The sequence below is a fragment of the Polynucleobacter kasalickyi genome, from assembly GCF_900176405.1.
Lineage (GTDB): Bacteria > Pseudomonadota > Gammaproteobacteria > Burkholderiales > Burkholderiaceae > Polynucleobacter > Polynucleobacter kasalickyi.
In genome coordinates this window covers 346,028-403,698 of the sequence record NZ_FWXJ01000001.1, presented here as the reverse complement: position 1 = coordinate 403,698, position 57,671 = coordinate 346,028, and the positions used below count along the sequence as shown (strand labels likewise).

At 41.8% G+C, this 57,671-nt stretch carries 49 protein-coding genes and 1 tRNA gene (2 of these 50 running past the window's edge); 20 read left to right on the top strand and 30 right to left on the bottom strand.

What is annotated here, in order from left to right; all coding sequences use genetic code 11:
• Positions 1 to 505, bottom strand: partial view of an FKBP-type peptidyl-prolyl cis-trans isomerase gene (locus B8983_RS01915; protein ID WP_084282202.1) — the 5' portion only. Its footprint begins 101 nt before the window's first position; the window shows 505 of its 606 coding nt (coding positions 1-505); it begins with the start codon at positions 503 to 505; the stop codon falls past the left edge of the window.
• A gap of 17 nt (positions 506 to 522) precedes the next feature.
• Between B8983_RS01915 and B8983_RS01910 the strand changes: the two genes are divergently transcribed.
• Together B8983_RS01910 and B8983_RS01905 are read left to right on the top strand one after the other, a co-directional pair.
• Entirely contained in the window at positions 523 to 1,770 is a 1,248-nt protein-coding gene (locus tag B8983_RS01910) for a cupin domain-containing protein (RefSeq protein WP_234986847.1), read from the top strand.
• 150 nt (positions 1,771 to 1,920) lie between these two features.
• The gene (locus tag B8983_RS01905; protein WP_084282159.1) at positions 1,921 to 2,112 is read left to right on the top strand and encodes a hypothetical protein; all 192 of its coding nucleotides are present in this window, start codon (positions 1,921 to 1,923) and stop codon (positions 2,110 to 2,112) included.
• A 132-nt stretch (positions 2,113 to 2,244) separates the two neighbouring features.
• Here B8983_RS01905 and B8983_RS01900 read toward each other — a convergent pair whose 3' ends face one another.
• From B8983_RS01900 to B8983_RS01830, 15 genes are all read right to left on the bottom strand, one after another.
• A complete protein-coding gene (locus B8983_RS01900; RefSeq protein WP_084282158.1) occupies positions 2,245 to 4,206 on the bottom strand; it encodes a TolC family outer membrane protein in 1,962 nt (653 codons plus the stop codon).
• A 2-nt stretch (positions 4,207 to 4,208) separates the two neighbouring features.
• Positions 4,209 to 5,318: a beta-barrel domain-containing protein gene (locus B8983_RS01895; RefSeq protein WP_084282157.1), complete on the bottom strand. Its 1,110-nt coding sequence runs from the start codon at positions 5,316 to 5,318 to the stop codon at positions 4,209 to 4,211.
• Positions 5,315 to 7,069 (bottom strand): type I secretion system permease/ATPase, encoded by a 1,755-nt coding sequence (locus B8983_RS01890; RefSeq protein ID WP_084282156.1) that lies wholly within the window; start codon positions 7,067 to 7,069, stop codon positions 5,315 to 5,317. The genes B8983_RS01895 and B8983_RS01890 overlap by 4 nt, the downstream gene beginning before the upstream one ends.
• Before the next feature lie 154 nt (positions 7,070 to 7,223).
• Positions 7,224 to 8,462, bottom strand: a complete 1,239-nt coding sequence (locus B8983_RS01885) for a glycosyltransferase (RefSeq protein WP_084282155.1) — start codon at positions 8,460 to 8,462, stop codon at positions 7,224 to 7,226.
• 134 nt (positions 8,463 to 8,596) lie between these two features.
• Positions 8,597 to 15,925 carry a peroxidase family protein gene (locus B8983_RS01880; RefSeq protein WP_084282154.1) on the bottom strand — a complete coding sequence of 2,443 codons (7,329 nt, stop codon included), beginning with the start codon at positions 15,923 to 15,925 and terminating at the stop codon, positions 8,597 to 8,599.
• Positions 15,926 to 16,608: 683 nt separating this feature from the next.
• On the bottom strand, positions 16,609 to 17,268 hold the full coding sequence (locus B8983_RS01875) for a LuxR C-terminal-related transcriptional regulator (protein ID WP_084282153.1): 660 nt from the start codon (positions 17,266 to 17,268) through the stop codon (positions 16,609 to 16,611).
• Positions 17,269 to 17,380: 112 nt separating this feature from the next.
• Positions 17,381 to 18,514, bottom strand: coding sequence for an NlpB/DapX family lipoprotein (bamC, locus tag B8983_RS01870; protein WP_084282152.1), 1,134 nt, complete (start codon positions 18,512 to 18,514; stop codon positions 17,381 to 17,383).
• 92 nt (positions 18,515 to 18,606) lie between these two features.
• Positions 18,607 to 19,530 carry a 4-hydroxy-tetrahydrodipicolinate synthase gene (gene dapA / locus B8983_RS01865; protein ID WP_084282151.1) on the bottom strand — a complete coding sequence of 308 codons (924 nt, stop codon included), beginning with the start codon at positions 19,528 to 19,530 and terminating at the stop codon, positions 18,607 to 18,609.
• Positions 19,520 to 20,095, bottom strand: a complete 576-nt coding sequence (locus B8983_RS01860) for a class I SAM-dependent methyltransferase (protein ID WP_234986846.1) — start codon at positions 20,093 to 20,095, stop codon at positions 19,520 to 19,522. Before B8983_RS01860 ends, dapA begins: the two co-directional genes overlap by 11 nt.
• A 4-nt stretch (positions 20,096 to 20,099) precedes the next feature.
• On the bottom strand, positions 20,100 to 21,302 hold the full coding sequence (locus tag B8983_RS01855) for a tryptophan--tRNA ligase (RefSeq protein WP_084282149.1): 1,203 nt from the start codon (positions 21,300 to 21,302) through the stop codon (positions 20,100 to 20,102).
• Between the two features lie 2 nt (positions 21,303 to 21,304).
• Entirely contained in the window at positions 21,305 to 22,150 is an 846-nt protein-coding gene (locus B8983_RS01850) for a 3',5'-nucleoside bisphosphate phosphatase (protein ID WP_084282148.1), read from the bottom strand.
• A gap of 97 nt (positions 22,151 to 22,247) precedes the next feature.
• Positions 22,248 to 23,351: a cell division protein ZapE gene (gene zapE / locus B8983_RS01845; protein ID WP_084282147.1), complete on the bottom strand. Its 1,104-nt coding sequence runs from the start codon at positions 23,349 to 23,351 to the stop codon at positions 22,248 to 22,250.
• An 11-nt stretch (positions 23,352 to 23,362) separates the two neighbouring features.
• Positions 23,363 to 24,802, bottom strand: coding sequence for a dihydrolipoyl dehydrogenase (gene lpdA / locus B8983_RS01840; protein ID WP_084282146.1), 1,440 nt, complete (start codon positions 24,800 to 24,802; stop codon positions 23,363 to 23,365).
• Positions 24,803 to 24,824: 22 nt separating this feature from the next.
• Entirely contained in the window at positions 24,825 to 26,039 is a 1,215-nt protein-coding gene (gene odhB / locus B8983_RS01835; RefSeq protein ID WP_084282145.1) for a 2-oxoglutarate dehydrogenase complex dihydrolipoyllysine-residue succinyltransferase, read from the bottom strand.
• A 30-nt stretch (positions 26,040 to 26,069) separates the two neighbouring features.
• The gene (locus B8983_RS01830; protein WP_200806852.1) at positions 26,070 to 28,925 is read right to left on the bottom strand and encodes a 2-oxoglutarate dehydrogenase E1 component; all 2,856 of its coding nucleotides are present in this window, start codon (positions 28,923 to 28,925) and stop codon (positions 26,070 to 26,072) included.
• A 362-nt stretch (positions 28,926 to 29,287) separates the two neighbouring features.
• Between B8983_RS01830 and B8983_RS01825 the strand changes: the two genes are divergently transcribed.
• Positions 29,288 to 29,974 carry an excisionase family DNA-binding protein gene (locus B8983_RS01825; RefSeq protein ID WP_084282144.1) on the top strand — a complete coding sequence of 229 codons (687 nt, stop codon included), beginning with the start codon at positions 29,288 to 29,290 and terminating at the stop codon, positions 29,972 to 29,974.
• Positions 29,975 to 30,062: 88 nt separating this feature from the next.
• Here B8983_RS01825 and B8983_RS01820 read toward each other — a convergent pair whose 3' ends face one another.
• The gene (locus B8983_RS01820) at positions 30,063 to 30,362 is read right to left on the bottom strand and encodes an H-NS histone family protein (protein ID WP_084282143.1); all 300 of its coding nucleotides are present in this window, start codon (positions 30,360 to 30,362) and stop codon (positions 30,063 to 30,065) included.
• 217 nt (positions 30,363 to 30,579) lie between these two features.
• Here B8983_RS01820 and B8983_RS01815 point away from each other — a divergent pair, with 217 nt between their 5' ends.
• Complete coding sequence (locus B8983_RS01815) at positions 30,580 to 30,843, top strand: SemiSWEET transporter (RefSeq protein WP_084282142.1); 264 nt, start codon at positions 30,580 to 30,582, stop codon at positions 30,841 to 30,843.
• Here B8983_RS01815 and B8983_RS01810 read toward each other — a convergent pair.
• Entirely contained in the window at positions 30,840 to 31,400 is a 561-nt protein-coding gene (locus B8983_RS01810; protein WP_084282141.1) for a YaeQ family protein, read from the bottom strand. The two genes, B8983_RS01815 and B8983_RS01810, sit on opposite strands and share 4 nt — an antisense overlap.
• Positions 31,401 to 31,536: 136 nt before the next feature.
• Here B8983_RS01810 and B8983_RS01805 point away from each other — a divergent pair, with 136 nt between their 5' ends.
• From B8983_RS01805 to B8983_RS01755, 11 genes are all read left to right on the top strand, one after another.
• On the top strand, positions 31,537 to 31,677 hold the full coding sequence (locus B8983_RS01805; protein WP_084282140.1) for a DUF2256 domain-containing protein: 141 nt from the start codon (positions 31,537 to 31,539) through the stop codon (positions 31,675 to 31,677).
• Entirely contained in the window at positions 31,677 to 33,206 is a 1,530-nt protein-coding gene (locus B8983_RS01800) for a cryptochrome/photolyase family protein (protein ID WP_084282139.1), read from the top strand. The genes B8983_RS01805 and B8983_RS01800 overlap by 1 nt, the downstream gene beginning before the upstream one ends.
• 4 nt (positions 33,207 to 33,210) lie before the next feature.
• Complete coding sequence (locus B8983_RS01795) at positions 33,211 to 33,525, top strand: non-heme iron oxygenase ferredoxin subunit (RefSeq protein WP_084282138.1); 315 nt, start codon at positions 33,211 to 33,213, stop codon at positions 33,523 to 33,525.
• 73 nt (positions 33,526 to 33,598) lie between these two features.
• Entirely contained in the window at positions 33,599 to 34,897 is a 1,299-nt protein-coding gene (locus B8983_RS01790; protein WP_084282137.1) for a peptidase U32 family protein, read from the top strand.
• A gap of 10 nt (positions 34,898 to 34,907) precedes the next feature.
• Positions 34,908 to 35,612 (top strand): SDR family NAD(P)-dependent oxidoreductase, encoded by a 705-nt coding sequence (locus B8983_RS01785; RefSeq protein ID WP_084282136.1) that lies wholly within the window; start codon positions 34,908 to 34,910, stop codon positions 35,610 to 35,612.
• A 28-nt stretch (positions 35,613 to 35,640) separates the two neighbouring features.
• The gene (locus B8983_RS01780; protein ID WP_084282135.1) at positions 35,641 to 36,864 is read left to right on the top strand and encodes an FAD-binding domain-containing protein; all 1,224 of its coding nucleotides are present in this window, start codon (positions 35,641 to 35,643) and stop codon (positions 36,862 to 36,864) included.
• 59 nt (positions 36,865 to 36,923) lie between these two features.
• On the top strand, positions 36,924 to 37,484 hold the full coding sequence (locus B8983_RS01775; RefSeq protein WP_084282134.1) for a DUF3833 domain-containing protein: 561 nt from the start codon (positions 36,924 to 36,926) through the stop codon (positions 37,482 to 37,484).
• Between the two features lie 8 nt (positions 37,485 to 37,492).
• Positions 37,493 to 38,020, top strand: a complete 528-nt coding sequence (locus tag B8983_RS01770; protein ID WP_159460787.1) for a DUF2878 domain-containing protein — start codon at positions 37,493 to 37,495, stop codon at positions 38,018 to 38,020.
• A gap of 71 nt (positions 38,021 to 38,091) precedes the next feature.
• Positions 38,092 to 39,063, top strand: a complete 972-nt coding sequence (locus tag B8983_RS01765) for a tripartite tricarboxylate transporter substrate binding protein (RefSeq protein WP_084282132.1) — start codon at positions 38,092 to 38,094, stop codon at positions 39,061 to 39,063.
• A 731-nt stretch (positions 39,064 to 39,794) separates the two neighbouring features.
• Positions 39,795 to 40,121, top strand: coding sequence for a hypothetical protein (locus B8983_RS01760; RefSeq protein WP_143736060.1), 327 nt, complete (start codon positions 39,795 to 39,797; stop codon positions 40,119 to 40,121).
• Between the two features lie 40 nt (positions 40,122 to 40,161).
• Positions 40,162 to 42,213: a hypothetical protein gene (locus B8983_RS01755; RefSeq protein WP_084282130.1), complete on the top strand. Its 2,052-nt coding sequence runs from the start codon at positions 40,162 to 40,164 to the stop codon at positions 42,211 to 42,213.
• A 68-nt stretch (positions 42,214 to 42,281) separates the two neighbouring features.
• Here B8983_RS01755 and B8983_RS01750 read toward each other — a convergent pair whose 3' ends face one another.
• Both B8983_RS01750 and B8983_RS01740 read right to left on the bottom strand, forming a co-directional pair.
• A complete protein-coding gene (locus B8983_RS01750; RefSeq protein WP_084282129.1) occupies positions 42,282 to 42,581 on the bottom strand; it encodes a hypothetical protein in 300 nt (99 codons plus the stop codon).
• Positions 42,582 to 43,584: 1,003 nt separating this feature from the next.
• Positions 43,585 to 43,661, bottom strand: a tRNA-Arg gene (locus tag B8983_RS01740).
• 22 nt (positions 43,662 to 43,683) lie between these two features.
• On the opposite strand from B8983_RS01740, the gene greB reads away from it, so the two are divergent.
• Positions 43,684 to 44,175 carry a transcription elongation factor GreB gene (gene greB / locus B8983_RS01735; RefSeq protein WP_084282127.1) on the top strand — a complete coding sequence of 164 codons (492 nt, stop codon included), beginning with the start codon at positions 43,684 to 43,686 and terminating at the stop codon, positions 44,173 to 44,175.
• Here the strand turns inward: greB and B8983_RS01730 are convergent.
• From B8983_RS01730 to B8983_RS01715, 4 genes are all read right to left on the bottom strand, one after another.
• Positions 44,172 to 46,412 carry a RelA/SpoT family protein gene (locus tag B8983_RS01730; protein WP_084282200.1) on the bottom strand — a complete coding sequence of 747 codons (2,241 nt, stop codon included), beginning with the start codon at positions 46,410 to 46,412 and terminating at the stop codon, positions 44,172 to 44,174. The genes greB and B8983_RS01730 overlap by 4 nt on opposite strands.
• 89 nt (positions 46,413 to 46,501) lie before the next feature.
• Positions 46,502 to 46,705 (bottom strand): DNA-directed RNA polymerase subunit omega, encoded by a 204-nt coding sequence (gene rpoZ / locus B8983_RS01725; RefSeq protein ID WP_084282126.1) that lies wholly within the window; start codon positions 46,703 to 46,705, stop codon positions 46,502 to 46,504.
• Between the two features lie 103 nt (positions 46,706 to 46,808).
• Positions 46,809 to 47,426: a guanylate kinase gene (gmk, locus tag B8983_RS01720; protein ID WP_084282125.1), complete on the bottom strand. Its 618-nt coding sequence runs from the start codon at positions 47,424 to 47,426 to the stop codon at positions 46,809 to 46,811.
• A gap of 20 nt (positions 47,427 to 47,446) precedes the next feature.
• A complete protein-coding gene (locus B8983_RS01715; RefSeq protein WP_159460786.1) occupies positions 47,447 to 48,373 on the bottom strand; it encodes a YicC/YloC family endoribonuclease in 927 nt (308 codons plus the stop codon).
• A 106-nt stretch (positions 48,374 to 48,479) separates the two neighbouring features.
• On the opposite strand from B8983_RS01715, the gene rph reads away from it, so the two are divergent.
• The 4 genes from rph to B8983_RS01695 are packed head-to-tail and all read left to right on the top strand — an operon-like array spanning position 48,480 to position 52,024.
• Positions 48,480 to 49,211, top strand: coding sequence for a ribonuclease PH (gene rph / locus B8983_RS01710; RefSeq protein ID WP_084282123.1), 732 nt, complete (start codon positions 48,480 to 48,482; stop codon positions 49,209 to 49,211).
• Positions 49,212 to 49,856, top strand: coding sequence for an RdgB/HAM1 family non-canonical purine NTP pyrophosphatase (rdgB, locus tag B8983_RS01705; protein ID WP_234986844.1), 645 nt, complete (start codon positions 49,212 to 49,214; stop codon positions 49,854 to 49,856). It begins immediately after the preceding gene.
• Positions 49,853 to 51,094 carry a radical SAM family heme chaperone HemW gene (gene hemW / locus B8983_RS01700; protein WP_084282122.1) on the top strand — a complete coding sequence of 414 codons (1,242 nt, stop codon included), beginning with the start codon at positions 49,853 to 49,855 and terminating at the stop codon, positions 51,092 to 51,094. The genes rdgB and hemW overlap by 4 nt, the downstream gene beginning before the upstream one ends.
• Before the next feature lie 18 nt (positions 51,095 to 51,112).
• A complete protein-coding gene (locus B8983_RS01695) occupies positions 51,113 to 52,024 on the top strand; it encodes a ketopantoate reductase family protein (RefSeq protein ID WP_084282121.1) in 912 nt (303 codons plus the stop codon).
• Here B8983_RS01695 and B8983_RS01690 read toward each other — a convergent pair.
• The 6 genes from B8983_RS01690 to B8983_RS01665 form a co-directional block, all read right to left on the bottom strand.
• Positions 52,018 to 52,914: an alpha/beta hydrolase gene (locus B8983_RS01690; RefSeq protein ID WP_084282120.1), complete on the bottom strand. Its 897-nt coding sequence runs from the start codon at positions 52,912 to 52,914 to the stop codon at positions 52,018 to 52,020. The two genes, B8983_RS01695 and B8983_RS01690, sit on opposite strands and share 7 nt — an antisense overlap.
• A 21-nt stretch (positions 52,915 to 52,935) precedes the next feature.
• On the bottom strand, positions 52,936 to 54,087 hold the full coding sequence (locus B8983_RS01685; RefSeq protein WP_084282119.1) for a MalY/PatB family protein: 1,152 nt from the start codon (positions 54,085 to 54,087) through the stop codon (positions 52,936 to 52,938).
• A gap of 75 nt (positions 54,088 to 54,162) precedes the next feature.
• Positions 54,163 to 54,897, bottom strand: coding sequence for a glutathione binding-like protein (locus tag B8983_RS01680; RefSeq protein ID WP_084282118.1), 735 nt, complete (start codon positions 54,895 to 54,897; stop codon positions 54,163 to 54,165).
• A gap of 54 nt (positions 54,898 to 54,951) precedes the next feature.
• Complete coding sequence (locus B8983_RS01675) at positions 54,952 to 55,818, bottom strand: fumarylacetoacetate hydrolase family protein (protein WP_084282117.1); 867 nt, start codon at positions 55,816 to 55,818, stop codon at positions 54,952 to 54,954.
• 65 nt (positions 55,819 to 55,883) lie between these two features.
• Entirely contained in the window at positions 55,884 to 56,741 is an 858-nt protein-coding gene (locus tag B8983_RS01670; protein ID WP_084282116.1) for a fumarylacetoacetate hydrolase family protein, read from the bottom strand.
• A 66-nt stretch (positions 56,742 to 56,807) separates the two neighbouring features.
• Positions 56,808 to 57,671: the 3' portion of an amidohydrolase family protein gene (locus B8983_RS01665; RefSeq protein ID WP_143736059.1), read on the bottom strand. 261 nt of this gene lie beyond the right edge of the window; only the last 864 of its 1,125 coding nucleotides appear in the window; the start codon falls outside the window, past its right edge; its stop codon occupies positions 56,808 to 56,810.

Here is a 57,671-nt window from a genome sequence, read left to right as displayed (position 1 = left end):
CATCCGCACGACCATTTTCAATTTCTTCTGGCGATGCAGGACGCGTATCAGTGACTTGTAGCCAAAACCGAATAGCCATTCCCGCTAGCGGATGATTGGCATCTAAAACGACCCGATCTTCCGCTAAATCGGTAATCGTATAGATTAAAGAATCGAGATCTTCTTCCTCTTCAAGATCGGCAAATTCAGCGTTTTCTTCCTCTTCCTCAGTATTCGGAATTCCTTCAAACTGCATGCCTACTTCTAGAGGCTCTGGGAAACGATCACGATTCTCAATTCTTAAGAGTTCCGCATCATATTCGCCAAAAGCGTCATGCGGTTCAAGCTGAACTCTGGTTTCAAAACCAATTTCCTGACCTTCTAACAACTCTTCAATTTTCGGAAAAGTGCCAGCGTATCCACCATGGAGATAGACCATTGGATCAGAAGATTCTTCAATAAGATTGTCTTGCGCATCAGTTAGACGGTATATTAACGATACGACAGTATTTTTTTCAATTTTCATCATTAAAGATATTTTACTTGAAACTACCCTACACTCCCCCAACTCCTCCATTTCCCCTGCCACTGCGTGATCCCTGGGCCTTACTAGGTAACCTTACGCCAAGTGAATTCATGCGTGATTACTGGCAAAAAAAGCCCCTACTAGTTAGGGGTGCTATTCCCGCCTTTGGCCTCACGCCAGATTTGCAAAGTCCCATTAGTCCAGCTGAACTCAATGATCTCGCCACGCATGACTTAGTAGAGTCAAGACTGATCCAAAGTAAGCCTTGGCGCCTTAAACACGGGCCACAAAAAACTCGTGGCATTCCTAAAATTACTGAAAAAAATTGGACGATGTTGATCCAAGGAATGGAAGGCTGGCATCCAGCCGCGGCCAAAGTGTTGTCTTGGTTCCGTTTCATTCCAGACTACCGTCTCGATGATTTAATGGTCAGTATTGCCGGTCCTGGGGGTGGCGTTGGTCCACATCTTGACTCTTATGATGTATTTTTAATTCAGATGTCTGGCCGTCGTAAATGGGAAATCCAAAGCAATCCTGATAAAGGCTTCATTGAGGATTTACCATTAAAAATCCTTGAAAACTTTAATCCCACGGATGAATGGGTGCTGGAACCTGGCGATATGTTGTATTTACCACCACAAATAGCCCACAATGGTGTAGCCCTAGATCCAGGCACGCAAACCTGGTCAGTGGGCTTTAGAGCGCCAAGTTACCGTGAACTGATTCAAGAGACGCTCTGGCGTTTAGCGGATCAATTAGAAGATGATTTAAGCCTTTCAGATCTGTTAACCGATGCGGGTCAGATTGCGACCGATCGTCCGGCGAAGATTCCTTCACCCGTGATTCAATCCGTCAAACATCGCTTCCATGAACTGCCGTGGCATGGGCAAGAGTTAGAAGAATTGCTTGAATTCACCTTAGGCGAAATCCTGAGTGAACCCAAACCTACCGTTGTGTTCTCACCACCCTTTGAACCCTTGAGTGAAGCACAGTTTAGAAAAGTGATTGTGCAAGAAGGACTGGTAGTGCATCCACAAACTCGCCTGAACATCAGCGGGGATTACTTATTTTGTAACGGTGCCTTACTCACTTATTTAGATAAAAAATCGGATGCCTTTGAATCTTGGCTACTATTTGCCCATCAACGGGGCTTTTCGCCGAAGCAATGTAGAAGATTTTTATCCTACGCCTCAATGTTCGAACCGGTGTATGAAGGTTACTTAGATGGTTGGTTTGAATTAGGAGCTTATGCGGCGAGTGAGTAAATTTTCGCATCATAAAATTTAATTCACCAAAATCACACCTATTTACAGTAATGAAATATCTTTTCGCTATAATTCTATTTGGGTTATTTTTTATCCAACAATAATTACCGGTAATTACTGTATTTTTAATATTAATAAAGGATTATTCAAATGAACAAGTCACTATTACTTGCAGCACTATTCGCATTAACTATCGCTGCTTGCAGCAAAACAGAAAAGCCTGCTGAAGCTCCTGCTGCAGCTCCTGCTGCTGAAGCTCCTGCTGCTCCTGCTGCTGAAGCAACTAAAGATGCTGCTGAAGCTGTTAAAGATGCTGCTGCTCCAGCACCTGCTGCTAAGTAATTCATTACTTTGTCTGCTGAAAAAGCCGCTTACGCGGCTTTTTTTTCGTCGATGTTTTTAGTAACTACCATCCCCTTCAATCAGACGGGGTAACACCCACCGTCACGTCATGGCAATCGATCCAAGTTCACCTTAAGGAATTTGATCAATTGGGATAATATCAATGGTCTTTTTAAAAGCTGGCTTGATGGGTTTGACCTCTTCGAAGCTTGGCGTCACTTTGTCTACGATGCTCGTCTCCTGCAAAGATTTCACTGAGGAGTATTTCGAACTTTTCGGTGAAATCGGCAAAGCTGGGGGGATGATAGGAGTGGGTGCAGGATCAGAGGCCAACATTCGATACTTCACTGGTTCAGGTACATATACCAAATTCGCAATCTCAGGATCTGGTGCCGGTGGTTTTAAAAGTGTAGTTTTGGCAGTACTTGCTTTACTAACGGCCGGTTTGGCACTTGGCGCTATAGTTGTTACAACCGGCGCAGAGGGTGCTAATTCTGGCTTTGCTAGCGAAGTTTTACTGCTTGGCGCTGGCGTAACTGGCGACTCTTTTGAGCTATCTTTTAGACTCTCAATCGTCACTAGACTCTTATAAGCACTGGCAGGCTTTTGGCTAGGGGGCATATCAATCGTCGACGCAACCGCCGGTGCAACCCCGTACTGAGCTACTTTTCCAGCTTGATCAAAGTTTTCTACAATATTAAATTTATTATCAGAGGGCTCTTCTTTCTTAAACATGGCAATACGAACCGGCGGTCTCGTCGGGTCTTCAAAGTATTTGGTGATTTGTTGAAAACGATCTAGATCAAGCGTCCCACTTAATTGACCTAATTTCAGAAAAGCGATTAAATAATTATATTTTGCCTGGGCTAAATCCCGGTTGTTGTTCGATAAGGATTTTTGCGCGTTCAGTAAATCAACGTTTGCTCTTTCGCCGAATTGCACACTTTTTTGCATGGCTTTGACTAAGGCTACCGTGGAATCTACCGCTAAGCTAACTGCATTAATTTTCTCAAGGCTAGACTGGACAATATCGTACTGCTTTTTTAATTCAGTAATGGTTTGATCACGATTCGCATCAAAATCTGCTTTCGCCTTTTCATAGGAGGCATAGGTTTGGGCTATCCTCGCATCACTCTCACCCCCAGTGTAAATCGGCACACTGACTTGTACCCCAATATAGTTTTGGTTGTAACCAATACCAATGGACGTTAAGGTAGAAGAGGTTTGACTAGATAGCGTACCAACGAGATTGACGACCGGGTATCTACCAGCAACCGCTTTTTCATACTCTCGCAGCGCTACTTCTGTCTGAAATGCTTGTGCTTTAATCTGCGGACTATTAAGCATCGTCACGTCACGCCACTCTGTAAAACTTCTAAACTTAATGGGCAATGCCTGAAATTGACGGTCGAGTGGGGTAATTTCCTTACTATCTGCTGGATACCCGATGATGTCGACTAGCTTTCGACGATTGTTTTCCAAGGTATATTCAATATCGATGATTTTTGACATCGACACACGATACGCCGCTAAAGCTTCTAATACATCCGTTTTAGAACTTTCGCCATTCACAAAAAACTTTTCCATGAGTTTTGACTGCTCTAAGAGTGCATCGCGCTCCGTCATCTGAAACTTTAATGAATCCTGTGCGAACAAGGTATCTAAGTAAGCTTGCGTGACTCGAATGAGTAAATCTTGTGCGTTATATTTGAACTTTTCTTCACTAAAATTTGCCTGTGACTGCCCTTGCCGATAACGCGCAATCGCATCCATACTAAAGAGAGGCATGGTCAGTTGTAATGAACCATTTTCACTGGGGTACTTTGACTGAGTAGCACTCGCACTAGCCCCTTTCGTCCACTGCATCGTATCATTTTGATAGTAGTAATAGTTTGCAGACAACTTCGGCATCAAAGCAGACAAACCGATGTTCTTATTCGCCGCACCTGATTCAAAATCTTTGAGTGCGGAACGATAAGTCGGATCATTCATTAATGCTAAATCATAGGCTTCCGTCAGGGTCAAGGCGTGGCACGTTACACTAGCCAATGCCACACAAGAAATTACTAAAGCCTTCATACGCCAATGCTGCATGGTTAGTCTTCCCGCAAAGCTGAGTGGAATCGATCTGTGACGGGCTTGAGTATATATGTCATGGGTGATTGTTCACCCGTTTTAACAAATAAATCGACGGGCATACCAGGGCGTACTTTATAGCTACCCAATAATTTTTTACCTTGTTCTGTCGCTTTTGCTTGAATTTTGTAATAGGGTTGACCAGTTTTTTCGTCGACTATCCGGTCTGCTGCAATCGATAACAAAATACCCGGAATATGCGGAGTCCGATTGGTGTTAAACGCCGTAAACATCATTTCAACCTCTAAACCTTCGTGCACCTTATCCACTAAATGAACGGGTAACTGCGCGTCAATAATTAAGTCATCATTGGTTGGAATCACTTCCATCAAACGCACGCCAGGGGACACAACGCCACCTTTCGTAAAGACTTGTAAGTTCACCACGCGACCGTCAACCGGGGATTTCACATCGGTATTCGCTAAATCTAATTCCATTGGATTTAAGCGTTCTTTTGCTTCACTAATTTGCTGCCTCGTCCGAATCAGGTTACCTTCATCATCCGAGATACTGGTTTTGAGTTGCAATTCTTGACGTTCAAACTCAAGGACTCTGTTCGTCGCCATATAACCATCTTTACTCAACTCTTGCATATTCTTTAATTGCTGAGAGAGTAAAGCATATTGTCTTTTCTTTTGCTGAATGGAGATTTCCAAAGCTCTTGCTGTGGCCTCAAAGCCCTGAATCGATTCTTTTGTACCCTGAGCTTGCGATGCGGCAGCAATGGGGTTAATCTTCAGCAATACTTGCCCCGCTGTAACCGTCTCACCCTCTTTGACTTTAATGTCATCAATAAAGCCTGACAGTGGAGCTTGAATCGTTTTACGATTCGAGTCCGTCATCACATAACCAGAGGTGGAAACACCCTTATCGATAGTGGCAAAAGTCATCCAAAGGAAAGTACCGCCCACCCCAACCAGTAAAAAAAGCCAACCTAAACGCGCGTAATACTTTTCGTCTTTCGAATCATCTACGGCTGCCTCTTGTTGTCTTTGCTGCAGAATGGCAATATTCTGTTCAGCTTTTTCTTCAACAGTAATTTCTCGGGACTTTTTGCTTAAAAAACTCATGCTACTTGTCCTCCACCGTTTTCAATCGCCATCGGGTCTTGGGTTGCCAATTGTTTTTTATGTGCATCCTGTATGTCTTGCATAATCTTTTGCGTAGGCCCAAAAGCCTTCATCATTCCATCATCTAATAGTAATAGTTTACTGGTTACTGCCAGAATACTAACGCGGTGGGTAACAAGCACCACAGTAGCATTGCGTTCTTTGAGTTTTTTAATCGCCACAATCAAACTGTCTTCACCAATGTCATCTAAATTCGAATTTGGCTCATCTAATACGATTAAGTTTGGCTTACCATACAATGCTCTGGCTAAAGCAATCCGTTGCTTTTGACCACCTGACAAACCGAATGTCGCATCGCCGAGTTTCGTATCGTATCCTTGAGGAAACCGTAAAATCATCTCGTGCACACCCGCAGTTTGAGCGGCCTCAATCACATCCTCAGGCGTGAAGTCGTTAAAACGAGCAATATTTTCACTGACTGTACCAGGGAACATATCAATATCTTGAGGCACATAGCCAATGCTAGAACCTAATTCATCTTTGTTCCATCGGTAAATATCTGCACCATCTAACCTGGCACAATTTGGTGCCCCAGGCCATAACCCCACCATCACTTTAGCCAAGGTAGATTTGCCAGAAGCACTTGCGCCAATCACACCAAGTACATCCCCAGGTTCTAATTTAAAAGCAACATTTTTGATCACTGGCTTGGATACTCCAGGAGGTGCCGCGTACACACCTTCCAATTCCACATATCCTTTTGGTTTGGGTAAGCTCATACCAACCACTCTTGGGGGGTTATCCGCCAATAATTTATCTAAGCGGTTATAAGCACTTTTCACGCCACTCCATTGACGCCAGACGCCAATCACGGCTTCTACCGGACCTAAGGCTTTGCCTAATAGAATACTAGCGGCAATCATCATACCTGGTGACAATAGATTCTCAAGAACCAGGTAAGCCGCAAAGCCTAAAGCTAAAGACTGGAAGCTCGTTCTAAAAAACTTCGTTAGAGAAGTCATGTTAGAAGATCTTTGACTAGCGACTTCTTGTAGCGTCAAAAATTTACTGTGCAAGTCATACCAACGTTTCCGAATACCTGGCAACATACCCATGGTTTCTAAAACGTCTGAACTTCGCAGGTTGTTGGTAGCTAAATTACTGGAGGCGACCGCTAAATTGTTTGCTTTACCCAAAGGTTCATTGGTAATAGATTCATTAATCACTGCAACAGTTAACACGATCAATACGCAAACCGTTGAAAAAACACCTAACCAAAAGTTAAAGATAAAAATTACGATCAAATAGATTGGAAACCAAGGTACATCAAAAAATGCATACAAGGCTGGTCCTGTGACAAATTGGCGCAGCGTCGTCAGATCGTTTAAGGCCTGGCCAGCATTCCCACCTTTTTGTTTTAAGTTTTGCTCAAAAGCAGCCGTATAGGTTCTTTGGTTGAGTTCACTATCAATCTTTTTACCAATCGCAATGACGGTATGACTACGAATCGACTCTAAGCCTGCATAGAGCAAATTAAGAAACAATAAAAATGCGGTTAACATCAATAAAGTGTATTCATTTCTGGAAGTCAATACCCTGTCATACACTTCCAACATATAAAAAGAAGGTACCAATAACAGCATATTCATTACTGCTGTAAAGGCAGCCACAGACCAAAAAGTACTTTTAAATTTATAAAGGGAAACTAAGATTTCGTTTTTAGCTTCTGGAGCCTTTAGAAAATTGAACATTTTTATATGATTTTATGTAAGTTTTGAGATTGCTTTGGTTAGGTATTACTGTAATTCACCCTCTATGATACCGAATTTTTATGTTGAATTCAGAATTTAAAACATTCATATAGTTTTTGCTAAGTTTTTATTTCAATTAGCATTTTTTTATTTTTTACTGTTTTGACAAGTGCTCAATCCATTGCAACTGTCTTGGCAAACAGACACGCTGTAAATCATAATGATCAATGACAAAATTCCTGGCATTTTGCCCAATGATTTTGGCATGTTCAGGATACTGTAAGAGTTGGATGACGCTATTTGCTAGCGCTTGCGAATCGAAAAAATTCACCAACCGCCCCGTCATATTATCGATAATGACCTCATGTAATGGCGCAGTATCTGAAGCAACCACACAGGCCCCCATACTCATCGCTTCCATTAAGCTCCAACTGAGAACAAATGGGTAGGTTAAATACACATGTACTTTGGAGAGTTGCATCACCGTGATATAAGCAGCGTACTCTAAACTGCCGAAGAAATGGACTCTTTGCACATCGAGTTGATCCTTGACTTCATCAAAGAACTTCTCTTTCCAAGTGCCTGATGCTGGTTTACCACCATAACTGACGCCATCGCCACCGACAATAAATACATGCGCTTTCGGTCTTGCTGCAAGAATCGCTGGCAAGGATCGCATAAAAATATGGTAACCGCGATATGGCTCCAAGTTGCGATTCACAAAAGTGATAATTTCATCATCTCTTGTAAACCTCAGGACCTGTCCCCCCACTTTCAATGAAATAAAAGCATCTGGATTCGGCTTTAACAAATCAGTGTCAATCCCATCATGAATCACGCTCATCTTATTACGAATGGTTTCTGGATAAGTGCTCGCTTGCCATTGTGTTGGGGAAATGGAGGCCTCTGCCTCATGAAAATGTAAATGGTTAATCGTGTTTTTAAGAGCAATGCGACAAGAAAGTGATGGGTCACTATCGATAAACTCAGGATCGAAATTAACGTCGCCCCCTTCTGCATGATAGAAAAACTCACCGTACAAGCCAAGTTTAGCGGTAGGCCAAACTTGTTTGATAAATAGACTTTCGCCCCAACCCGGATGTGCCACGATGATATCCGGCATCAATCCTTGTGCTTTTAATTCCTGTGCCTTTATAAATGCACCCTGTGCACGAATTAATTTTGTTTCAAAGTCGGCTGCCCACGGATGGACCCCGGTAGTCGATCCTTGTGATGGGTGATAGTAATGTACTGGAATATCCAACCATTCTTGTTGCACAACTTTCCGGTCCGTGCTGCAAGCTATTGCCACTACCTGATGATTTGCTTTGAGTGCTTGCGCTATATGTTTAAATTGGCCTGGAAAGTTTTGATGGATAAAGAGGATTTGCATAAGCGACCAAAGTATTAATATTTAAAGACTATTTTTTATTTTACCAATAAAAAAGTCCCTGAATTGCTTCAGGGACTTCTTATGACTTCTACAACTTTTCAGTACTACACGTATTTCTTCTTCGTTCTACTTGATTAAGCAACGTGTACATCAGTGCCAGCTGTAAACTGACCAACACCAACTAAACTTGCTACTTGATCTACGTGCATTGCTCCACCACTATAGCTTACGTAGTACATCTTGTCAGTACCTGTATTGTTACCAGTAGTACCTTCAATCAATACCGCTTTTTGCGTATCATTTGTGAAAGCACCTAAATGACCAGCACCGTTACCGAAAATACCACTCCAGTTTGCAGAGTTTGACAAATCAACTGTTGAATTAATCAATACAACGTGTTGGTCATATGCAGAAGCAGCTACGTTTGCGGTAGATGATCCATTACTGAAAACATTCGTCGCATTTAAATTCGTCAAGAATGATGAAACTTGCAACGTATCGAAAGCTGCACCTGTTTTAGTAAAGCCGGTAATAGTATCTAAACCGTTACCTGCTGCAGTTGTCTCGAATGCAAAAGTATCATGTCCAGTTCCACCTGCTAGGGAGTCATTACCTGCACCACCGACCAAAGTATCACCAGTATTCGTTGTAGCAGTATTATGAGCAGCCAAAGTATCAGCAAATCCAGAACCTACATACTTGAGGGTAGTTGAGTTAGCCATGTTAGCCATACGAACTGTTACACCAGCATTAACGCTTGAGAAATCTAATACTTCGATATTCAATAGTCTTGCCGCTGTCGCATTAGATACGTTAGAAGCATCAGTCGTTGTGAATACTTTAATCGTATCGGTACCAGCTCCACCATCTACTGTTGCTGCGTTTGAGTAACCATTAATCGTATCGTTACCAGCTCCAGCATAGATTTTGTTAGTAGTAGAAGTAGCGCCAGTAATCATGTCAGCAAAAGCGCTACCATTAATTGAAGTAAACGATTCAGTCTGATTCGTCAAATCAATAGTTACACCAGCAGCAGCATTTGCAGCGGAGATGACTTCAACGTTCACTACAGCCGCATTAACAGCTGCTGAGATTGCTAAAGCATCTCTTGCAGAGTTGATTTCGATTGTATCTGTCTGTGTACCACCATCCACCGTATCACCAGCTGCAAAACCTACGATCGTATCGTTTGCACGACCAGTCGAGATGGTTTCTACACCAGTACCAACGGTAATCTTATCGACACCGCCAATCTGAACAATAAATGTTCCACCATTACCTGTAGTATCAATTAATAGGTTCTCAGATTGCTTACTGAGGTCCAAATTAAATTGCGCTACACCAGCAATACCAGTGCTAGAGTAGATTTGCTCAATACCAGTCAATTGTGCATCAGTGGCATTACTTAAATCGGTTGTATAAGCACCGTTTAATAGTCCAAGATTCAAGCGGTCTGTACCAACACCACCATCGACTGTATCAGCACCTTGGAAGCCGTTAATTACGTCGTTACCAGCAAATCCTAGGATGATATCTGCATTCGCTGAACCAGTAATGTTATCTATAACAGCATTGTTGGTACCGAGGATAGTTACACCAGAAACAGTCTTCGTATCATTGGTTGAATTGTGAGTTCCAAACACATCTGTATAGCTTGTAGTCGTACGGTACTGGGTAACCGCATTACCAGAATTTACAGATAACGCAGGGTTCGTTTGAAGATTAACGTTTGTCCAAGTTGTACCGTTGGTAGAAGACTGCCACTGATACGGATTAGACGTGTTGACTGGTTGTGGATTTGCTCTGCTGAGAGGCTGGTCAACTACTAAACCAGTCGTTGCACCTGCTCTGACTAGATCAGGGTCGAGTAAGGCATTGAGCGCATTTACAGTCACAGCAACAGAAGAACCAACTGCTGCAGTAGAAGCTGTATACGCACCTGTCAACGCAATACTACCAGTTGCAGCTTCGTTCACGTTAATTGCTGATACGGCGATATTCGTCACGTTATAGGCACCTGAAACCGTATCAGTAGCAATAATATCTACGTTATAAGGAGTTGTACCAAAGTGCGTTAGATTCTCATAGTTCAGACCAGTACCGTTCGCCTTCAATGAATAAGTACCGTTACCATTATTCACTAATGTGAAGTTTGCATCATCAGCGGAATTACCGAGTCTTACGCTTAGTGGGTTACCTGAAGCTAATGAAACTCCAAAAGTCTCAATGGTTGCAGTTGAGTTTTCGTTAATGGACGTTGAAGCTACTACGTTAGTAAATCTTGGACCTAATAATTCAGAAACCAATACTCTTTGATCAGAGAACTGAATATACGTCATACCAACTAACAAGTCAGAACCACCAGCAGTACCGCCGTTTTCGACCACAACGTCAACTTGCTGACCACCAACGCTCGCAATCTTGTCACTAATTAAAATACCAAGCAATGAACCTTCATGTGAAGTATTAACTAGTACACCTTTGAAATTATAGTCTTGGAATCTACCAGTATAGACAGCAGTATCTGCACCGAGACCCGTTCCATTTGAATTCACCATATCATTGCCGAGCACTGTATCTTTAAACATTGCTGACTTCAACATGTCAGTGAAATGCTTATCAAACAAATGTGATCCAGCTACTGCATTTGCTTGATCAATCAAGTCGCCAGTTGTTGCTAAAGTTGCAGCTACGCCACCCTGACCGTAAACTCCAGTACCAGCTCTATGAGTGGCCGTATCGAAGGCTGTGTAATCATAAGTCGCTTGAACACCACCAACTTGATAGTTACCAATTAATGAATCTAAGCGAACATGATTACCAACGATGATGTCGTTACCACCACCACCACTAATTGTGTCATTACCAGATCCACCGATTAACCAGTTACCAACATCATCACCAATGATTGTGTCATTGTTAGCTGTTGCCACAATACCTTGAATCTGGAACCATGCTGGGAAGTCTGTTGCAGTTCCTTTGATGGATACAGCAGGAGCAGCTTGTGTAGAGAAGTCAGCCACGACACCAGGAGCACCAGCACCCCAATCTGACAAGTCCATAATATTGAAGCCAATGTCAGCCGCAGTTTCAGTAGTAATTCCTAAACCACCAACAACTTCATCCACACCAGCACCAACTAAAGCTTGTGAAGGAGCACCTGGACGAAGAATGTCATCACCAGAACCACCAGAGAGTACGTCTTGGTCAGCACCACCAACAATTACGTCATCTCCAGCATCACCCCAGAGTAAGTCACCACTTGTACCACCATCAATGTAGTCGTTACCATCACCAGCATGGGTGAATGGGTCTGTATCAGCACCACCATAAATCACATCATCGCCAGCTTCGCCAGAAATTTTATCAATACCAATACCACCGTAGATGGTATCGTTACCAAAACCACCAATTAACTGGTCAGTTCCGTTCATCGCTGTACCAGATGCGTCACCGAAAATGACATCATCACCAGCACCGCCATCAATCACGTCAGGGCCTTCGCCACCGTACATCGTATCGTTACCGGCACCACCATACAGTTTGTCCATACCGCCACCACCGTAGATGATGTCATTGCCACCATCACCATAAGCAGTATCATCACCCTCACCCATGAAGACAACATCGTCATAGTTAGTACCTACTAATACCTCATTGGAACCATCACCTGACACTGGCATGCCATCAAGAGCAGCTTGACCGTGCATCACATCAGGACGCACGTCATAAACATACTTCTCAGAAATCGTTGATAAGACAGCACCTGCTAACTGATTATTAACGTCAGAAACTGTTAAGTTTTGGGCACCATCGTTATGAATTACTGTTGTGATCGACTTAATAACGCCATTACCTAATTCAGCATTCACACCACCAGTAGAGCTTGAACCAACACTATAAATACCTACATGTTGTTGAGGAGCAGTAGTATTGGCTGCTTCGTAAGTCGCCATGACATCAGCATACTTGTGTTCACGACCTTGAACAACAATATTGGAGGAAGAAGCTTGTTGACCCATATCATAGTAGGCATCTGCATAGGCGAATACGTTACCATTCAAATGGGTTAAACCAGTATTACGTTCAACGATATCTTTGAACTGCTCGTTGACCATCTGTTCGTTAATCTGTAAACCAGATAATCGATACAAGTAATAGAAGCGATCACCGTCCATCAATCTTTCGATTTGATCAAGGAAGATGTAGTTGAAAGTTTCACCTAAAAGACCACCAAGCACGTGTTGTTCGGCTAAGCCACCTAACCAAGCATCCACTTGATTGACGTCATGATTATTCGTCATGAAATCGTTAGCACTTTGATATGTGTAACCATATACGCTGTCAACACCGCCGTTATAAACGTCGATTAACGCATTAGCACGATCAATGTCACCATCCATTGAGTAAGCGGCAATAAAGCCAGCTAAATTGGACGAGTGCAACATGTGGCTACCGAAATCTGACCAGTTCTGATAGGCAGCTTTACCGATTGCAACTCTCATATCATTCAAGGTTGGTAAACCCATATCACGGCCACGAGCAATATTAATTGCAGCGAGGTCGAGTGGTTGACCGAGTAAACCTTGGTTCATCGCTGGAGTTAAGAACTCATCGACTTCATTCATTTGTTGATGGGTCATACCGAGGGTAATCGCACCAGCACCAACTTCAGAATAAAGAGCAGGATTTAAGAATGCATCTTTGAGGGCATAGCTCATGATCTTGCCAGACAAACCACCTGTAGGATCCATTGTGTCAATGGTTTCACGTAGTGTTGAGTGACCGAAACGGAAGGCTACTTGACCATACTCGTTGGTAACGTTGGCATTTAAGCTAGAGTTGTAACCAACAAACTCAGGAATATCTGGAGTAACGGATCTTGAATATTGGTCCACTGCAACGTGCTGGTATTCCATTTCAACAGTAATTTTTGCAGCGTTGAAAATCTTCTCAGAATCCCAGTTGATTGCACCATTAGCGCTTTCCAAATAATTACCATTTGCATCTTTAAATGCAGTAGCGATTTGCCATTTGTGTAATGTATCGTGACTTGTATCACCATTGATTACAGCTTGTGTATCTTGATCTTGAATCGACTGCTCAATCACCGCTACTTGATAGTTATGCTCTTCGTGCCATACATGGTGAATGGAAGTTAAACCAACGTTTTCGTTCGCACGACCGTCACCAGCAACGTAGTGATCACCAATCGACTCAATTAACAACTCTTTAACCAAAGCAGTCATTGCAGAGGATAAACCTGCTTTCGGTTGGAATGTTGCAAAGTCAATGATGTCTGAAAGGCTGGCCATTCCTGGACCTGCACCAATCATGATGTTACCCATAGAAATAGTGCCGACAGGATTGCTTGCACTGTAAACACCACCACCAGCTGCGAACGCAAGTTTATCAGCAATCGCTTGTGCGTTAATCGCCTGAATAATGTTTGTTGCAGTAGCCACTCCAGCAGCTGCACCAGTTAATGTAGCGAGTACTGGAGGCTTCGTTGTCCAAGTTGCAAAATGTGTCGCATCAAAGTGCGGGTTCATATCTAAAATAATGGCGTCGCCGGTACCTGCGCCAGCGCCCGTAATTACATGACCACTTGCATCACGGTTTCTGAGGCCAGAGATATCATCCCAGTTCAAATCATCACGACCAGTTGCAACTAAATGGGCACGGAGCTCATTTAAGGTTGGCAAGGTTGAGTCAGTTACTTGACCTAATCCATCTGTCCAAGTTTGCGCAGTATGACCATCCAATAAACTAGCACCTGCGTGGAATGTTTTGCCACCATCTGAACTTACCCATTCACGGAGAATAGAGATTTTTGAATTGTCTGAACCATAAGTCTGTGACTGATCAATATAAGGTGAAGAATGGTTGACATAATTTGGATCACCAGCAGTTGGGCCTGTTGTATCAAAGCCAGCAACGTTTGCACGGTTAATCGTCATGGAAGTGTTACCTTGACCACCAAAACCATCCAATGGATTACCTGGGGCAATATAAAGCGGATCTGAAGTTGCTAATGCAATCTTCACAGTAGTTTGTTGAGCACCCTTACCAATAAAATCAAGGCCATGGTCAAAGAATTGACCAAATAATGCAAAGTAACCGTTGTTTGGAGCAACACCTGGGTTAATACCACCGATGAACTGTTCTTGATGAGCAGCAATTGCACTTAAAGTAATAGGAGCATTGGTTGGCTGGAATGTTTGTGGATTTAATGCAGTTGGATCAGTGATAGCAACACCATTTGAATAGTGAGCTGCGGCACCATTTGTAAATGCAGTTGGGGTAACTGCACCAGTAACAGGATCAACCATTAATAAGTTGGAACCATCAATTACGATTGGATTGTGTGTAACAGGATCGATAACTACGGAGCCATCAGCAAAATGTAATGCAGCTTGAGTATTGGTAATTGTAAATGGCGTCTTTGTGGCTACCCATGTACCACCTTGTAACACATGCTTGAACACAGTTAAGTTGTGATTAGTCACCACTGTATTACCTGACAAGTTTTGATAATCAACTTGACCTAAACCAGTCGTTGCATCTAATTGCCCCCAGTCAGTGACCTGTGCTACCCCTTCATTAAATACAATCTTACCGTTGGCATCTTTTGCGAAAGTCACACCAGCAGTTGTTGTATCAAGACTGATCATACGCGGCGTATAGTCCACTACACTTGCTTGGGTAACAGATAATGGAGTTGTTGTTGCTTGACCTTGTGAACCATTGCTTGAGTATCCGCCAGAACCAGTGGTTAAATAGTCAGTAGCGAAAGTAACCTTGGTGTAGTCGAATTGTTTTGCGAAGAAAGCACCTGAATCAATGTAAGTAGCACTGTTTGCTTGAGCCGCTGCGGCTACATCAAAAGCAGATCCAGAGTTTGCTGTGGCAATTGGCGTTAAGTTTTGATTCAGGCCACCAGTTAGAGTAAATGCACCAGTACCAGCAGTTAAGATCGGGTTTCCAAGCGCATCTGTCATTGCATAGCCATACGAGTCAACTGCTTGCACTTGAGCTCCACCAACATCAGTTAACGTAGGGCCACCAACTCCTGTAGTTGGATCTGCTGGTTTTAAATAGTTACCAAAGTCAGCTGCCACAATTCTTGGGAAAGGTAAATTCACTTGACCCCAATGTGTTTGACCAGCTGTTAAATTATTGTTTTGACCAGTTAAATTTCTAAGTCCAGAAATATCAGTTACTGAGACGTATGAAACACCGTACTGGTTCACGTTGAGGTTGTTGCCTGCTGCGTCAACTCTAGTAGTTCCAGGAATGAGTGTACCGTTGGAGAGGTATGCACTCGTCGTACCATCCCAATTGATAATGGGATTACCGAGGGAATCAAACAACGGAATAAAAGTTGCTTGACTGTATAAAAATGACATATCGCCAGTGTTAAAAGACCAAGGGCGTAGTGCGTAGGTAGTAGATCCAGCCATGATTAATCCTTAATTTAAAAGTTTTATAAAGAATGCTTTCAATCCAAACAAATTAAATCAATCAAAGATCGATTTAATCTTTAAATCTTGTTGTTCTAACCTTGAGATTTTTCACAGAGCGAACCATATAGAAATGGTTTGTGAAATTATTGAAATTTAATTGAAAAAATACCTGCTTTTGTACAACCTTGCTAACAGATTTTCTTTGATTAAATTTTTTATAATGTCAAAGTTAAAAAAACGTTACTGCAAAATGCAGGGCAAAAAGTAAGCCCAAAAGTACAACAATTTCTAATATCTGAAGTTCAATACAAAAGAAAAACGCATGTAGGACTTCTATGATTTTGATAATACGGAGGGATGAGTGCCATGAATATGGGCTTGTACTACTTATTTTTCTGCTTTAAATAACTACTATTTTTAGTAGATTTAATTACTTAAATTATTTAATTCAAGCAATTACACTTCAATATTTCCCTTATCGCCAATAAAATAAAGGAAATAACCAGCAACTAAAATATAGTACTTTTGTACTATAAAATTTAAATCCAATAAAACTTATTTATTACTGTAATAAATAATTAATATAAATTTTTAAATTAATTTGGAATTTGTTGCTTTTTTTTAACTTTTTACGCAGTACCTACTTGATTGAATACTAAGGAATAAATTAGAAAATCTTCTTAGGTATTCTTTAAATGATCTAAACAAAACACATAAAGTTCCATACGACTCTTGACACCAACTTTGCCATAAATGGCAGCAAGGTGATTTCTCAAGGTATGTTCGGAAATATTCAGTTCACTGGCAATCACTTTATAACTCTTATCAGAACTCACAACAATGGATTGAATAATTTTGTGCTCTTTTTTTGTTAAAGACTCTAGTTTTACCTGTTCTTCCGTTTTTGGTTTAGGCGTACTGGCCTTAGCAATTTCTAAAAGGATTCTTGAGGTTGCATTTCGGTTCACCCAAATTTCACCCGCATGAATCCGATCAATTGCCTTAAGTAAGGTTTGAGCGGTATCGTTTTTATTCAAAATACCTCTAGCACCTTTAATCACCACCAGATCATGCAATTCATCTTCTAGAGTACCCGAAATAACCAAGATATTGGTTGGAGCATACTTTAGGATTTCAGGAATCAATTCAATCGATTCATTCTCTAACATGGCTGCATTAATCAGAACAAGGTCTGGTTTTTGAGAGGCTACTGCTAAAAGAGCCTGCTCATGGGTGTTAGCTACGCCAACTAATTCGATGTTCTGATCACTTTCAATCAGTTTTTGGATACCCCAAATAAGTATTTGAAAGTCATCAACCAACAATACCCGAATCGTCATAATATTTTTTTACTTTTCCAAAAGAAAATAACTAATGAAGTCTTTAAAGCCATCAACAAGGAATAGCCCAGTTCATGAACTGGGCTATCAATGAATCACTAAGTGAATACTCTCAATATACCACTTGTTGATCAAGGATTGTTAAGATTGGCTTTGCAACCTCGGTAGTTGTTTTATTACCAAGTTCATCCAACACAGTCACCTTAGTAGAGTTGTTATCGACACTCTTCACGATTACCTGATATTTTTTAGCCTTCTTTAAGTCTTCTTCTTTTGAAGAACTAAATAGACTTGAGAACCAGCCCTGTTTAGCAGCAGGCTCTAAATTGGAACTGACATAACGAACATAAAATACCCCTTTAGAACGATCTCGATCTTCAACTGAGAAGTTTGACCGATCTAAACCCAATCCAACTTCACGCCAAGCGCGATCAAAGCCTTGGGCAATCAGTAGCGCATCAACTTGATCAATCACTTGCAATCTAGAAACACGAGCTTTACCAGTATCAACAGCAGTCTTTACGGCAACTTTAGCCGACTCATTACTACTTCCTAGATAAACCAACATTCTTGCCAACAAATCTGCTTCTAACTCAGGATCTGATGGCCTAGAAGTCCACTTAGTCATATTTTTATCGGCACCAGTGATTTCTTCTCTGGCTCCCTTATGAGAAATATAAATTTCTGTCTCGCCCTTTGGAGATTTTTCTAAACGAGTTCTAAATTTATCTCTTTCGCCGGTTGAGTACAGCGTCTCCAGGGTCTTACCAAGAAATCGACGAACCATATCATCAGGAATATTTGCCCTATTTTCAGCCCAATCCGTTTCCATAATGCCAGTATTGGGTGAGTCTGTCGCTAATAAAAAGCCAGTATCTTCCCAGAAGTTTTTAATTTTAGGGTAGAGTTCGGTGGTAGATTTTTGAGTAACAATCCAACGACGATTACCCTCTCGCTCGATCCTAAAACCGGCTTGCTCAGGGGTTACTGTGTTTTTATTGACAAGGTCCTTAACCCTCACGGAAGATGCGTTGTACTGAGATAAGGTGGCTGAACCATCTGCCACACCATATCTTTTATCTACCGTTGGGATTGATAAATCAGGGGGAATACTTAAGTTAGGTGTTTTCTTTTCGCCCTGGGACTTATAGTCAATCGATTCATTCGTCAATGAAGTCGTGCAAGCACTAATAGATAGTAGTACTAACAACATCAAGCCATATTGGGTGGACTTTGTAATACGCATTAAAATTCTCTTTCCATAGTTTGCATGTAGTTATTACACGACGGTTTATTCATAATGCAGGTTCAGCTCAGTTGAAGTTCAAGCTACTGAATTTATTCTTTTAGTAACCCTAATTGAGTTAACTCATTTTTCAAGTTTTCTCTTAAGGACACCGACATGGGCAATAAGGGCAGGCGAATTCCAGAATCCACTTTACCCATTTCATGTAAAGCCCATTTCACGGGAATCGGATTGGGCTCAACGAACATCAATTGATGTAATTTTAATAATTTCAAATGAATTTCTCTAGCAGTCAGCAACTCGCCGCTAATGGCCGCTTCGCATAGCATTGACATTTCTTTAGGAGCAATGTTGGCTGTTACAGAAATATTGCCATGACCACCCATCAACATCAAGAAAATTGCAGTTAAATCATCGCCTGAGAAAACCGCAAAATGGTCGCTACCCTGTCGCTTCAAGCCATTAATCAGATCACAAACTCTTTCTAGATTGCCAGTCGCATCTTTCAAGCCATTAATACCAGGTACTTGAGCTAGTCTGAGAATCGTGGCGTTACTCATGTCAGCCACTGTCCTACCAGGAACGTTATACAAAATGACTGGTAAATCAACTTTTTCAGCAATCGTTTTAAAGTGTTGATAAATTCCCTCTTGGGTAGGCTTATTGTAATAAGGCACCACCTGCAAAGAGGCATCGGCACCAACACTTTTTGCATAAGAAGTGAGTTCAATCGCTTCTAAAGTGGAATTTCCGCCAGTACCAGCAATCACGGGGATTCTGCCAGCAATATGTTCTACCGCTACCTTAATTAGTTCACAGTGTTCTTCGACATTGACTGTCGGTGACTCGCCAGAGGTACCAACAATCACAATACCATGGGTACCTTGTTCAACGTGCCAATCTAGCAAAGATTTAAGGCTTGGTAAATCTAATTTACCATCAGCAAACATAGGTGTAGCAATCGCAACGATGCTACCTAAAATAGGGAGTTTTGGATAAAGTGCTTTAATATTCATGTTGTAATTGTAGCCCAATGATGTTTTGCTTTACAGCACAAATCCTTTGAATCATGGCAGGTTTTGGCACTTCTAAATAGCCTTGCTCAAAAGATACGACGGAAAAATCATTTCGTGACTGAATATATTGCCACAATTCGTCCTTTTGCAATAAAAACGCCGGATTTGATGGCTTGCCAAAGCGCTCATTACCGACAGCAAAGGTTTCATAGATCAAGATTCCGCCCGGTGCCAAAAGATCTAATACCTGATGAAAATGAGGGCGGTTGAGATAATTTGTTACGATGATCCCATCAATGAAGTAATCTTTTTTGAGTGCCGGAAACTCAGGCTGTTCTAGATCTAACTCCATGACTTCAATACGATTTTTCAAGTCGAGTGGTAAGTTTTCCTGTAGTTCAAGAAGCGGGCCAGTTCGCAAATCAACCGCAAGTACCTGATATCCCTGCTGAGCGGCATATAGACTATGTCGCCCACTACCACAAGCCAAATCAAGCACCCGACCTTCCTCGCGACGAGGAATCAAATGGATAAATCGTTGAACCCAATCGGAGGGCGGGGACATACTACTATGAGTAATCAAGGCCCATTGCCTCGCGAACATCTCTCATGGTTTCTTGCGCAACTTTTCTAGCATTATCACAACCATCAGCAATAATAGCTCTGAGTAAACTTGGATCATCTAAATACTTTTGAGCTCTTTCCAACATTGGCTGTTGCTCAATTAAGATGCTTTTAATCAATGGCTCTTTGCATTCAATACAACCAATCCCAGCACTTTGACAACCTTGTTGTACCCATTTTTTGGTATTTTCATCGGAATATACTGCGTGCAATTGCCATACTGGACAATGCTGGGGATTACCAGGATCAGTTCTTCTAACGCGTGCCGGGTCAGTTGGCATCGTCTTCACTTTTTTGGTAATGGACTCTTCACTTTCTCGCATCGAAATCGTATTTTGGTAAGATTTCGACATTTTTTGACCATCTAAGCCAGGCATTTTGGAAGCTGGCGTCAATAATGCTTGAGGTTCAACGAGAATAATTCTTCTCGCTCCCTCAAGATAGCCAAACAATCGCTCACGATCACCCATGGATAAGCTTTGATCTTCATGGACAATCGCCTTGGCAGTTTCCAAAGCATCCTGATCACCCTTTTCTTGGAAGGCCGTTCTTGCTTCTAAATACAGTTTCGTTCTTTTTCCACCTAATTTTTTCGCCGCTGTAATCGCTTTTTCTTCAAAGCCCGCTTCACGACCATACAAGTGGTTAAATCTTCTAGCAACTTCGCGTGTCATTTCCACATGAGGAATTTGGTCTTCACCAACCGGCACATGTTGAGCTCGGTACATCAGAATATCTGCTGCTTGCAGTAAGGGATAGCCCAAGAAGCCGTAAGTCTGTAAGTCTTTTTCTTTTAATTTTTCAATTTGATCTTTATAGGTCGGCACCCGCTCTAACCAACCAAGTGGTGTACCCATGGATAACAATAGAAATAATTCCGCATGCTCGGGTACTTTACTTTGAATAAATAAAGTACTTTGGGTAGGATCAACCCCCGCTGCGAGCCAATCAATCACCATATCCCAAACGGAAGCCTCGATAATTTCAGGGCTATCATAATGCGTGGTTAAGGCATGCCAGTCAGCCACAAAGAAAAAGCATGGGTATTCGGATTGCAGGCGAATCCAATTTTTTAACACACCATGATAGTGGCCCAGATGTAACGAGCCCGTCGGGCGCATTCCAGAAATAACGCGTTCAGCAAACATAATTAATTAAAGTTGAATAATGACCAAATTGGTTTTAAAGAAGAAGGCAACATTGGAAGTGTACCTAAATCTGTGTGACTTTCATCTGGTGAATGAAAATCAGACCCCCTCGACGCATGAAAACCATAGCGCAAAGCTACTTTCTCATACTCATGATATTGATATGGTGCATGACTTCCAGTAATGACTTCGATGCCCTGACCACCATATTCTTTAAATGACTTATACAACTCATCTTTTTGTAACTCATTCAGTCGGTACCTGCCTGGATGCGCAATAACGGCAACGCCACCAGCCGCATTAATCCAAGTCACCGCTTCTTGTAAAGTTGCCCAAGCATGGTCGACAAAGCCTGGTTTGCCTGGCGTCAAATAACGTGTAAAGACTTCTTCGATATCCTTACAATAATTTTTATCGACTAAAAATCTTGCAAAGTGGGTGCGTGAAAGTAATTCGGGGTTTCCACAAAATTGCATCGCACCTTCATAAGCACCTGGCACACCAACATTGGCCAACTGGCGAGCCATTAAATGTCCGCGCTCGATCCTGCCATCACGTGTTTGGCGTAAGCCGTTGACCAACCCTAAGTGGTCGGGGTCAATGTTTAGCCCGACGATATGAATCGTTTGGGACATCCAACTGACTGAAATTTCAACGCCGCCAACGTAATGCATCCCTAATGCAACTGCTGCATTACGTGCTCTGTCTTGACCACCAATTACATCGTGATCAGTGAGCGACCAAAGCTCTACACCGTTAGACTTCGCCCGGCTAGCTAAATCTTCCGGGGAAAGAGTGCCATCTGAAACTACCGAGTGGCAGTGTAAATCGGCATTTGTTATGTTCATGGACTTATTTTAATGGTTTTGCGATCCGCAAGTACAAGAAAATCATCATTCACCCTAAAAAATCACCATAAATCGAGAGAGAGGGCTAGTCGCTAACTCAAGTGAGTGAGGTATCGACGACTCTTCTTGGCGCGGCTAAGTATTCTTTCGATTGCATTTCAATAATCCGCGAGACAGTACGATGGAATTCATTGGCCATTTGCCCTTCCACATACAAGGCGTGAGCTTCAACTTCTGCAGACATAATTAATTTGATCTTGTGATCATAAAACACATCAATGACCCAAGTAAATCGCCTTGCCTCACTCGACATCCTAGGGGTCATCACGGGAATATCACTCAAAATAACGGAATGAAACATCTCTGCTATTTCGAGATAATCATTTTGTGACCTAGGGCCACCACATAAGGTCTGAAAATCAAACCAAGCAATCCCTCCAGCACGACGTTTACAAGGAATCGTACGATTTTCGATCCGTAATTCCTTCTCTTCATCCGTATGTGCGCCCGCCAAACTTTCGAATGTGTTGACTAGTTGAAGATCAACCTCAGGGCTTAATGGGTATAAATACACTTGCACTTGGTCCATTAACACCTTACGGTAGTCCACTCCGGCATCCACATTAATAATATCGAGTTTTTCTTCTAACAAACGGATAGCCGGAAAAATACGATCGCGATGCAGTCCATCTGGATATAACTTATCTGGACGATAGTTGGAGGTCATGATGAATTGCACATTATTTTTAAATAAGGCGTCTAGCAATCGATAGAGAATCATGGCATCTGCAATATCGCTGACATGAAACTCATCAAAACAAATCAGTTGATATTTTTGCCCTATTTTCTTCCCAAGAATCTTTAGAGGGTCAGCATGTCCTCTTAAATCTTGCAGTTCACGGTGCACTTCCCGCATAAATTCGTGGAAATGGAGACGGGTTTTTTTCTTAATCTGAATTGCCTCATAAAAGGAATCCATGATGAAGGACTTTCCGCGACCTACGCCGCCCCAAAAGTAGACACCTTTGGGCGGAGTATTAGTTTGACTTCTTAACTTTGCAAAAATACCTGTGCTCTTGGGGTGATAAGACTCCCACTCATCTTGAGCGGCTTGGAGACGAGCAATTGCAGCCTCTTGGGCTGCATCGCTCGAATATCCTTTTTTTTGTAAAGCTTGGTGATATAAATCAGTAACGCGCATCAGAACAGCTTTTAGAAATTCAAAGCGCGATTATCCGTTGCTGCCAGAGCCGCTTCACGCATCACTTCTGAAAGACTTGGATGAGGATGACATACGCGCGCAATATCTTCAGCTGCCGCTTTAAACTCCATCGCCACAACCGCTTCAGCAATTAAGTCAGAGGCTGCTGATGCAACAATATGGACACCTAAAATTTCATCCGTATTTGCATCGGCCAATACCTTCACAAACCCATCACTAGCACCCATACCTAAAGCGCGGCCATTGGCTGCAAATGGGAACTGACCTGGTTTATAGGCACGACCCTCCGCTTTTAATTGCTGTTCTGTCTTACCAACCCAAGCAATTTCAGGGGATGTATAAATGACCCAAGGAATGCAGTTGTAGTCAATATGTGGCTTCTGCCCAGCGATAATTTCAGCTACCAACACGCCTTCATCTTCTGCTTTATGTGCCAGCATTGGACCACGAATCACATCACCAACCGCATAAACACCAGCGGCCGCAGTAGCACAGGTATGATCATCGACCGGAATGAACCCACGCTCATCCGTTTTCAGACCAATGGCTTCTAAATTGAGGTTTTCAGTATTAGGAACACGACCAACAGAAACAATTAAACGATCAACCACGAGGGATTGGGCATTACCTTGATCATCCGCATAGCTAATTTTCACATTGTTTTTACCAGCTACAACGCTCTCAATTTTGACGCCTAAATTAAACTTCAGCCCTTGCTTGGTGAAAAGCTTTTTCGCTTCATTGGCAACGCCAGTATCACAAGCTCCTAAAAAGGTTGGCATCGCTTCCAAGATAGTGACGTCGGCACCGAGTCTTCTCCAAACAGAGCCTAACTCAAGACCGATTACACCTGCACCAATCACCCCTAGTTTCTTAGGTGTTTGATCAAACTGTAAGCCACCTTCATTGTCACAAATCAATTTGTTATCCACCGTAATGCCAGGCAAATGACGTGCTTTAGAACCCGTAGCAATAATGACTTGCTTGGCGCTCACTAAACCAGCATCTTTACCAGTAATTTCGACTTGATAACGATCACCCTCTTTAGCTTTGAAGGCAGCATAGCCTTTGAGTAAAGTGATTTTATTTTTTTTGAACAAATACGCAATACCACCGGTCATTTTCGTAACGATGTCGTTTTTACGACCGACCATTTTGCTTACGTCAATCGCCAGATCTTTCACCGTAATTCCATGTGAACCTAAATGATGGCCGATATTTTCAAACTCTTCAGATGACGCCAAAAGCGCTTTTGATGGAATACAGCCAACGTTTAAGCATGTGCCACCTAAACGTGGATCACCCTTAGGATCATCATAGGCATTTCCTTCGGCACAAGCGACTTTAAAACCTAATTGAGCAGCACGAATGGCCGCGATATAACCGCCAGGACCTGCGCCGATGACTAGAATGTCAAATTCTTGACTCATATTCAAACTTTCTTAACAGTAATTAAATTTCGAGAAGGAGGCGTGAAGGATCTTCTAACGCTTCTTTCATCGCAACCAAACCGAGCACGGCTTCACGACCATCAATAATGCGGTGATCGTAAGACAAAGCGAGATAGTTCATTGGACGAATCACAATTTGACCACCCTCAACCACAGCACGATCTTTCGTGGCATGGATACCTAAAATCGCTGCTTGTGGCGGATTGATAATTGGCGTAGACAACATAGAGCCGAAAATACCACCGTTTGAAATCGAGAAAGTACCGCCCGTTAAATCTTCGAGTGTCAATTTGCCATCACGCGCCTTAGCACCATATTCTGAGATTTTCTTCTCAATATCAGCCAAACTCATTTGATCAACGTCACGCAAAATTGGTACCACGAGACCACGTGGAGAGCCAACAGCGATACCAATATCAAAATAACCGTGATACACAATGTCGTTACCATCAACAGAGGCATTCAAGATTGGATATTTCTTTAAAGCGTGTACAGCAGCTTTCACAAAGAAAGACATGAAACCGAGCTTTGCGCCATGCTCTTTTTCAAAGACATCTTTATATTTGTTACGCATGTTGATGACTGGCGCCATATTGACTTCATTGAAAGTAGTCAAAATTGCATTCGTAGCCTGTGACTCTAAAAGACGCTGAGCAATTCGTGAACGCAAGCGACTCATTGGCACACGCTCTTCAGGACGATCACCCATTGGCACTTGCACTGTAGGTGCAGCAGCAGGTTTTGGCGCTGCAATTGGTGCGGCAACTGGCGCTGGAGTTGCACCAGCAGCTAATGCATCACCCTTGGTAATACGACCATCTTTGCCGCTACCAGCGACAGAATCTGCAGAAATATTTTTCTCAGCAAGAATTTTTGCAGCAGATGGCATGGCCACTGACGAGGATGCTACAGCTGCCGGAGCCGCTACCTGAGGAGCAGGAGCAGCTGCCGCTGGAGCAGCAGGAACCGCTTTGGCATCGCTATCAATTTTTGCAATCACTTGATCTGATACAACTAATCCACCACTTTGAATCAAGATTTCTGACAAGACACCAGCTGAAGGAGCTGGCACTTCTAACACAACCTTATCTGTCTCAATTTCGATCAAAATTTCATCTTGAGCGACCATGTCACCAGCTTTTTTCTTCCACTGCAACAATGTTGCTTCTGCAACCGACTCAGACAACTGAGGAACTTTTACTTCATGCGTAGCCATGCTGTTTATCCTTATAGTAATAAATTTATATTATTTAGTTAGGTTGACGCCTTTTAATTTCGCGAAAGCAGTATCAACCAAAGATTTTTGTTGTTCCTGATGTAGGTGAGAGTATCCACAAGCTGGGGATGCCGAAGCTGGACGACCTGCATAACCAAGCTTTTGACCTTCACTCATATTTTCAAAAATATTGTGTTGAATGAAGAACCATGCTCCTTGATTCTGTGGCTCATCTTGACACCAAACCAACTCAGATAAATTAGGATATTTCTTCATTTCATTCGCAAATGCTTTGTGTGGGAATGGATAGAGCTGTTCCACACGAACAATTGCTACATCTTTGGATTTCTTCGCTTCTCTAGCTTTCACTAAATCGTAATACACCTTACCTGAACAAATAATCATGCGCGTTACATTCGCAGCAACCACTTCTTTATTTTTCTCTGGTAAAACAGTGTGGAATTCACCCTTGGTAAATTCAGTAATTTCAGATGTCGCATCTTTGTTCCTGAGAAGGGACTTCGGCGTCATAATGATCAATGGCTTACGGAATGGACGAATCATCTGGCGGCGTAACAAATGGAAAATTTGTGAAGCCGTCGTTGGCTGTACCACCTGCATATTCATGTCTGCGCACAACTGCATAAAGCGCTCTAACCTAGCGGATGAGTGCTCCGGGCCTTGACCTTCATAACCATGTGGCAACATCATCACAAGACCATTCACACGACCCCACTTTACTTCACCAGAGGCGATAAACTGGTCAATTACTACCTGGGCACCATTCGCAAAATCGCCGAATTGAGCTTCCCAAATCGTCAGCGTGTTTGGCTCTGCAGAAGAGTAGCCGTACTCAAAGCCTAATACCGCTTCTTCAGACAAAATAGAATCGATGACCGTAAAGCCAGCTTGACCGTCAGCAACGTGTTGCAATGGAATGTACGTACCTGTATCCCATTTTTCACGATCTTGGTCATGAATTACCGCATGACGATGGGTAAATGTACCCCGACCACTGTCTTCACCTGACAAACGAATCGGATAACCACTAGCAACTAAGGAGGCGAAAGCCATGTGCTCACCCATACCCCAATCGACACCAATTTCGCCGCGGCCCATTGCACCACGATTGCGCAAAACGGTCTCGACCAATGGGTGGGCTTTAAAGCCTTCAGGTAAGGTCGTAATTTTTTCAGCAATACGCTTCCACTCAGCTAAAGGAATCGCGGTATCACCACTGTCAGTCCATTTACGGTTGAGGAACGGCGTCCAATCAACGGCATATTTACCTTTAAAGTTGGTTAATACTGGATCTGAAGTGCGTTGACCAGCTTCTAACTCAGCACGATATTTTTTAACCATATCGTCGCCACCACCAGCGGCAATGACGCCTTGTGCTTCTAACTTGTCAGCGTATAACTTTCTAGTACCAGGGTGAGCTGCAATTTTTTTGTACATCAATGGTTGAGTCATTGAAGGTGTATCTTGCTCATTGTGACCTAATTTGCGGAAACAAATTAAATCGATCATGACATCTTTTCTGAACTTGGTACGATATTCAACAGCCAACTGAGTTGCTAACACCACGGCCTCAGGATCATCACCATTGACGTGCAAAATTGGCGACTCAATGGTTTTCATGATGTCGGTGCAATACAAAGTAGAACGTAAATCGCGTGGATCAGAGGTAGTAAAACCAATTTGGTTATTAATCACAATGTGAATCGTTCCACCCGTGTGGTAACCACGTACTTCTGATAATGCCAAGGTTTCTTGCACAACCCCTTGACCCGCAATCGCAGCATCGCCGTGCACGAGAATCGGTAAAACTTGGCTACCGGTTTTGTCACCGCGACGATCCATCCTTGCTCTCACAGAACCCTCAACGACTGGATTCACAATTTCCAAATGGGATGGATTGAAAGCGAGAGACAAATGAATTGGGCCACCAGTGGTTGAAATATCACTTGAAAAACCTTGGTGATATTTAACGTCGCCAGAAGGTAATTCCTCCGGTGCGGTGTGATCAAATTCAGCAAATAAGTCTGTTGGCATTTTGCCTAAAGTATTCACTAGCACGTTTAAACGACCGCGGTGAGCCATACCGATCACAATTTCTTGAACTCCAGCTAAACCTGCGGCGTCCAAAATTTCATCCATTTGCGCAATAAAGCTCTCGCCACCTTCTAAGGAAAAACGCTTTTGACCGACATACTTGGTATGCAAATAGCGCTCAAGCCCTTCGGCCGCTGTCAAACGATCCAAAATGTTTACTTTTTTCTTAGCATCAAAATTAGGCTTCGAACGAATTGATTCTAATTTTTCTTGCCACCATTTTTTAATATTTTGGTCAGTAATATACATATATTCTGAACCAATAGAACCACAATAGGTTTGACGGAGATTCTCTAATAAATCTCGCAAGGTCATCTTGTCCTTGCCGAAAAACGTATTGCTGATATTAAAGACGATATCCATGTCTGAATCAGTAAAACCGTAAAAGGCAGGATCTAATTCAGGAATATTTGGACGTTCAGTCCGCTTGAGGGGGTCTAAGTCCGCCCAACGAGTACCAACATTTCGGTAAGTCGCAATCAATTGTTGAACTGCGACACGTTTACGTCCCATTTCAGAATCAGCAGAATCTTCTACCGTTCTAATTGGACCTTGTTTTGCTCTTTCGGCAAAGGATGCAATCACCGGCGCGTGGGCCACGTCTTTTGCATCGGACCCATCAACTGCTGGCAAATGCTGCACAGAGTCAAAATAAGTACGCCAATTATCTGCAACAGAGTTGGGATCTAATAAATAGGCTTCGTAGAGCTCTTCTACGTAAGGGGCATTGCCACCAAAAAGGTATGAATTACCTTGATAAGACTTCATCATATTGCTCACCTTTTCCTCGGGTATTCCGAAATGAAGTGGGTTGAAAACCATCTGCTCTTCGGCTCCACCGACGCACAGATTGCGATAAAAAACTAAAACAGCTGAAGCAAACAATATTTAGAACACTCTAAATCAATGAATATAGACTTCAGTTGATTCAGATTTTAATTCATTTATTGAAACAAAAAAATATTTGAGGGAAAAAAAGGCTCAAGTGGGTACATTATTAGGGTAAACCTTAGTAAGACCTGATTCTTGATTGGAGAATTTGTAGGATAAATCCTACAAATCTTTCAGATTCTTCTGATTCATTTAATTTTATCAAATAGTTATATTTAAGTTTTCAACCAAAGAAACAAAACATGAATCAATTTGACGAAAACCTGAATAAAAAATATATCAGCACCAAACAATCTGCTGAGTTGCTAAATGTCTCGTTGGGCACTGTCCAAAAAATGGTGGAATCAGGCGAGTTATTAGCTTGGAAAACTAGAGGTGGGCACCGTAGGATCCTCGTAGCATCCCTACAAAATATGCTCAATGATCGTCAACAATTATTTGATTACCTCTCAAAAAAAGAAAACTTGCTATTAAGTTTTCACCGCAATCAAGAGGATCAAGCGAACTTATCTTCTATTTTATCTAGATTTATTAAGCCGTTTGAACTCAAGACAAGTTTTAACTATTTAGAGGGCTTAATGTTAGCGGTAGAACTAAAACCGAATGTAATCTTTATTGATAGCAGGCTACCCTCCCTAGAAAAAATTCTATTAATTTATTTTCTAAGTCAAAATGCCCAAACATTAAAAATTCCAATATTGATTAATAAAATGTTTATCTCACTAAATCAGGAGGCTATTTCTTTAACCGAAGAAGAGAAGGGGTTCTTAACCACTAACTTATTGAAAGATCAGCAAATGATGCTAACCCCAGATTGTATTTCTAATCATACCGAATTAATTGAGTATGAAGATGACTATTACGAATCTCACCCAGACTTAAACTATATCTATTTTGAGGAGTTAATGACGAATATGGCAACCAACTAATCTTGATAATATTGATTTTCTTCACTACTTGGTTTAAAGGCCCATATTTTATAAGCCTTTAAACCTTTAACCCCTTAGAATTGTCTGCTTAGATAAGGAACAGTGTGCGATCTTTACCTGCAATCCAAGTTGGCTCTTTTCCTCTACCCGTCCAAGTATTACCATTTTCAGGATTTCTGTATTTAGGGGCTACTTTATTGATACTAGAATCAGATCCTTTTGATTTAGAAACTCTATTTGGGAAAATATCATTAATCTCTAAATCATATTCCTCTAAAATTGCCTTTATTTTTTCAACCCCTTCAAAGCGTCGACGTTCTTTTTCTTCGATTATTGCTTTTTCAATTGCTTCTTTTTGTTTCAATAATTCCTGTATTTTTGAAGACATAATCATCCTTGGCTTTAAATAATTTTAAAAACTAGAATATAGTATAAACCAAAGCAGCATTAATCAGAAAAAATAAAGACCTTCGAATATAAGCAATTTATATCATTAATAAATATATTAATGATATTGCTATCAATAATTTAATATTATTAACTTAATAGCAAACAATGTTATTGTTCTTTTAATCTATCTCTTACTTAAATAGTTTAAATAAATTATGTCAAACTCAATTATTGGTTACTGCGCTGCGTTTCTCACAACCACAGCGTTCATCCCTCAAGCTATCCACTCTTGGAGAACAAAAGACCTATCTAGCATCTCACTAAGCATGTATCTCTTGTTTACCTTAGGCGTAGCATTGTGGGTTTGGTATGGCTATGTCAACGAAAGTTGGCCTGTGGTGGTTGCCAATGCAATTACCTTAGTCATCTCGACCTCGATTCTTTATCTAAAAATTAGAATCGACTTTTTTAAGATTTAAAGCCACTTTTGGGGGGTGATATCGATTGATCGATCACCATCACTAAACATGACCTGCCCCTCTTGAATAGTTGCCTGGAGTTGCAGGGTACGCTTGGCCATAGACTCTAATTGGGCAGAAAGCTCGTAGTCGATGTAATAAATTTCTAGGTTGTTTAAACGGGTCAATTTCGTTTCTATCCCTTTAAACCAAACATGTGAAGCATGCTGGTAAGCATACACAAATGCTTTCTCTGATTTATTACAAGCCTTAATAATGGCTCGATCATCGGGTTGACCTACTTCAATCCAAACCTGAAATTGATCGGTAAAATCTTTAATATAGACATCGGGTTCGCCGGCATCTGATAAACCTGGACCAAATGCAATTACTGCGTCTCCATTACACATCGTATCGAGTTGGTGTGCTTGCATCGCAAAAGCCAGTAAACGAATCATCATCCGTTCATCCGTTTCACTAGGATGCTTGGCAATAGTTAAAGCATGGTCAGCATAATAACCATGATCGATATCTGCAATACCAATGTTTACTTTATAAATTACCGACTTGATTGCCATTTTATCCTTGAGTTCTTTCTGAAAGCGTTTGCGATGTATTACATCAGCAAAATAGCATTATGAACGATTATTTTCGAAACCCGAGAATTGATGGGCGCTAAAAAAATACAGCGTAGAACGAGTAAAATAGAAATAAATGAAAATGCGAAAAAAATCAGACCTTCCTGCGAAATTATGCCAACATTGTGGACTGTCATTTTCGTGGCGCAAAAAATGGGAGCGAGATTGGGACTCAGTGAAGTATTGCTCAGACCGGTGTCGTAAAAGTTCAAAATAATGAAGACACTTCGACTGATTCTCGGTGATCAACTCAATCGTCAACACTCTTGGTTTCAGACCGTTCAGTCAGATACCTATTATTTATTTGTAGAGGTGCGGCAAGAAACTGATTATGTCCGGCATCATGCCCAAAAGGTATTGGGAATATTCGCCGCAATGCGCCAATTTGCCGAGGAATTAAAAACCCAAGGTCATCAGGTGATTTATCTACCCATCTTAAAAACAGTTGCCAATCACCAATTAACTTTTTGGCTAGATCGAACACTTCAAGACTATCAGTGTGACACCTTCGAATATATCGAACCAGATGAGTATCGCTTAGATCAACAATTACATAAGTTTTGCCAAACTTTAACCATCCGACATCAAGTATTTAACGCAGAGCATTTTTTAACGACACGCAGCGAAGTTGCCGAATTGTTTCAAGGCCAGAAAAAGTGGCTCATGGAAACCTTCTATCGAAAAATGCGCGTACATTGGAATATGCTCATTACAGGTGACAAAAAGCCTATTGGTGACAAGTGGAATTACGATGCTGAAAATCGTAAACCTTATAAAGGACAACCCCCTGAGCCAGCAGATCACAGAGCAAGCCAAGATCTTTCAGCAATCTGGCGAGAAATAGAAGCTGCCGAAATCAAAACTTTTGGAACACCGGCAGAACAAGCCTATCGTTGGCCAACGAGTCGTATTGCGGCGCTCAAAGACCTTGATCATTTCATTACTTATCGCCTCCCCTATTTCGGGGATTTTCAAGACGCCCTGACGCTCCATGCTTGGCGTTTATTTCACTCGTTTTTATCCTTTGCTCTCAACACCAAAATGTTACATCCATTAGAAGTGGTTGAGCGCGCTGAGGCAGCTTACCATTCCGGACACGCTCCTCTTACAGCGGTGGAAGGATTTATTCGGCAAATTTTGGGTTGGCGCGAATATATTAGGGGGGTTTATTGGTCACAGATGCCAGGCTATGACTTACAAAATTTCTTATCCAATACTCGAGATTTACCTACTTGGTTTTGGACTGGGGAAACGAGAATGCAATGCCTTTCCGTCACCATCAAACAATCGCTAGAACACGCTTACGCCCATCACATTCAACGCTTGATGATTACAGGAAATTTTGCCTTATTAGCCGGCCTGAATCCTCACCAAGTACACCAGTGGTATCTTGGCATCTATATCGATGCCTTTGAATGGGTGGAGTTACCTAACACTTTAGGGATGAGTCAATTTGCTGACGGTGGCCTACTCGCAACCAAGCCCTATGTATCTAGCGCAGCTTATATTAACAAGATGAGTGATTACTGCAAGACCTGCCAATATGATGTAAAAACCAAAATAGGCGCGAATGCATGTCCAATGAACTCCCTATATTGGGACTTCTTTGATCGCCATCAAGAGCAATTAGCAAAGAATCCTAGAATTGGGATGGCATATCAAACTTTAAAGAAAATGGATCCTCAAGATTTAGTGGCCATTAAAAACCAAGCTAAAATTAACTTATCTAAAATCAACGAACTATAAATTTATGTCTGCACAATATACTGATTTAATGTCCCTAGATGATACCTTTGAGGGTGAAGTGGTTCGCGTAGAGCATGGGGATAAAAATCTTGCCGTCTACAGCGTTAATGGTGAAATTTACTGTACTGATAATCTTTGTACACATGGCAACGCCCTTTTGTCGGATGGATTTTTAGAGGGATTTGAGATTGAATGCCCATTTCATCAGGGTAGATTTGACATTCGGGATGGTCGCGTTACCTGCGAGCCAGCCTCAAAAGCAGTGAAGTCATACCCAATAAAAGTCTCAGATGGTAGGGTTTTTGTCGATTTAAGCTAATTTTTGTTGGCTTTTTCGAGATTTTACAAAGCTAAGCGCACAAAATGGGGCTAAAAGCGTTAAAATTAGCCCTATGAAAAAACCTGAACTTTTAGCCCCTGCTGGCAGCCTTGCCATGTTAAAAACCGCTTTTGAATTCGGTGCTGATGCCGTTTATGCTGGTCAGCCACGCTATTCATTGCGCGTAAGAAATAATGATTTCGGCGATATTAATGTCCTCGCAGAGGGCATTAATCATGCGCATGAACTCGGTAAGCAATTTTATTTAGTCTCCAATATTCTGCCGCATGGTGGCAAGGTCAGAACGTTTATTAAAGACATCAGTCCAGTCATCGAGCTCAAACCTGATGCCTTGATCATGTCAGATCCTGGCCTCATTATGATGGTTCGCGAAAACTTCCCTGATATGCCGATTCATTTATCCGTTCAAGCGAATACAGTCAATGGTGCCGCAGCACGTTTCTGGCATAAAGTGGGCGTGACTAGAATTATTCTATCGCGTGAGTTGTCTTTAGATGAGATTGACGCCGTGCGTCAAGATTGCCCCGAAATGGAATTAGAAGTGTTCGTCCATGGTGCCCTTTGTATTGCTTACTCAGGTCGTTGCTTATTATCAGGCTACTTCAGTCACCGCGATCCAAATCAAGGCGCTTGTACGAATTCCTGTAGATGGGATTACAAAATATACCCAGGCTCTGAAGATGCCACTGGCGACATTTATCTTTTAGAAGAAGGTAATCGTCCAGATGCTCTGATGCCAATTGAAGAAGATATGCACGGCACCTATATTTTGAACTCTAAAGATTTGCGAGCTATTGAGCATATTGAAAAGCTCACGGCGATGGGGATTGATTCGGTCAAAATTGAAGGTCGAACAAAATCTCCTTACTATGTTGCTAGAACTTGCCAATCCTACCGCGCAGCAATTGAAGATGCGGCAGCTGGTCGTCCATTTAATCCGGTCTTACTTGGCCATTTAGAAGGCCTTGCGAATCGTGGTTATACCGATGGCTTTTACCAACGTCATCACGATAATGAATATCAAAATTACCTCAGAGGCTTTTCCATTTCTGGTAGAAGTATGTACGTAGGTAATGTTTTAGAAATTGATCCCGTTAAAGGCGTGAAGATCGAAGTTAAAAACCGTTTTGCCGTTGGTGACAAGGTGGAAATTATTGAACCAAATGGCAATACGGATTGCGTCATTGAAGCATTGTGGAACTTGGATGGCAAACCGATTCAAGTAGCTCCAGGCGCAGGTCACACGGTATATGCCAAGATTCCTTGTCAAACGAGTGCAGCATATATTGCTCGTTACGTACAAGGCGATCCTCGTTCCAAACTCGAGAAAATAACGGTCTTAGAAGTTTAAGTAGGCGTTGATGCCTCTCTCAAAGACTTTAGGGGTTGCATACAAAGCCTTAGTGATTGGTGTCAATGGGGCCATTGGAAGTGCTTTGTTCGAAGCCTTGCAAAAGGATCCTCATTGCTCTCAAGTCATTGGGGTTTCACGTACAAGTGATATTCCAATAGATATCACTGACGAATCATCTATCCAAAACGCCTACGGTAAACTTTTCACGCAGGGGCCGTTTGATTTAATTCTCTTGGCTACGGGCATCTTGCATGAAGATGGCATTGCCCCTGAAAAAAAATTAGATGCTTTGCAGCTAGATCATCTACAAAGGATATTTCAAGTCAACACCTTTGGTCCGGCCCTCATCATCAAACACTTTCATCGTTTACTCAGTAAACAAAGATCCCTCTTTGTTTGTGTTTCCGCCAAGGTTGGTAGCATTGAAGATAATCGATTAGGTGGTTGGTATAGTTACCGCGCCTCCAAAGCAGCTCTGAATATGCTGATTAAAACTGCTGGTATTGAGGTGCGCCGAACGCATCCGGAAACCAGCTTCGTTGCCCTGCATCCTGGCACCGTAAAAAGTCGCTTATCCTCTCCTTTTGGTAGCCAAAAAACCGGTCAAATTCCAGCCGAGGCGGCGGCTAAAATGCTCGTCGCATTAAGCGGTATCCCGGTTACAGCGCCTTCCATTTTTTTGAGTTACGATGGCTCAACGATTCCTTGGTAACTGAGTCCCCTCCTTTAAAGTAGATCCTATGCAATTCATGCCTGATACAAAATCTTTTGAGCGAATTCTTGGTAAAGTAAATATCCAAGAATATGAAACTAGTCGCAATTTTCTGAATGGTGCAGTTACTTACTTATCACCCTATATTACCCATGGCTATGAGTCGATGCCAAACTTGGTTTTTCAGTTTAAAAAACAAGGTTTAACTCCGCAACATAAGTTGTATGCGGAATTTGGCTGGAGAGAGTACTACTATCATGTTTGGAGTCACCTAGGAAATGGCATCTTTCAGGACATCCGCCCTGCTCTGCCTGAGGTAACCTATCAAGCTGCCTTGCCGAAAGATATTCTGCAAGCAAAAACTGGCTTAGCGCCCATTGATTTAGCGATTAGCACCTTATATGAAACTGGCTATTTGCACAATCATGCGCGGATGTGGCTGGCTAGTTATTTGATTCATTTCCGTAAAATCCATTGGCGTACTTGTGCCGATTGGATGTATGGTTATCTTTTAGATGGCGACTTAGCGTCCAATCATCTTTCCTGGCAGTGGGTAGGAAGTACGTTCAGTAGTAAGCCCTACCTTTTTAATGCCGAGAACATTACAAAATACGCGCCTGTTGAATGGCATTGCACCAACTCCATTCTCGATCAATCCTATGAAGCCTTAGATGCGATTGCTCGCTCTAACGAGATCCTTGATAACTCTTTTGTACTCAAGCAATTAGCTAGAAATAATACTTGGAACGAAACGCAAACTCAAATTCCTCCATTACTATCATTGCCACCTGAGGCCCTCTTAAAAAAATATCAAGTAGTCGCCGATTTGAAGTTATTTGATATGAGTAAAAGTAACAACTTCAAATTAGTTCACCCCTGGAATTTAAAAGGCACTAGGGATCAAAAGGTGCAACTTGGCATCCTTCACACGCCTTTTTTTCAAGAATTTCCTTGGTCAGAACAGCGCTGGGAGTTTGTCTTAAATCGTCTTTCGCAATTATGTGATGTGATCGTATTAGGAGATTTGCAAAAGATCCTGATCCCCTATTTAAAAGCTCACAAATCGATTCGGATTGATGTACAACATACTTACAACCCTCATTACGCCGATTTACTTTTAGAAATTTCTAAAACAAACGATACCTTGATGCAACCGATGGATCGGTTTTTAGCTAATCCCGATCAATTCTGCCCCTCTTTTACCAAGTTTTGGCAACTCGTTGTGAAAAAAGAAAAATTCCCGAAGCACTAATAAAATAGCTATAGTTAGGCAAGATGCATCTCATCTATATACTTCAACCTGGAGCAGACATGAAAACAGCAATAATACGTATTTTTAAAAAGGTATGCCTGTTAGGTTTTATTGCACTTTTTTTAAGTTCCTGTGCGGGTCCGAAAGTGGAGCAGTATGCGAATGAAAAACCTACTCTTTTGTTGTCTGACTATTTCAATGGGAAAGTCAAAGCCTACGGTATTTTTACAGACCGCAGTGGCAAAGTAGTGAAACGTTTTACCGTGGACTTGATCTGCGACTGGAAAGAGGTAGATGGCGTAAAAACTGGCACCCTCGATGAATCCTTTCTCTACTCAGATGGCACTACCCAAAAGCGTATTTGGACCATCAAACAAACCAGTACGAACCAATATATTGGCACAGCAGCCGACGTCAAAGGCAGTGCCATTGGAGAGTCAGCGGGTAATGCCTTGAACTGGTCCTATACTTTACTTCTGCCAGTGGATGGTAAAGAGATTGAAGTCCAATTTAATGATTGGATGTACTTGATCGATTCCAAAGTCATGCTGAACAAAGCGCAGATGAGTAAATTTGGCGTCAACCTCGGTGAAGTCACTTTATCCTTCTTCAAAGAGTAAAGGTGATTTTGTTTAAAACAATCCTCATTATTCTTGGTTTCCAAATTGTCTGGTTTGCTTGTGCTTTGGGGGCAGCAAAAGAGGTTTATTATTTACCCGCGATCACTGGTTTTTTATTTATAACCGGTGTTGTACTAACGACCGAACAGAAAAAATCATTAGTCAACTTGATACTATGTGGCACTTTGTTAGGTTTTTTGGTCGACACCATTCTGTTACAACACCAATGGATTGCGTTTAAAAGTTTAAATCCTTATCCAATCAACCTCTACCAGCCTTGGTGGATGACTATCTTATGGGCATCTTTTGCATGTTCATTTAGGGCCTCATTTAAATGGCTGGAACATAAATATCTATTGGCCGCAGTGCTGGGGGGAATCTTTGGCCCCATTGCTTATTATTCTGGGTCGCAATTGGGAGCTATCGCCCCCATCTCCCATCAAGGCTTAATCTTAGTAGGTTTATTTTGGCTGATTTCGATGCCATTAATGGTATGGTTATCGTTTCGAACAACAATTTTAATTAACCCGAAATAATATTTTTTCGTCAATTTTGCTTTAATGCATGATGGATGTATCAAATATTGATTCACTAAATAGGAGCTCTCATGTTGAAGAAGCTTTTTGTAGCAATCCTTGGTCTTACCTGCTCTCTTTTAAATACACAATCTTTTGCCCAAGAATGGCCTACGAAGAAAACCGTACGTCTCATTGCCGTTTTCCCACCGGGTGGTTCTGTTGACGCCGTTGCAAGGGTCATTGCCCCTGCCCTGCAAGAACAATTAAAGCAGAATGTGATTGTGGAGAACATCGGTGGAGCATCTGGTGTGATTGGCACCAGTGCCGTTAGTATTGCAGAACCTGATGGTTACACTTTTGGCGTAGTTTTTGATACGCATGGCGTGAATCAAGCGTTAAAAGATAAGCTCCCTTACGATACGAAGAAAGATCTTACCCACGTGACGTTAATTGGAACCTCACCCATGTTAATTGCCGCTAGCAAAGCATCGGGTATAACCTCCATTAAACAACTAATCGATGATTCTAAAGCTGGTAAACCAACGAGCTATGGTTCTATTGGTACCGGTAGTTTGGGTCACTTAGCAATGGCAAGTCTTGCCCTGAAGTCGAAGTTTGAGTGGACTCACGTACCCTACCGCGGTGGTGGACCAATGATGGCTGATGCCTTAGCTGGTCACATCCCCTTGGCGGTTGGTTCTTTGTACCTCATTAAGCCGCATGTTGACTCTAATAGAGTAGTTCCACTAGCTGTCACAAGTCCAAAAAGAACGCCTGAGCTACCGAATGTGCCAACCATTGCTGAAAGTGGCTTCCCAGGATTTGACGCACCAGCTTGGTGGGGAATTATTGCTCCAGTAAAAACACCGAAAGAAATCGTACAAAAAATGAATGTGGCGATGATTGCCGTATTGAAGCGTCCTGATATTGCTAAAAAACTAGACGATCAAGGGATTGATATTGTTGCAGGTGGTCCAGAAATTTTTAATCCTTTCTTGGACAAGCAAATGAACACCTGGGGCAAATTCATTATTGAAAACAAAATCAAAGAATCGAACTAAGCTTGTCTCTCTGCTAGAACAAATTAAAACGCTCTAGCAGAGAATTCCCCCCTCATCTCAACGAAATACCCTAAGAGTGCTGTTTATCCTCAAGGGGGCAACCACAACATCCTTTAGCCTAGCTACTCCAACAGTGAAGGTCATCACAACTCTTTAACGCCTCTTTCGGGAGAGTGTAATTTTTGTCTACTACCTCAATAGATCATCATTTCAATTGATTTTAAATCTTCCCCTAGCCAACTCGGCTCGATTACCCAGAACCTTGCTACTCATTCTTTTTGAATTTTTAGTTCTTTTTTCATCTGAATACTGTCCCATATATTTTATAAATTAACCCCAAAATAACTTACAAGTTATTGAATTTAAACAAATATTAATTAATTTTTACCTTAATTAAATTTAGCGAGAATCGAATTCCTTTGGTGCAGTTTGCCAACGAGAAATTATTAAATAGATGACAAGGATATTGTGTATACCCTTTAATCATTTAATGGTACGGAAGGGGCTGCTCGGTGTTTTTTAGAATGGCTTAACGAACTGAAATCAATACTTCGTTCGTTGGTAGTCTCAGTGCTTCAAATTCCTGGGTTGAATCGCACCGATTTTTTAATCAAGTGCTATCCATCCACCCCAGCCCAGAGTATTTGAAGAAGTCATTATTTTTATCAAGGAAAGATTCATGCCAATGTACTTTAACAATCGATATGTTGCACCTTTAGAAAGGAGTCAATTTGTTCAGCAGTTTTCTTCTCATGTACCTAGCCATGGCCTCCCTCGAGGTAATTATTTCGCACACCAGTTTAGAAAACCAGTTTCGTCAACTTGCACGAGAAAGGATCGATGATTTATCCGAGTTGATTAATTTTCTAGCTCAAAAAAGTGTCTTACTTTTAGAGCGATTAGCCAGTATCTTGCAGGAAGAAAGATACTACTTTTATTTTGATGGTCAACAATTTATCCCCTCACCTGAATTTTCTTTATCGACTTTTCAGCACTTCATAGAGCGTATTACCCACTCAGATCTTTTTCTACGATTGCCGATGTATTCAATCGTTTGAAATTTTTTTATTTGAAACGGCTTATGCCAAGGGAGTTAATATGACTGTAACTATTTTTAATCGTTTAATTGTTTCACCCGGTAAACAACATCGCCAAATCATTCATTTCATGAGCAATGAATTAGCGATTCACCCGATCGAATGCTATAAGAAAAAAGAGCATTTACGTTTTGATTTTATCACCCAAGATCATGCGGCTTCTTTAGAAATAAAAACATTATCCAATGCCTTTCCCTCTTACAACTTTGATTTAATCTGGCATGAAGAGCCATGCACTTATGTAAAAGCATTGAGAGTGATGGAGTCTAATTTTTATTCAACATCCTATATTCGCTGGGGATTAAGTGACTACTTCAATGAAGACACACATCCGGAGCAAGAAAATAGTTTGTTGAACTATGACTGGACGGCACTTGAGTATGATTTGTTAAAGGCTTCTTATCACGGGGGGGTCTTAGAAAATAGCAAAATCATTCCTGACTTACAGCACGTGGAGGCATTAGATATTATTGCCTCTAACCAATTTGCACCAGATAGTTTATCTGCACAAGCTCTTGTGATGCACTGTCTTTCAGGGGGCATTCCGGTTCAAGATCTACCAACTGATTATTTATCACCCGAACTGTATATCGCAGGTTTTCAACAGCAACTCATCCCTTTTGAACGCCTCCCAGACACCGTTCTCTCCGAGGAATTTTTAGAAGATGCTTGCTTCCGAGAGGGTAAAGATATTTTTATTAAGATCAATCCCAAACAACTCTCTGAGGATATTTGCTTAGCGGCAATCACTGCTATTAAAGCCCCAATCTCGCTAAAAGATATCCCTAACTCTTTAAGAACTCAAATCATTTGCGAATTCGCACTGCAACAGGATATTGATCAATTTCGATTTGTGCCTAAAAAATTGCTTAGTCAAGATTTTTGTATCCAATACCCAGAGGCATTACGTTTTATCCCGGGAGATTTCAAGACTTTAGAACTTTGTAAATCAGCACTTCGTTCAAGTGAAAGTAATTTAGCATTTGTGCCTAGGCATTTCATTACTAAATCACTACTCAATAAAATTATTCGGGAATCAATCCAACCTGCGGCGTTTTTAGAGTTTGTTCCTCCCGAATTAGTTACGGCAAGACTCGTTAATTTTTTTATCAAGAAAAATCCTAGAGAATTTAAATTTATTCCAGAAGATTTTAAATCGTATGAGACGACCAAAAGATATGTGATACGTGATATCGAAAATTTGGCCTTTGCATCCCATGAGTCTTTAGATGGTCTTTTAAAACACCGTACGATTAAAAAACAATTCATGAAGCATGAAGATAGTTTAGGTTTACTACCGAAGTCTTATCTCACGAAAGAATTCGTATTTGAAATATTTAAAAGTAAGGGGGTTAGCCTTGATGAGATACCAAACCATTTAATTTCTGAACCGCTGATGTTGCTAGCGATACGAAGAATTAAAAAGTCTAGTTTAGAAACGAATTCGAACACGCTTCAGTATGATGCCATCGCTCACAATTGCTCCAAACCTAAAGTATGGCAACTAGTGCCCAACAAACTCAAGGATTATGAATTTTGTAAGCTTGCAATTATTGTGGCCCATCCATCGGTAGAAGCAGATATCTTATTGCATCTGATTGACAACACTCCTAGAGAGATTGATGCTTTTAATGACTCGATTCAGTGGCTTTATTATTTTATTGAGAACCGTTTATCCTTTTCTTTCAGAGATGAACATTTATTCCAAATCGACCTCTCTGATTACCTAGATAAAGTGCTTGATGGTAGTGCGAGGGGGGAGGACGAATTAAATATCTTTGTGGAGTTTTTAAGGCAAGATATTGTGCAAACACCCAAACAGCTTCAAGCCATTCAGGAGATCGGTTCAGCGGCTTGGCGGCTGTGGATGGAACTTTGCTCTAAGATGTACCCGAACTTTGAAGATACGCAGCAAACAGGCTCTACGCGTTTTCAGGCAACACGATTTTTACATTCTTCAAATCAGATGAAAATCTTGAATCTATATTTAAAAATAGCGGATGAGGTAAATATCTCCCAACCAGTGGAGGAGCAAATACCGTCCAACACTTAAATCTTCACCTGATTTAAATCAATAATCGAGTTATTTTTATGGATTTGGGAGCTGGTCCCAAATCCTTTTTATTTTGCTTCAGGCAGCATGGTATATAGAAACCAAACGATTCCACCAACTCCGCTAGTAATCCACTTGTTTTTGCCAGTAAAAGGTTTTAATTCTAAGAATTGGCGGTATACCTTCTTTTTTTGTCGTTGATTTAACTCTACTTCCTTTGATTCTTTTCGTATATTGGGATTTTTCAAAAATTCCAGCACCGCTTCATCAAGCAATACATACAATGGCTGGTTTCTAGCTTTGGCGACTTCTTTTAATCGTGATAAGGTGTTGGCATTAATTTGGGCGGTAGTTCTTCGATTTTGCATAGGCTTTCTCTCTTGGATCCAAAACTTTAATCTACCTTGAAATCCTCCTACATCAGTCTGATAAATTGTCAGATATATCTGACCTATAGAATCATTTCGCAACCACAACGACACTTAGATGACACATTGAATCGCCCTGTCAAAACTGTATCTTTTTTACAACTCATTCTTCAAGCGAATCAGGGATTGAACGAAATAAACACCCACAGAAAACCTTATTTAAAGCCAAACTGATAATTGCATTGGAAGTAAGTGTTAATTAGCATCAAAACTTGTAGGTTGTTTATCTTGAAACACCTCCCTCGTTCGAGGGAATATGAATAAATTTTTACCTTATTTGTTATTACGTAAATGTGATGAGACTAAAGTCGATGTAAACCAAATTGGTGAAATTTATTTTCAGAACCCCAGTTTGATGTAAATATAACTTCAAAGTTTGAATGTAAATGTAAATTATTTGATATTTTCAAGAATATTATAAAAACCATAACATCGAAAAATATCCCATGGCTAATCAATATTATATAAATCTACACACTAAAAATCTTATTGAATCTATTCGGATTTTTCATCAAACTTTTCCGCTTAGCTCATCTGTTTCTAGTATCGAAATATTAATGCAGATTATCATCCTAACATCGAAGGATGAAGTGATTTCATTAAAAAAGATATATAACTCAGTACCTTATGCAGAAAACACCGTAAGAACATATCTCCGAGGCCTATTTAAATCAGGCTGGATCACTTTCATCGATGGTCATGACGATAATCGCGTTGTATGCATTGAGATTACTCCAAAGTTTTATAGGACGTTAATCCAGTTGAGTGACTTAACGATGCCAATATCGAACACTTAAATCATTCAATCTTGAGTAAATCTACGCAATTAGCTCTTCTTTAGTTGCAGAACTAGTTCATCCTGTAACTAGTCAAGCCATTTAAAAAAACAGATAAACCCATATGAATAAAGGGTCTAGCAGTTATGCTAGACCCTTTATGGTGATGGTGCGGCTGGCAGGAATCGAACCCACGACCCCTTGGTTCGTAGCCAAGTACTCTATCCAGCTGAGCTACAGCCGCGTAGCCTGCTATTATGCCATAGATGGAAACAAAAAACTACATTACTCCCTTAGGTTATCAAAAAATTCGTGAAGAATTACTACATTTACTCAATATTGAGCGACCTGATATCGTAAAAATCGTCCATTGGGCCGCTAGCAATGGGGATCGATCCGAAAATGGTGATTATCAATATGGTAAAAAACGACTGCGGGAAATTGACCGCAGAATTAGATTTTTAAATAAGCGACTTGAATTTGCGGTAGTTGTTGATCCAGCTACGCGAGAAAGTACGGATCAAATCTTTTTTGGGGCAACGGTGAGCTATTGCAATATAGAGGATGGTACCGAAAAAATCATCAAAATCGTTGGAGTTGACGAAATTAATATTGAACAAGGCTTAATTAGTTGGATCTCGCCAATTGCCAAAGCTATGATTAAAAAGAAAATCGGTGACGAAGTCGTTTTAAATACACCTGATGGGCAACAAACTTTAGAAATTTTAGATGTGATGTACGAAGAAATAAGCTATTAATGGCTCTTCGTTCTTGAAACTCTAACGACATCCATATTGTGACGCAGGGTTCGAATGACCCTTGCCAAATGAACCCGGTCCTTAATCTGCACACCAAACTTAATCGTTGCAGAGGACTCGGAAAAACTATCGTCCATGCTAACGTGAGTAATATTTGCATCCGCCGAGGTAATACTATTGGCGACTTTGGCTAAAACTCCTTTGGCATTGGTGACATCCACCCGGAGTGGCACCTCAAATTCACGATTGACTTCAGGCGCCCAATTAATTTCAATCCAATTATCTGGATCTTTTCGATGGGCCTTTCTGAAGTAACTGCAATCATCCGTATGTATATGCAGCCCTTCACCCTTACCTAAGTACCCAATGATCGTATCGCCAGGAATTGGGTGGCAGCAAGTAGAGTAAGCCACTGACATACCCTCTGAACCATCAACGACCAAAATGGGATGAATTGGTTTGGAACTAAGCTCTTTTTCTTGCCAATCCTGCTTATCCAATCTCAATTGTTGATGATTTCCGGCATCTTCTTCAACAAATAACTCGATTCGTTTCGCTAGTACCGGCGCAGATCGTCGACCAAGGGCGATATCACCTAAAATTTCATGTCGGTTACGCGCACCCGTCCAATGTAGAATTTTTTCCCAAATCCCCTCAGAAATTAAACCAAGGTCAACTTCTTGATGACGTAAACTTTGCAACAACAATCTCTCGCCTAATTGAATCGATTCGCCAAGACTCTTCGTCTTGAGTGCATGTCGGATGGCTGCTCTTGCGCGACCGGTTCGAACAAAAGTTAACCAAGTAGGATTAGGGTGTGAATAGGGGGCTGTAATCACCTCTACAATGTCGCCATTTTTAATTTCGGTACGTAAGGGTAGCTGATTGCCATTCACCTTCACAGCAACGCAATTATTCCCTAAGTCACTATGCACAGAATAGGCAAAATCGAGTGCTGTAGCACCCCTAGGTAATCCACGAATATGGCCTTTCGGCGTAAACACATAGACAGAGTCTGGAAAAAGATCAATTTTGACGTGTTCTAAAAACTCTTGTGAGTCATGACTAGCATCTTCTAAGTCAATTAAAGATTGGAGCCATTGATGAGCACGCTTTTGCACTTCGGACATTTCTTCTTTACCGTCCTTGTACACCCAATGCGCAGCTACACCAGCATTGGCCACTTGATTCATAATTTTTGTACGAATCTGAAACTCAATCGGCATACCAAATGGTCCGACCATCGTTGTATGCAAAGACTGATAGCCATTTAATTTGGGAATAGCAATGTAATCTTTGATTTTTCCAGGCATGGGTTTAAACATTGCATGCAATATACCCAAAGCTCGATAACATTCATCATTGGTGCTGACAATCACACGGAATCCATACACATCGAGGACATCTTGAAAACTCAAGTGCTTCGATTTCATTTTGTGATAAATACTCGCCAGTGTTTTTTCACGGCCATAAATCTCAACCTCTAGGCCCGATTTTTCAAACCATTTACGAACATCTTCTAAAATTTTGTTAACAGTTTCTTTACGATTGCCACGTGCTTTTTTAACTGCTTTTTTCAACACTTCCGACCGCATCGGCCAAGCATTATGAAAACTCAGTTCCTCGAGCTCTCGGTAAATCATGTTCAGGCCTAGACGGTGCGCAATTGGCGCATAAATCTCACTCGTTTCAATCGCAATTCGGTGACGCTTCGACTGCGACATGACACCGAGTGTACGCATGTTATGGGTTCGATCCGCCAACTTTACTAAAATGACTCGAATGTCTTTGGCCATCGCCATAAACATCTTACGAAAACTCTCAGCCTGCGCTTCAGCGTGACTTTGAAACTCTAATTTATCTAATTTGGTGAGACCATCGACTAGTTCAGCTACTTTAGGACCAAACGTTTCAACGAGTTCCGCATGCGTTCTCCCCGTATCTTCGATCACATCATGGAGAAGTGCAGACACAATGGAATGGACATCTAGTTTCCACTCGGCACATAACTCAGCAACTGCCAACGGGTGCGTAATGTAGGGCTCACCACTTTGTCGATATTGGCCAAGATGGGCCTCATCAGAAAAGTGGAATGCCTTTTTAACGAGTTTTAACTCAGCACTCGTCAGGTAGCTTAATTTTGCGGTTAAATCCGCAATACTAATAACCTGTTGCTTGGGAGGTTGTAATGGGGCAGAAGTCGGCCCGAATAAATGTCTGCCAGACTTCTCAAGCATCGCCGCAATGATCCCATTTGAATCTGGGATATTTGGCGATTTATTTTTAGTTGTGGTGGATGACAAGTGTGCCTCCACGAGAACACTCCTTATAGAGGAACTTTAGAAAGCATATCTCTATCCGTCATACCAGCAGCGATTTCACGTAAAGCGATCACCGTCGGCTTATCTTTTGATTGAACACGTGGCGTATGACCTTGTGCCAGTTGGCGGGCACGATAAGTCGCTGCGAGTACTAAATCAAAACGATTAGGAATAATTTTTATACAATCTTCAACAGTAATTCTTGCCATGATATAGATTCCAATTCTTAATTGACCCTGAAGCTAAAATACAATCAAGGTAGTAATAACTTACATTCTACTCCAAACAACACCAATTTGAACGAGAAGCTGATTAACCTTGCAGTTCGTTGACCAAATAGCGATGTTTACTGAGTTGTTGATGCGTCCTTAACCGACTAGCAGAAACGATATGGCGTAACTCTGAAAGTGCCGCCTCAAACAGATCATTAATCACCAAATAATCAGCCTCATCTAGGTGCATCAACTCCGCATGAGCCGCTGCTACTCGCTTCTCAATCGTCTGTGCATCATCTTGCCCGCGCTTACGTAAGCGATCTTCAAGAATTTTAATAGAGGGTGGCAAAATAAAAATCCAGAGTGCTTGGGGCACAAGACCTTGAATTTGCCGAGCCCCTTGCCAATCAATCTCAAGAATCACATCCTGACCTAACTGCATTTTCTCCAAAATCCAAGACCTTGAGGTGCCGTAATAATTACCATGGACTAGAGCCCACTCTAAGAAGTCGCCACTCTCTTTGCGAGCTAAAAACTCAGCCTCAGAGATAAAATAATAGTTTTTACCATCCACTTCCCCAGGTCGTGGATTTCTAGTGGTAAAAGAGATGGATAATGTAAGGGTTGGATCCGTAGCCATTAAAGCATTGACCAAGGATGATTTACCAGCGCCTGAAGGCGCTACCACCATTAACATACTACCGCTGTAAATCATCTTACAATCTCCTCCACTGGTCACTCTAAATTTTGTACTTGCTCACGAATTTGCTCAACGAGTAGTTTCAACTCCATCGACGCATTACTTGTCTCCTGATGCACTGACTTCGACCCAAGCGTATTACTCTCTCGCTGTAACTCCTGCATCAAAAAGTCTAATTTCTTACCGACCGGACCGCCCTTATCTAGAGTATTTCTGACTGCGGCAAAGTGTGTTTTTAAGCGAGCAATCTCCTCTTCAACATCGATTCGGACGCCATACAACACTACTTCCTGACGAATGCGATCGGCCAAGTCTTCTCGATTAAAACTTCGTCCTTGTTGGTCTAAGCCATTTAGCACAGCCAACAATTTTTCGGTTAATTTTTGCTGATAAGTCTGAATAATTTTAGGTAGTAATGGCTCAATGCTCGAAATCATTGCGTCCATTTGATCGACTTTGGTACCAATCACATTTTTTAAGGAGTTCCCTTCAACTGCCCTACTTTGCATAAAAAGCTTGAGGACTTCATCAAGCGCCAACATGATTACTTCGAATAACGCTTCTTGATCCAACTCTTCTTGAATCATCACGCCAGGCCAATGTAAGACATCTTTGACAGATAAAGGATTTGAATGGGGAAATTCTTTTAATACTAAGGCCTCAGATTTTTTTAAGGCTTCAATTAATTGTGTATTTAATTTATGTTCATTGGTTTTGGCCGCAGAATCTTGCGACGAGACATCCGGCTCTTTTTGGATGAAGATTTTAATTTCAACCTTGCCCCGATTGATTTTCTTGCCAATGGCCTCTCGGATTGCATGCTCTGCAAACCGAACTTCATCAGGCATCCTGAAGCTTACATCTAAGAAACGAGAGTTGACCGAGCGAAGTTCGATATGAACTTGCCCATAATTCTTACCTCTCACTTTTAAGGGGTGACGATAAGCCCCAAATCCTGTCATGCTATTTATCATTAGAATATTGTAAAGTGTTGTATCTTCAAAGGCATTAAAATTGTTAAATTAGTGCAAGACGCACCACAACCCTTACTCTCCTATTAAAAAGATGATGACAAACTCCATTCGACCTAGCAAAAGACTCAATAACGAACTTCGTAAGGTTCAAATCCAACGAGGATTTACGAAACATGCTGAGGGTTCTGTCTTAATTGCCTTTGGTGATACCCAAGTACTTTGCACAGCGAGTGTTTTAGAAAAAGTTCCGCCTCATCAAAAGGGCAAAGGCGAAGGTTGGGTCACTGCTGAATACGGCATGTTGCCCAGATCCACCCATACTAGAAATGACCGTGAAGCAGCTAGAGGTAAACAATCCGGACGAACCCAAGAGATTCAACGTTTGATTGGCCGTTCTTTAAGAAGCGTTTTTGACTTAAAACTGCTTGGAGAGAGAACCATTCATATTGATTGCGATGTTATTCAAGCGGATGGTGGTACCAGAACGGCATCAATTACTGGTGGTTTTGTGGCAGCTAGGGATGCAGTCAATCAATTATTGGCCAAAGGTCTCATCACGCAGGATCCAATCCTGGATCACATTGCGGCGATCTCCGTTGGTATTTATCAAGGAACCCCTGTGACCGATCTCGATTACTCGGAAGATTCTGCTTGCGATACCGATATGAACATCGTCATGACGGGCAAAGGTGGAATTGTTGAAATTCAAGGTACCGCTGAAGGATATCCCTTCTCGCAAGCAGAACTTTTGCAATTATTAGAACTTGGCACCCAAAGTATTAAAAGCTTAGTCGAAATCCAAAAGGAAGCGCTTGCCCAACATTAAATGATGACAACAGAATTAAATAAGCAAGCGATTATTGATTTCATTGGCTCTGAAAAGATCGTCTTGGCTAGCAATAACCAAGGCAAAGTGGAGGAGTTTTCTCGTCTATTGGCGCCATTAGGATTCAATGTCGTTCCTCAGGGAGATTTACAAATACCGGCTGCAGACGAACCTTTTTTGACCTTTGTCGAAAACGCTCTAGCAAAGGCCAGACATGCAAGTCTGGCCAGTGGGTTGCCAGCATTAGCAGATGATTCGGGGATTTGCGTGTCGGCCTTAAATGATGCGCCTGGCATTTTTTCAGCCAGGTATGCGGGAGAGCAAGCTAGCGACCAAGCAAATAATCAGCAATTAATTAGGAATCTACAAGGTGTCGCCAATAGAAATGCGAGATATGTCTGCGCACTCGTCTTGATTAAACACCCCAAAGATCCAGAGCCGATGATTGTCACGGCACAATGGCATGGTGAAGTGATTGATGATGCACGTGGCCATGGTGGATTTGGCTATGATTGCCATTTTTATTTGCCGGCTTTCGAAAAAACCGTGGCCGAAATCTCGATGGAGTTAAAAAATATTTTGAGTCATCGTGCTTTAGCCACTGAGCAACTGATTCAGGCGTTAATGGATCAATCCGTTCGATGAGTCAACCCCTTGAACAACCGATTCTTTGGTTAAAAAAAAATGCGCGCAACGCAGTTGGAACGCAATTAACTTCTTTGCCTCCGCTGGCACTATATATTCACTTCCCTTGGTGCGAGAAAAAATGTCCCTACTGCGACTTTAATTCGCATCAGGCCCCAGCTCAAGACCAATTTGCCAGTCAAGAGGCGCGATACATTGATGCCTTAATTTTGGATTTAGAGCACTCCTTACCTTTAGTATGGGGCCGGCGGATTCGTTCCATTTTTATTGGTGGAGGAACCCCTAGCCTGATTTCTGGAGCAGGCTTAGACTATTTACTCGCCGCTGTCAGGGCACGTATCCCGATGGATGCAGATATTGAGATCACTTTAGAGGCTAACCCAGGTTCTGTTGAATCTGAAAATTTTGCCGCTTATGCTGCAAGTGGTGTGAATCGTATCTCACTGGGGATCCAAAGCTTTAATGATCAACACTTAAGTCGTTTAGGACGTATCCATCGCGCCGATGAGGCCAGAAAAGCCATTACGCTGGCGAAACAATACTTCCCTAAAGTCAATATCGATTTAATGTACGCTCTGCCGGATCAAACCGTTGAGGAAGCACTTGCAGATCTCGAAGAGGCCTTGAGCTTTGATACTGGACATTTATCTTTGTACCATTTAACGATAGAACCTAACACCTATTTTGCCAAATTTCCACCATCAATTCCAGATGAGGACACCGCCTATGACATGCAAGACAAACTATTAGAAGCCTTGCAAATTGCTGGATATGGACGTTATGAAATTTCAGCCTTTGCAAAGCCCAATGCACGTTGTCAGCATAATCTGAATTATTGGGCTTTTGGAGATTATTTAGGGATCGGTGCTGGAGCTCACGGGAAAGTCTCATCCGCTCAGCAGATTTTACGCACCGTCAAAGAACGTCATCCCGAAACTTATTTAAAAGATATTTACTCACCAAGTAAAGCCTTGATTGAGGAGAGAGTTGTTCAAGGCTCAGAACTGCCGTTTGAATTTATGCTCAATGCCCTACGCTTAATTGATGGTGTGCCAAGCCATTACTTTAGCGATCGAACCGGTATTGAACTCACTCACATCATGTCAGCCATTAATGATGCTATCGAAAAAAAGTTATTAGATAGCAATCTCAATCAACTCAAAGCCACGACACTTGGCTTACAGTTTTTAAATGATTTGCAGGAAATTTTTTTAGATGAACCAGATCTTGAAAATTAATTTTGGCTGGCAGAACCCATGATTGCTATTCTTGGTGCCGGTGCTGTCGGTTGCTACTATGGCGGTTTACTCGCTGCCAGTGGTCAAGAGGTCTTATTTTTCGCAAAATCCAAGCGCGCCAAAATATTACAAACCGAAGGGCTCAATATTCGATGGTCTACTCATACCCAACATCTGAAGATTCAGGTTACTGATGATATTCAACGCATTCGAGAAGCGAATGCTCTATTGATCTGTGTGAAAGCAAATCAATCGACTGCTATCGCCAACCAGATCAAGCCATTTTTATCCACCAATACCATGGTACTTAGTATGCAAAATGGTTTGCAAAATGCGCAGCGACTGTCGGAAGTATTCGGTCGTCCGGTTGATGTTGCCATGATTTATGCTGCCCTTGCAATGACCTCGGACAATACAGTTTCATACCAAGGTGGGGGGCATCTTGTACTGGGTCGACCAGGTGACACAGCGGCTCATCAGGATGCGTTGCAAGCACTTGCCGACATGTTTCATAAAGCCAATATTCCGGTAAAGATCTCAGCGAATATCACCCAAGACCTATGGAGTAAATGGATCATCAATTGTGCCTTTAATGCGCTTTCTGCACTTGGACAAATCGCCTATCAAGATTTAATGCAGCAAGCGCATCTGTCAGAAATCATCAACTCTATCGTCAACGAGTGCTTCGCGCTTGCTAAGGCTGAGAAGATTACTTTAGATGAGGCAGCAATCTCCCATCAGATTCAACAAGTAGCCATCCAATGGCCTTTGCAAAAATCCTCTATGGCTCAAGATGTCATGGCAAAACGACCCACTGAAATTGCCGAGTTAAATGGCTTAGCCCAAGCAAAAGGCGTCTTATTGAACTTACCAACGCCAATCAATACAGTATTGACTAGTCTGATCAAAATGCAAGAACGACTTTACTGAAACTGTTGATTTAAAAACTGACCTAAGTCTTTAGTTGCTGTAGTTGCCTCGGGCATCATCCCCGTTAGCAATTGCCAGACATGCCACATTTTTGGCCAGATTTGAATCTGTGCTTGCACACCTGCCTCAATAGCTAGGCGATGTAAAACAATTGCATCATCTAAAAGAGCCTCATAATCGCCGACTTGAATCAGCATCGGTGGCAAATTTTTTAAATTAGCAAATTGAGCTGAGATCAGTGGATCAGATAAGGAGTGTTCGCCTGCATAGGTTTTTGCGGCATTCACTAAGCGCTGAGGATCAGAAAAAAATGGATCTACCGCTCGCTTCGTTTGATGGGATGGATTGCTATGGGTTAAATCTGTCCATGGGGACAATAAGCCCAAGGCCACTGGCATCACATCATTCGCGTCTCTTAAAACCAATGCAGCGCCAATGGCTAGCCCCGCCCCAGCAGAGTCTCCAGCAAAGGCAATCGGTCGATCAATAAAGGCATGTTGTAAATGGCGATACAGTCCAACTGTGTCATATAAAGCGGCTGGGTAAGGTCGCTCGGGCGCAAGCGGATAATCAAACATAAAGACATCAGCCCCACTCTCTTTTGCTAAATGAGTCCCAACCGCGCGGTGCGATAATGCCGACCCTAATGCATAGACACCACCGTGCAGATAAATAATAATCCCACGGCTTTTATGTACTTTTGCTTGGATCATGTCACCCGCATAGATCCCAAAACTTTTCCGCTCGATCGTCACTTCTTTAGCGAAATTTCCGCGCTCTAAGGCCAGTTGATCATAGGCTAATCTACGCTGCTCAAAAGTCAACGTTTTCATTTGCGCGAGTTTGCGTTTCAGTTGGTAATAATAGTATCTTGATCGTAAACTTTGCATCCTCGGTACCTTATTAAAAATTTATGGTGCGGATTTTTTAAGCGCCTGAGACATTCTCTCTAAAGCTTGCTTTAAAACGGCTTGGCTGGTGCCAAAATTGAGACGAAAAAAATCATGTGCGCCAAATTGCTGACCTGGTGAGATCGCTACTCCAGCATTTAAAAAATCTTCTGTAAGCTGTTTAGAATCAACTCTACTCGCATCAATCCAAGCCAAATAAGTCGCATCTAGCTCCGCCATTCTCAAGTTCGGGTGTTGATCCACCCACTGTTGCACAATACTTCGATTCTGACGAAGATATTCTAGTAATTCCACATGCCATACCTGTCCACCTTGCATGACGGCAAGACTTACTTCAAAAGCGAAGGCATTGGGACCAGGGATCAAGGTATGTAAATCTTTGGCAAATTGTTTGCGTAAAGTCGCATTGGGTATTACCGCCCAACCGAGACCAATACCTGGAAAGTTAAAGGTTTTATTGAGTGACATTAAACTCATCGTGAGTCCATTCGTTGCTTCCTCAGGATCCAGACCTTTGCCAATTGGCACATGTATCTTATTGGCATCCAGTATCAAATCCGCATGGATTTCATCGGCACAAATCATAAGTTGATGTTCTCGTGCAATCTCATTGATCTGAGCAATCTCTTCGGCACTCAAAACGGTGCCGCCTGGATTATGCGGGTTACACAACATGAGTAAGCGAGTATTTGGCTGAATGAGGTTCTTTAATCCATCAAGGTCTATCAGCCAACGATTATTTTGCAAGACATATGTGTAACTACTATAAGAATGCTTCGCCCCCTCTAACGCCATTTTAAAGTGATGGTATGCAGGTCTGGGGATGAGGGCATGCTCACCCTCTTTGAGTAAATTTCTAGCGGTCATGTGCAGTCCACTCACCACACTTGGCAGAAAGACTAACCAGTCTTTTTGAATCACATACTGATAGCGCTTGAACAAATAATCTTGAATTGCTTCTTTCAATTCCTCTGAGGCATAGGTATAGCCATAAATAGGATGCTTGATACGTTTTTCTAGTGCCGCAGTGACGCACTCTGGTACCGAAAAATCCATGTCGGCGACCCAGAGTGGAATCACCTCTTTGGCGAATTTATCCCACCTTACGGAGTTAGTTTGATAGCGCGAAATAATTTGATCAAAGCGACTCATTGGCAGATCTTTTCAAGAAAAAACCTGCAAGGATATCGAATCTGTGCAGGTTGGAAGATAAGCGACAAACAACTATTATTGGTGTTTTTTATATTGCGTAGCACCAAATAAATTTTCTTTTGACTGAGCATCATGGGTTGGCGCTCTTAAACTTTGCAAGACTTCCACACCGCGCATCACAGCTGGTCGCTCACTAATTTGGGTAAACCATTTATATAAATGAGGATAGTCCGTAATTTCTACGCCTTGATTTTTCCATGAACGTAACCATGGGAAAATGGCAATATCAGCGATCGAGTATTCGCTCCCAGCGATGAATGGATGTTGTGACAATTGTTTTTCAATCACGCCATAAATCCGCTTAGTCTCATTCGAGTAACGATTGATTGCATATTCAATTTTCTCTGGCGCATACATTCTGAAATGGTGGGTTTGGCCCAACATCGGACCAACACCACCCATTTGGAACATTAACCATTCGAGTACTTTGAAACGATCATGATCATTCTTTGGCATGAATTTCCCTGTTTTCGCAGCCAAATACATCAAAATAGCGCCCGATTCAAAAAGACTAATCGGTTGATTATTCGGTCCTGCAAAATCAACCATGGCTGGAATCTTATTGTTAGGGCTGATCTTTAAAAATTCAGGCTTAAATTGATCCCCTTTACCAATATCAATCGCATGGACATCCCAGTCGCGGCCAAGTTGCAGCCCACACTCTTCCAACATGATGTGGATTTTATGGCCATTCGGGGTTGCCCATGAATACAATTGAATCGGCGCTGGTTGTTTTTGGGTTTCAGTCATTGTTTGATTCACAATCCATCAGTAAGGTACAAGATAGGTTATAAGAAATCGTTCTTAAGCGTTTGCAATCGGGTTGCTGAGAATACCAATTTTTTCAATCTCAATCTCACAAACATCCCCTTCTTTCATGAAAATAGGAGGTTTTCTAGCATATCCAACACCTGCAGGTGTACCAGTGATGATGACATCACCAGGTTCTAAAGTCATCACTTCAGTCAAAATCACGAGTACTTGAGAAACTGAGAATAAAAAGTTAGAAGTATTACCATCTTGTAATACTTGACCATTCAAACGCGCTTGAATTTTCAAACCATCACCACCCGCTGGCAACTCATCTTTAGTCACTAACCATGGACCAAAGCTACCCGTCTTGTCAAAGTTTTTACCCAAAGTCCATTGCGTACCCTTGCGCTGGAAGTCTCTTACAGAGCCATCGTTATAGCAAGAATAACCAGCCACACAATCCAAGGCATTTTCAGCCGTTAGGTGACGCGCTGTTTTACCAATCACTACAGCCAACTCTGCTTCATAATCAAAGCGCTCTGAAGATTGCTTTGGTACTAACATTGGTTGGTTGTGAGCAACTTGTGAAGAGTTCACGCGAATGAAAAAACTCGGGTGATCAGGGATCGCATGACCACCTTCTTTAGCGTGGTCCGCATAATTGAGACCAACGCAAATAATCTTGCTTGGGTTCGCCACCAAAATATCATATTTTGTGCCAGCAAGCGGCTTAATAGAAGCTGCTGGAGCATTCTTCTGAATTTCTGCTAACGAAGTTTCCCAGTCTGCTTGGGAGAGTAACTCAACCATATCGTTTGCATGGGCATAGCCAGCTAACTCTAAATCAATATATTCTTGCTCATTCTTTAACAATCCAATGGTGGACTTTCCAGCTTTTTCAAATGTAAAAATTCTCATGTTGCTCTCTTAAAAAAAGACTCTTTAGAAACTAAAGAGTCTACTTGTCAAAAATAAAATAATTCTTATGCTTCGTCGATGACTGGGTTACTTAAAATGCCCATGCCTTCAACTTCCACTTCACAAACATCACCAGCTTTCATAAATACAGGTGGCTTTCTTGCGAAGCCAACACCTGCAGGTGTGCCTGTAATAATCATATCGCCAGGATGCAATTCCATGCCTTCAGAGCAAGCAGCTACTAAAGTAGCCACATCAAAAATCATATCGCGAGTATTGGCTTTTTGCATGACTTGACCATTCAAACGGGTCACGATATCTAGACCAACCACACCTGGAGGTAATTCATCAGCTGTAATAAATTCTGGTCCAAAACCACCACTACGATCAAAGTTCTTTCCCCACATCCACTGACTTGAGCGGAATTGGAAATCACGAATGGATCCGTCATTAAACAGACTGTATCCAGCTACGTGATCAAGTGCGTTTTCTTTAGAGATGTATTTACCACCCTTACCAATGATGGCAACAATTTCGCCTTCATAGTCAAACTCAACCGAAGCCTTTGGACGCTCAATGGCAACGCCATGAGGAACCCATGAAGTTGGATAGCGATGAAATAAAACAGGTTGGGTTGGGGGTGTGAAATTACCTTCATGTGCATGGTCAATATAATTTAAACCGATTGCAAATGCTTTATGAGGATGGTGTAGCGGAGCCATTAACTGTACGCTAGATAAAGGCAGACGTGTAGTTGCTTTTTCTAATGCAGCTTTTGCAGAAGCCATCCCTGCAGCACCGTGACGTAATAACTCGTCAAGCGTTCCAGGTAAACCGAGTTCGGTTAAGTTAACAACTTCATCACCAACTCTAGCGCCAAGTGCAGGATGACCGTCTGGGGTCTTAAAACGTACAAATCTCATTGTAATTCCTTATAAAAAATGAAAAATCTAAAACTATAAAAAGCGAATCCTTAACTCATTTTCAATTTAGCTTTTAGTTAATAAAGCCTGAGCATTCCGATATTTTATCTGTTCAAGTAACTCTTTACTAAACCCTTGCTGATTTAATGCTTCAACTTGGGTAGCAATTGGTACATAAGGATAGTCACTACCATAGGTAATTTGGGTTGGTGGAATCAACTTCAAGAGTGCTGCCATACTGGCAGGATGCGTCGCATTCGCCGTGTCATAATACAGTCGCTTCAACTCTGCCTCAATCCCATCTGGAGCAAATTTTGCCGTAGATTCTTTATTCCCATGGAAGTAGTTAATCCGACCAGCGAGCATTGGAATCGTACCGCCAGCATGCGAAAACAACCACTTAATATCTCTAAATTTGAGCAATGAGCCAGTTAAAAGTAAATTCACTACTGCTCTGGTGGTGTCATGTGGTACCTCAATCACGGAACCGTAAGTACCGGTATTCAATCTGCCACAACAGGTTGCGGTTAAAGGATGGAAATAAACGACCGCTTTACGACGATTTAACTCCTCAAAAATGGGTGCAAAAGAGGGATGACCAGGCCATTTATCGCCGTAATTCGTTTGAATACCAACCCCATCGGCTTTGAGCACATCAAATGCATACTTGATTTCACGCAAAGAGCTTTCCACATCAACCATTGGAATCGCCGCAAATAGCCCAAATCTTCCAGGATATTTTTTAACCATCCCAGCACCATACTCATTGACTTCGCGAACAATATCGATAATCCGGGGCAAATCAAAGTTAAACCAAACTCCAGGAGTCGAAGCTAAGGATAAAATTGATTTTTTCACGCCACCAGCATCCATCGCTTCCACCGCTTTATCTTGCGTCCATGCTACTTGGGTTGGGAAATGCGGGATATT

What these genes read in the sequence shown, in the direction of transcription:
- B8983_RS01810 (WP_084282141.1), bottom strand. Translation starts at nt 31,400, where the DNA reads ATGGCAATCAAGTCGGTAATTTATAAAGTAAACATTGGTATTGCAGAT.
- B8983_RS01805 (WP_084282140.1), top strand. Translation starts at nt 31,537, where the DNA reads ATGAAAATGCGAAAAAAATCAGACCTTCCTGCGAAATTATGCCAACAT.
- B8983_RS01670 (WP_084282116.1), bottom strand. Translation starts at nt 56,741, where the DNA reads ATGAGATTTGTACGTTTTAAGACCCCAGACGGTCATCCTGCACTTGGC.
- B8983_RS01750 (WP_084282129.1), bottom strand. Translation starts at nt 42,581, where the DNA reads ATGCAAAATCGAAGAACTACCGCCCAAATTAATGCCAACACCTTATCA.
- gmk (WP_084282125.1), bottom strand. Translation starts at nt 47,426, where the DNA reads ATGATTTACAGCGGTAGTATGTTAATGGTGGTAGCGCCTTCAGGCGCT.
- B8983_RS01685 (WP_084282119.1), bottom strand. Translation starts at nt 54,087, where the DNA reads ATGAGTCGCTTTGATCAAATTATTTCGCGCTATCAAACTAACTCCGTA.
- B8983_RS01895 (WP_084282157.1), bottom strand. Translation starts at nt 5,318, where the DNA reads ATGAGTTTTTTAAGCAAAAAGTCCCGAGAAATTACTGTTGAAGAAAAA.
- B8983_RS01680 (WP_084282118.1), bottom strand. Translation starts at nt 54,897, where the DNA reads ATGACTGAAACCCAAAAACAACCAGCGCCGATTCAATTGTATTCATGG.
- zapE (WP_084282147.1), bottom strand. Translation starts at nt 23,351, where the DNA reads ATGCGCGTTACTGATTTATATCACCAAGCTTTACAAAAAAAAGGATAT.
- B8983_RS01820 (WP_084282143.1), bottom strand. Translation starts at nt 30,362, where the DNA reads ATGTCTTCAAAAATACAGGAATTATTGAAACAAAAAGAAGCAATTGAA.
- B8983_RS01765 (WP_084282132.1), top strand. Translation starts at nt 38,092, where the DNA reads ATGTTGAAGAAGCTTTTTGTAGCAATCCTTGGTCTTACCTGCTCTCTT.
- B8983_RS01860 (WP_234986846.1), bottom strand. Translation starts at nt 20,095, where the DNA reads ATGTCCCCGCCCTCCGATTGGGTTCAACGATTTATCCATTTGATTCCT.
- B8983_RS01675 (WP_084282117.1), bottom strand. Translation starts at nt 55,818, where the DNA reads ATGAGAATTTTTACATTTGAAAAAGCTGGAAAGTCCACCATTGGATTG.
- bamC (WP_084282152.1), bottom strand. Translation starts at nt 18,514, where the DNA reads ATGCGTATTACAAAGTCCACCCAATATGGCTTGATGTTGTTAGTACTA.
- B8983_RS01825 (WP_084282144.1), top strand. Translation starts at nt 29,288, where the DNA reads ATGAATCAATTTGACGAAAACCTGAATAAAAAATATATCAGCACCAAA.
- hemW (WP_084282122.1), top strand. Translation starts at nt 49,853, where the DNA reads ATGAGTCAACCCCTTGAACAACCGATTCTTTGGTTAAAAAAAAATGCG.
- B8983_RS01775 (WP_084282134.1), top strand. Translation starts at nt 36,924, where the DNA reads ATGAAAACAGCAATAATACGTATTTTTAAAAAGGTATGCCTGTTAGGT.
- dapA (WP_084282151.1), bottom strand. Translation starts at nt 19,530, where the DNA reads ATGAATATTAAAGCACTTTATCCAAAACTCCCTATTTTAGGTAGCATC.
- B8983_RS01715 (WP_159460786.1), bottom strand. Translation starts at nt 48,373, where the DNA reads ATGACAGGATTTGGGGCTTATCGTCACCCCTTAAAAGTGAGAGGTAAG.
- B8983_RS01790 (WP_084282137.1), top strand. Translation starts at nt 33,599, where the DNA reads ATGAAAAAACCTGAACTTTTAGCCCCTGCTGGCAGCCTTGCCATGTTA.
- B8983_RS01885 (WP_084282155.1), bottom strand. Translation starts at nt 8,462, where the DNA reads ATGCAAATCCTCTTTATCCATCAAAACTTTCCAGGCCAATTTAAACAT.
- B8983_RS01785 (WP_084282136.1), top strand. Translation starts at nt 34,908, where the DNA reads ATGCCTCTCTCAAAGACTTTAGGGGTTGCATACAAAGCCTTAGTGATT.
- B8983_RS01730 (WP_084282200.1), bottom strand. Translation starts at nt 46,412, where the DNA reads ATGCTTGAGAAGTCTGGCAGACATTTATTCGGGCCGACTTCTGCCCCA.
- B8983_RS01780 (WP_084282135.1), top strand. Translation starts at nt 35,641, where the DNA reads ATGCAATTCATGCCTGATACAAAATCTTTTGAGCGAATTCTTGGTAAA.
- B8983_RS01880 (WP_084282154.1), bottom strand. Translation starts at nt 15,925, where the DNA reads ATGGCTGGATCTACTACCTACGCACTACGCCCTTGGTCTTTTAACACT.
- B8983_RS01855 (WP_084282149.1), bottom strand. Translation starts at nt 21,302, where the DNA reads ATGTTTGCTGAACGCGTTATTTCTGGAATGCGCCCGACGGGCTCGTTA.
- B8983_RS01875 (WP_084282153.1), bottom strand. Translation starts at nt 17,268, where the DNA reads ATGACGATTCGGGTATTGTTGGTTGATGACTTTCAAATACTTATTTGG.
- B8983_RS01815 (WP_084282142.1), top strand. Translation starts at nt 30,580, where the DNA reads ATGTCAAACTCAATTATTGGTTACTGCGCTGCGTTTCTCACAACCACA.
- B8983_RS01695 (WP_084282121.1), top strand. Translation starts at nt 51,113, where the DNA reads ATGATTGCTATTCTTGGTGCCGGTGCTGTCGGTTGCTACTATGGCGGT.
- lpdA (WP_084282146.1), bottom strand. Translation starts at nt 24,802, where the DNA reads ATGAGTCAAGAATTTGACATTCTAGTCATCGGCGCAGGTCCTGGCGGT.
- B8983_RS01905 (WP_084282159.1), top strand. Translation starts at nt 1,921, where the DNA reads ATGAACAAGTCACTATTACTTGCAGCACTATTCGCATTAACTATCGCT.
- rpoZ (WP_084282126.1), bottom strand. Translation starts at nt 46,705, where the DNA reads ATGGCAAGAATTACTGTTGAAGATTGTATAAAAATTATTCCTAATCGT.
- rph (WP_084282123.1), top strand. Translation starts at nt 48,480, where the DNA reads ATGACAAACTCCATTCGACCTAGCAAAAGACTCAATAACGAACTTCGT.
- B8983_RS01795 (WP_084282138.1), top strand. Translation starts at nt 33,211, where the DNA reads ATGTCTGCACAATATACTGATTTAATGTCCCTAGATGATACCTTTGAG.
- B8983_RS01755 (WP_084282130.1), top strand. Translation starts at nt 40,162, where the DNA reads ATGACTGTAACTATTTTTAATCGTTTAATTGTTTCACCCGGTAAACAA.
- B8983_RS01830 (WP_200806852.1), bottom strand. Translation starts at nt 28,925, where the DNA reads ATGATGAAGTCTTATCAAGGTAATTCATACCTTTTTGGTGGCAATGCC.
- B8983_RS01890 (WP_084282156.1), bottom strand. Translation starts at nt 7,069, where the DNA reads ATGTTCAATTTTCTAAAGGCTCCAGAAGCTAAAAACGAAATCTTAGTT.
- greB (WP_084282127.1), top strand. Translation starts at nt 43,684, where the DNA reads ATGGAAACAAAAAACTACATTACTCCCTTAGGTTATCAAAAAATTCGT.
- rdgB (WP_234986844.1), top strand. Translation starts at nt 49,212, where the DNA reads ATGATGACAACAGAATTAAATAAGCAAGCGATTATTGATTTCATTGGC.
- B8983_RS01850 (WP_084282148.1), bottom strand. Translation starts at nt 22,150, where the DNA reads ATGAACATAACAAATGCCGATTTACACTGCCACTCGGTAGTTTCAGAT.
- odhB (WP_084282145.1), bottom strand. Translation starts at nt 26,039, where the DNA reads ATGGCTACGCATGAAGTAAAAGTTCCTCAGTTGTCTGAGTCGGTTGCA.
- B8983_RS01800 (WP_084282139.1), top strand. Translation starts at nt 31,677, where the DNA reads ATGAAGACACTTCGACTGATTCTCGGTGATCAACTCAATCGTCAACAC.
- B8983_RS01690 (WP_084282120.1), bottom strand. Translation starts at nt 52,914, where the DNA reads ATGCAAAGTTTACGATCAAGATACTATTATTACCAACTGAAACGCAAA.
- B8983_RS01900 (WP_084282158.1), bottom strand. Translation starts at nt 4,206, where the DNA reads ATGCAGCATTGGCGTATGAAGGCTTTAGTAATTTCTTGTGTGGCATTG.